The organism is Bradyrhizobium sp. 137 (assembly GCF_023074095.1).
Classification (GTDB): Bacteria; Pseudomonadota; Alphaproteobacteria; order Rhizobiales; family Xanthobacteraceae; genus Bradyrhizobium.
In genome coordinates this window covers 112,351-153,095 of sequence record NZ_JADPKU010000033.1, presented here as the reverse complement: position 1 = coordinate 153,095, position 40,745 = coordinate 112,351, and the positions used below count along the sequence as shown (strand labels likewise).

Below are 40,745 nucleotides of genomic sequence, written 5' to 3'. Positions count from 1 at the left end.
CCACCCCGACGCTCGCATAGAGTCAGTAAGAGCAGTTCCGGCCACGTCGCGACGGAGCTATTACAACGAAATACTGCCGGCCTTTTTCAACGGAATCGGCCACAACCCGACTCGCTCCCATATAGTAAGGGCTGCTGAAACGGAGAGAACATGAGCGTGCCGGAAATCATTCGACGAGCCATCGAAATCGGTGAACGGAACGGTAAGATTACCTTCGATGAGCTGAATCAGCTGTGTGACAGCCGGTCACTGGACCCCAAAGACGTCGAGCGCATTTCTCAACGCGCTGAGCGAAGCAGGAATTTGGATTGAAGGAGGCTAAGGTCTGCTTCGGGTCATTTTCGACCGATGCAGCGGGAATTGTCGGCCGACCGATGTCCGGTTTGCTCCAAGAAACACAGGTACCGGAGTCGGACTAGACGCCGAGTTGTTACGGGTTTGCGGTCGCCTCAACTCCCGACGCCGCCGACAAGACGAGGGCGGCGGCTAGCGAGCGGTTTCTCCTCCAGCAGGCCGCGCACCCATTCGCGAAAACTGACGATTTCCGGGCAATCCGCGGTGCCTTCAGGCGCAACGAGCCAATCACCCACACCCGCTCCCTCATCCATCCGCTCGCAGCGATAGCCCGGATGGTGACCAAGTCCGCGGGCTATCAAGAGGTCGACCTTGCCCTCGACCAGCTCGTGCAGGCCGGCGGGCTGAAGCACCCGCAAGCCGATCTCCGCATGCGCGCTGCGAAATTCTGCCAATTGGAGGCGGCGCAGGTCGAAGCCGCCATGGACTCCCAATTGCAGCAGGACCGCACCTGCCGGCTTCAATTGCGAGGTCGCCTCGGCGATGTGGCGAAAGCCTTCGGATATCCCGGGTAGATAGGCCTGACCGGCCGCGGTGAGGATGAGCTGCTTATGCAGCCGGTCGAACAGGCGTACGCCGAGGCGCGCCTCCAGCGCTTTCACCTGCTGCCCTACGGCGGCGGGCGTCACGTGCAGCTCGTGCGCGGCCAATTTGAAGCTGAGATGCCGGGCGGCGGCTTCGAATGCGCGGAGCGCGTTGAGCGGTGGAAGGATGTAAGTCATTGCTGCCCAGTTTGTCACTGAATGGCTGCGTGCTTGCAATAGATTTTCTTGCGCTGAACCGCAGCAATAGTGCTTTGCGCCCCGGCGATGCCGCCGGATAGGGTCGGCCGCAACACGGAGAGATCCCATGCCACCAGTTCACGTCGTCACCCACAATCCCGCAACGGTCCACGCTCCGGCCGGCGGCTACAGCATGGGACTTGAACTGAGGCTGCATCGCCGCCTCTTGTTCATCAGCGGCCAGGTGCCGGAGAGATCGGACGGCACCGTGCCCGACGGTTTCGAGGCGCAATGCGAGCAGGCCTGGCGCAACGTCAGGGAAGTGCTCGCCGCTGCGGGTCTGGGCGTCGAGCATCTGGTCAAGGTCACCACGTTCCTGACCGACCGCAACCAGGTCCTGCCCAACCGTATTATTCGCCGCGCGATTCTCGGGGATCACCAGCCCGCGCTGACGGTCGTGATCGTCGAGACCGTTGACAGCAAATGGCTGCTGGAGATCGAGGCGATCGCCGCAGAATGAAACCGGCGTCGCCCACATTGCAATGAGCCAATCATATCGGGTGTCCAATGGCTGAGATCCATCCTTTCTACGAGACGCATCGGGACGCAATGGAAGCCGCCATGCGGCACCGCCTCGGCCTTGCCGATGCGATGTTGCGCGAGCGCGCGCGACTATCCGACATCGAGAAGATCAGGCAGGAAGTCATGCACGAATTCGAAATCGTGCTGACCCAAATGCCCTATGTCGGCGGCGCGGCCAGCCGCATGAGTGATTTCTTCATGCGTCTCACGGGTTTTATGGCCATCAGTCGGGTGCTCCGGCGCCACGGTGTGCCGGTCCCGGTGATCGGGGAGATCGAACGGGAAACCTACAAAGCGCAATTGCTCACCGTGTCAGAGGCGGAACGCCTTGCCTCGGGACGCCAGTTCATGTCGTCCGCGAACCAAGCTCTGCTGCGCGAGCAGGCGGCAAGGAGCGTCACGGAAAGCCACCAGAGGGAGTTTCCGGAGGACTTCGTCTACGATTTCGTAGAGCCGGATCCAGGAGACACCTTCGAATTCGGCATCAACTACAAGGCTTGTGGCTTCTGCAAGCTCGCAGCGCGCCACGGCGACAAGGACATCCTGCCGAACATTTGCGGGCTTGATTTCGACGCCTATGCCACGCGAGGCATTCGCCTCGAAAGGACGCAGACGCTGGCCGGCGGTGCGAGCCATTGCAATTTCCGCTTCTCGCGGCTGCCGTCGCATACGGAGGCCGAGAGTTAGGACGCGTTCCCTGGCTTCGCGATTGAGACGATCCAGGATTCCTCTGCTGCCTCCAGACCGTCATTTTCGAGCGCAGCGACGCAATCCAGACTGCCACCGCGGAAAGATTCTGGATTGCTTCGCTGCGCTCGCAATGACGGGAGTGGGCACCGCCTCTCGGAGCCGCCGGCCATCGTGACATCATGCCCCTGTTTTGCCCGACGAGTCAAATCCACTTCGTAAAATCCGCAATGTCGCGACGCCACCGGCAAGCGATTGATTTCGCTAGCCCCGGCTACTGTGCACGAGGTTGTTTTCGCTGTTTTCGTTTTGGGGGCCGTCTACTCCGCCGCTTTTTCCCTCAGTCGCTGCGCATAGACGTTAATGACCAGCGCCGCCAGCAGGATCAGGCCGCGGATCAGGATCTTCAAAAAACTGTCGATGTTGACGTGGTCGAGCCCGTTATTGAGAACACCAAGAACGAAAAGCCCGACGATGGTGTTGCCGATGCCGCCGCGGCCGCCGAACAGGCTGGTGCCGCCGACAACGACGGCGGCGATGGAGTCGAGCAGGTACGTGTCGAATTCGTTCTGCTGCGCGCTGCCGAAATGGGCAACGCCGAGCATGCCGCCAAGGCCGGAGCAGACCGCCGAGATCACCATGACCGCGCCGAGGATCAGCTTGACGTTGAGGCCGGAATATTCGGCCGCCTCGCGATTGCCTCCGACCATGTAGACGTAGCGGCCGAAGCGCGTGTAGGTCAGCACCAGATGCCCGCCGAGCAGCATGATGGCGGCGACGATGACGATCCAGGGGATGCCACCGATCGAGCCCGAGCCGAGCGTCGTGATCAGGCTCGGCACCTTGTAGGCGATCTGGCCGCGCACCAGGAGCGCCGAGATGCCGGCCGCGATCTGCATCATCGCCAGCGTCATGATGAAGGAGGGGATGCCGATCACGGTCAGCCCCAGCGCATTGACGAGGCCGAGCAGCGCGCAGAGCAGGATCGACAGGATGATGGCCACCGCGCCGGGCAGCGGCACATTCGCGATGTTGACGTAGGATTCCTGGAGCGTGAAATAGGCAACCGCGATGCCGGTGACGTTGGCGATGCTGGCGATCGAGAGGTCGATCTCGGCGCAGAGGATCACGAAGGTGAGGCCGACCGCGATGATGCCTGTCACCGACACTTGCGTGAGGATGTTGCCGAGATTGTCGAGCGTCGCGAAGGAGGGGCTGGCGAAGGCGAAGAAGCCGGACAGGAAAATCAGCGTCAGGAATGGCGCAATGTTGCGCATCTGCGAGCGCAGGAAGGGCGCAAGTCCCCGCGCTCGAGCAGCCGCCGCCGGAACCGTGTCACTGCTCGCCATGGTGCTTCTCCGTCACGCCGCTTCCAGCAGGCGGTCCTTGCTGACCGGCTCGTTCCTGAATTCCCGCACCAATGCGCCGCGCTTGAGCACGAGGATGCGGTCGGCCAGCGACAGCACCGTTTCCGGCTCGGTCGACAGCACGATGACGGCAAGCCCCTTGGCGCGGAGGTCGCGGACGATGTTGATGACGTCGTTCTTGGCGCCGACATCCATGCCGCGGGTCGGCTCGCACAGCACCAGAAGCTTGGGTGGATAGGTCAGCCATTTCGCCAGCGCAACCTTCTGCTGGTTGCCGCCGGAGAGCATGCCGAGGTCGAGGCCGACCACGGGCGGTCTGATCTGCAATTGCTCGACCTGGTGCCTTGCGATATCGCGCTCCTGCGCCGGCTTGAGCAGCAGCGCCGAGATGCGATCCAAAATGCTGATTGAGATGTTCTTGTAGACCGGCTCCTGGTGAAACAGCATGTCGCGCCGGCTCTCCGGCACCAGCGCCACGCCGGCGCGCCGCGCCGCCGCCGTGCTGGCGAAGGTCTTTGGTGCGCCCTCGACGGCGAGCGTGCCGCTGTCCGGCTTCAGCTTGCCGAACAGGATGCGCGACAGCTCCTGCTGGCCGCAGCCCATGAAGCCGTAGATGCCGAGCACCTCGCCGGCGCGGGCCTCGAACGAGACATCCTGAAGGCTGCGCGCGAGGGAGAGCTGGTCGACCTTCAGGACGACCGGACTGTCGCTCGGCCGCGGCAGCATCAAATCGTCAGTGTAGCTATGCTCGAGCGTTTCGCCGCCGCGGCCGATCATGGCCTCGATCAGCGCGCCCTTGCTGGTCGCGGCGCTGGCGGTCTCCGCGACCTTCCGCCCGTTGCGGAAGACGGTCACCGTGTCGGACACGCGCAGAATGTCCTCGATGAAATGCGAGATGAAGACGATTGCAGTGCCTTCCTCGCGCAGACGCCGGAGCGTTGTGAAGAGCCGCTCGACCTCGGGTGGGGAGAGGGCGGAGGTCGGCTCGTCCAGGATGACGATGCGAGCGCCCGAGAACAGCACGCGGGCGATCTCGATCAACTGCTGGAGCCCGATCGGGAGGTCCCCAAGCCGCGACATCGGGTCGACGTAGATACCGAAGCGGGCGAGCTGCTCGCCCGCCTCGCGCGCCATCCGCCGCCATTGCACCAGGCCGAAGCGGTTGACCGGCTGGTTGCCCAGAAAGACGTTCTCCGCAACCGTGAGGTCGGGCGCAACGCTGAGCTCCTGGTGCACCATGGCAATGCCGGCCGCATGGGCATCGCGCGCCGAGCGGAAATGCGTTTCCGCCCCGTCAACCAGGAAGCGGCCGGAGAATTCGGTGTGCACGCCGGCGATGATCTTCATCAGCGTGCTTTTGCCGGCGCCGTTCTCGCCGACGAGACCATGGATCTCGCCGGGAAGAAGCGCGAAGTCGACACCACGAAGCGCTTCGACGCCGCCGAAGCTCTTCGTGATGCCCTTCAGTTCCAGGATGGGCTGATGTCCCGCAGGCATGGAGGCTCAGATCAGGAAGTGATCCTGCATCCATTGCATCCCGGCGGCATTGGCCTTGGTCACGACCGGGCCGTCGGTGACGACGTTCTTCGGGATTCCCTGTCCGCTCTTCTCGCCGCCGACCACGGCCGACACGCCTGCAACGATGGCGCCGCCATGGATGCGGCACGACGGATTGCGCACGGTCGCGAACATGCGACCCTCGCTCACCGCCTGGATCGCCGGCGGCATGGCATCGACGCCGCCAATCAGGATGTTGGTGCGGTTGCGGGCCTTCATGATGTTGTAGGCGGCGAGCGCCATGTCGTCATTGTGGAAGAACGCAGCGTCGATCTGCGGATATTTGGTGAGATAGGTCTCCCAGAGGCGGGCGGTCTTGGAGACGTCCCAGTCGGCCGGTTGGGTGTCGAGCACCTCGATGCCAGGGAATTGCTTGACCACCGAGTTAAAACCCTTGGCGCGTCCTTGCGCGCCGGTGTGGCCGAGCGCACCCTGCGTCATGATGATCTTGCCCTTGCCGCCCATCGCGTTGCACAGCGCCTGGGTTACCGAGGCGCCCATGAACTCGTTGTCGGGGGCAAGGAAGGAGTGGACGTTGATCTGGTCGAGCGGCGCAATCAGCGTGTCCATGTCGATGACGGGCGTGCCGGCGTCGATCATCTTCTGCACGGGCTGGGTGAGAGTGCCGATGCCGAAGGCCTGGATCGCGACGAAATCCCATTTCTGCGAGGCCATGTTGTCGATCGCGGCGCGCTGCTTGACCGCGTCGAGCTGACCATCGAACCAGGTCACCTCGACATTGAACAGCTTGCCCCAGAATTCCGCGGCCTGCTTGCCCTGCGCGCACCAGGTGGCCTGGAGGCCCGCGTTGGAGAAGGCCGCTTTCAGCGGTTTCTCGCTTCGTCCGACTTCGGCTGCAAGTGCTGGGTTTATGCCCATGCTGCCGAGGATGGCAGTCGCGGCGCCGGCGGTCGCTGCCGCCTGAAGAAGATCGCGCCTCGTCGTCGAGAAATCTTTCGTCCCGGACATCGCTCGCTCCCGTAAAATTTTATCGTCGGCGCGTCATTGAATGCGCGACCGATGTCCGAAAGTGTCTCACAAGAGCTGATGCCACTCAATCTGCAATCAATCGCTTGATCGCAGCAAGCCACCCTTGGTGCAGCGCAAAGCGTCAGGCCCGCGCCTTGGTGAATGCGTCGACTCGACGAGCAATGTATCCCATGCCCGCGCAATGTCGGCCGACCATCGAGCGCCGAGCAGATCGCGGCTCGTATCCCTGATGATCGCGAAGAAGGCGATGAAGAGCTCGCGCGACGTGCCGTAAGCCTCGTGCGAGGCTGCCTCGCAGGCGATCAGCCGGAAGTGCCCACGACGTTCATTGGCGAAGTCGAGGACCGCCTCGATGGCCAGCGCGAGCATCGATCCCATCACGAGCTCGCTGCCTTGCGAGCGGAACATCGCCCGCGTTTCCAGATGCTGTTCGAACAGGCGTTGATAGACCAGCGGCGTGAGGTCCGCGCAGCGCGATGCCGCAAGTTCGAAGCTATTTTCGATCGGATTAGAGGGACCACTCATCGGCGTCGAAGCCCCGCAGACAAAAAAAGAGCGGGGCCCTGGCCCCGCTCAAAAATTGTGTCGACCCTATTATCCCCGATTCTAAGATTTGCTCTTGATTAACGGGGCGACGCTGCGTTTTGCGCGCCAGGGGCTCCTCCCGAGACTTGGACCACCAGACTTCGACCTCACGGCCAGCCTGAGCAAGAGGGATGCTAGATCAACTTTTCTCACTTGTCATCATTTTCGGCAACGAATGTTCAAAATTCGAGCATTTGACGAAATGATCGGGCTCATATCCCTGTAAACGTATGGGAAACAAAAGGAATTTTTGGACGAGGGAGGTGGTTTGACTTGCCTCAATGCCGGACCCCTGGCGTCGCGGGTAGGGTGCTCCCGACCACTTCGAGATGTTTTCGCTGGCCAACAAGGCGGCGGAACTGACCTCGACTCGGGGCTTGGGGCGGTGTTTAGTTAGTGGAGGAACGAACGGTTCGGCGGATGCGCGCGCGCTTGCAAAAATTCCTACCCGTTGTCCTGCTCGCCCTGGTGATGCAGGTGCTGGCGCCGATTGCCGCCTGCTTGGCGGCCGGCCAGGCCGTTGCCGATCGGCTGTCCGCCGGCGTCATCTGCCACAGCGGGGGTGAGCAGCGCGGCCTGGGCGATCAGACCGACAGCCCCACCGCGCACGGCGGCGCGTGCGCGCTGTGTTGCCTGGCACAGGCCAACGCCTCGCTCGATTCTCCGCCCCACGTTGGGCTCTCCATCCCCTTCCGCCACGCCAAGCGCGTGGCATGGCACGCTTTGGAGATATCCGTCGTCGCTGCCGATAGGGGCTCTGGCGCCCAGGCACGCGCGCCCCCTCAATTTTCCTGACCCGCGACGAACTTGTGCTCGGTGCGGCTCGCTGGTGCCGCATCTCGCTTTGCAACGGACTGGCTGCGTGCCGGTGTCAGGAAATGTCCCATGCCTTGTCTTCGTTCTTTGCGGAGTGCGCGTGCGCGCGGCACTCTGCTCGCGTCCGTATCGATTTTGGCCTTTCCACACACTTCGGATGCCCAGGTAAGTCGGTCGGAACTTCCCTCGGTTATTGTTGAAGCTCCACAGCAAAAGCGCGCGGCCCGGGTCCGGCCCCACCGCGACGCCGTGCGATCAGCGCGTGTGGCGCGAAGCGCACGACCGGCTGGGCTGCCACAGCAAACCGCGAGCGTGCAAGGCGCCAGGGTCCCCGGCTCCCTGACGGTGCTGACCGCACAACAAGCGCTTGCGGAAATCAACCAGACGCCGGGCGGCGTAGCGCTCGTAACGGCGGAAACTTACAGGAATTCGACGCCCGCCAACACGATCAAGGATGTGCTGGACTACGTGCCTGGTGTGTTCGCCCAGCCTAAATGGGGCGACGACACGCGGCTTTCGATTCGCGGGTCGGGCCTGTCGCGCAACTTCCACCTTCGCGGCGTCCAACTCTACATGGACGGCATCCCGATCAACACTGCCGATGGCTATGGCGATTTCCAGGAGATTGACCCTACTGCCTACAAAGATATCGAAGTCTACAAGGGCGGGAATGCACTCCAGTTTGGCGCGAATTCCCTCGGGGGCGCCATCAACTTTATAACTCCGTCGGGCCGCGATTCATTTCCGAACGGCGTGTCTTTCGACGTCGGAGGTTTCGGATTCAAGCGGCTTCAGGCGAACGCAGGTGGCGCGAACGGGCCGTGGGACGGTTTCGTGACCGCTTCCACGCAGGCCGCTGATGGATTTCGCGATCATAGCTTCGGCTCGAGCAATCGCTTGAGCGGCAATTTCGGCTATCAATTCTCTCCGGACGTTGAGACACGATTTTACCTCAATGCCAACCAGGTGCGGCAGCGGATCCCTGGTACCGTGACCAAGGCGTCTGCCTTGACCAATCCGGAGGCTGCCGCTCCGACGAACGTTGCCATGGATCAGCAGCGCAATATCGATACTGTCAGGTTGGCCAACAAGACGACCGTCCGCTTCGATGACACCAAGGTTGAATTCGGCGCCTTCGGGCTCGACCGCCATCTGATGCATCCGATTTTCCAGTGGCTGGACTACCGCTACAAGGACTATGGAGGCTTCGCGAAGCTCACGGATGACCGCACCATCGGCGGCTTTCGCAATAGACTGGTCGCGGGTGTCTACGTATTGAATGGTAGCATCGACAATCAGCAGTTTGCCAATCTTGCCGGTCAGAAGGGGAGGCTGCTTTCTTCCTCGATCGATCGCTCAGAGAACACCTCCGTTTACGTCGAAGACAGCTTCTACTTCCTTCCGAGCGTCGCAGTGATCGGCGGTACCCAGTTTCTGTACGCAACTCGCAATCGGCAGGACCGCTTCCTCAGCGACGGAGATCAATCGGGAGCAACGCGGTTCAATCTCTGGTCGCCGAAAGCAGGCCTCCTGTGGCAAATCGATCCCACATGGCAAGCTTTCGCAAATGTCTCGCGAAGTGCCGAGGTGCCGAGCTTCGGTGAGAGCTCGATTGGTCCGGGCATTCCAACGATCCCGTTCACCAGCATCCGCGCACAGATCGCGACCACGTACGAAGTCGGAACGCGCATGAGGCGGCCGGAATATGCCTGGGAGCTCACCGCCTATCGCGCCAATATTCGCGACGAGCTGCAATGCCTTTATAGCGCGTTCGGGAATTGCAACGTGACCAACGCCGACCGGACGCTTCACCAGGGAATCGAGGCCGGGGCAGGTGCAGCAATCTTTCGCGACATCTTCGTCAATGGCTCCGCGCCGGACAAGGTCTGGCTTAACGTCTCTTACACGTTCAACGACTTCCGTTTCGACCGCGACCCGGTCTTTGGGGACAATCAATTGCCGGGTGCGCCCCGTCATTACCTGCGCGCAGAGCTCCTCTACAAGCATCCGACGGGTCTCTATGTCGGCCCCAATGTCGAATGGGTGCCACAAGCCTATTTTGTCGATAGCATGAACACGCTCAAGACAGAACCTTATGCGCTGTTGGGATTGAAAGCCGGGTTCGACAATGGGGGTCCGCTATCCGCCTATGTCGAGGGACGCAATCTCACCAACAAGACCTACATTGCTAGCGCGAGCATCATCGATCGGGCAACGGCGACGTCACCCTTGTTCGAGCCGGGTACCGGGCGCGCGGTATACGCCGGAATGAGGTATCGATGGTGACGCACCAAATAGCACGCGCCAAATAGCAAATGACCAAGGACGTCTCTGCCAGAGTAATCATCAATGAGGCTATCGAAATGAAGAAAGTGAAGCAGACTCTCCTCACAATCGCGCTGCTGCTGGGCGGCTGCGCCGTCGCATCGGCCGACGACGTCAAGGCCGGCGATCTCGTGATCTCGCAAGCCTGGAGCCGGGCGACGCCGGGCGGCGCCAAGGTCGCGGGCGGCTATCTCACCATCGAGAACAAGGGGGCGGCGGCGGACAGGCTGGTCAGCGCTTCCGCGGACATCGCGGGGAAGACCGAGATTCACGAGATGGCGATGGATAATGGCGTGATGAAAATGCGTCCGCTGGACAAGGGGCTCGTTATTGATCCCGGCAAGACCGTGAGGCTTGCGCCCGGAGGCAATCATTTGATGCTCCAGGAGCTGAAGGGCGCGTTCAAGCAGGGCGATAAGGTGCCGGTGACGCTTCAGTTCGAGAAGGCCGGCAAAGTCGCAGTCTCCCTCGACGTACAGGGCGTCGGCGCGCAGGCACCGGGCGAGGCCGCGCATTCAGGTCATATGGACATGAAGAAAATGCCGGATCACTCGGGAATGAAGATGAAATGAGACGGATCCGAACTCTCGGGAGGCTGAACATGCCGAAGCGATTCCGCCTGATCCTGGTTGCTGCGTTCGCCGCCTCGCCGGCGGCGGCGCACGTGTCGCTCGAGACCAAGCAAGCCACGGTCGGTGCGTCTTACAAGGCTGTCTTCACAGTGCCCCATGGTTGTGCTGGCTCGCCCACGGTGAAGATCCGCGTGCAGATCCCGGAAGGGGTGATCGCGGTCAAGCCAATGCCGAAGGCAGGCTGGACCATCGATGTCGTCGAAGGCAAATATGCCAGCGAATATGACTATCACGGCAATAAGATCTCGTCCGGCGTCAAGGAGGTGGCGTGGGCCGGCGGCAAGCTTCCGGACAAGAACTATGACGAGTTCGTCATGCACACGGTTCTGACCGACGAGCTCAAGCCGAACACGACGTTGTATTTCCCCGTTGTCCAGGAATGCGAGACCGGTGTCAGCCGTTGGATCGAGATCCCGGCTGAGGGGGCAGGGCATTCGCACGAGGGCAAGTCGCCCGCCCCGGGTGTGAAGCTGCTGCCGAAACCCTGATGCGCCTGCTCGCCGCGCTCGCGACGCTGCTCCTGGTCACCGGCTTTGCGACCGGGGCCTCGGCGCATGCGGCACTCATCTCGGCCGAGCCGGCGAGCGGCAGCAGGCTCATGGCCGCGCCGGAGGCTGTGGTGCTGCGTTTCAACGAGGCCGTCACGCCCGGCGCGATCCGGCTGATCGATGGCGCGGGCAGGACGCGGGACGATGTGCGCATCGACGCGTCGGCGGAGGCCATTTCGGTTGCGATGCCGCCGGACCTGCCGCAGGGTACGGCGGTCGTCAGCTATCGCGTGATTTCGCAGGACGGCCATCCCGTGGCCGGATCGGTGATCTTCTCGATCGGCATGCCGACGGGGACGAAGCCTCTCGCGAACACGGATAGCGGGTTGAGCATACTCATCTGGCTGGCGCGGGTTGGTCTTTACATCGGGCTGTTTGTTGGTGTCGGCGGTGTGTTGTTCGCGCGCTGGATCGCGTGGTCGACGACCAGCATGATCGTGCCGCGCGTGGCACTCGCGGTCGGCCTTCCGAGCGCGGTGATGTCCCCCGGTGCGCTGGGTCTCGATCTCCTCGGCCTGCCACCGGCAGCTCTTGCGACGGCCGCGCCTTGGAAGGTCGCGTTCGCGACCAGCGCAGGCCCCGCCTTGCTGGTCGCCGTCGCTGCGATGCTGCTGGCCCTGATGGCGCTGCGTGCCGCCTGGTACGCGCGCGCTCTTGCGTTTATCGCGTTCATCGGCGTCGGCCTGTCGCTGGCCATGACCGGACACGCCGCAACGGCACCGCCCGAAATGTTGACGCGGCCGGCGGTCTTCCTCCACGGTCTCGGCGTCGCGTTCTGGATCGGGGCAATGGCGCCGCTCGCTGTGCTGGTGTCGAAGCCGGCGGCCACGGCTTTGCCTGTCGTAAACCGCTTCTCCCGTATCGCCGTGCCGGTCGTCGCCACGTTGGCCCTGACCGGCCTTGGGCTCGCTATCGTCCAGCTCGAAAGGCCTTCAGCGTTGGTCGAGACCCGCTATGGCCTCGTCCTTTCCATCAAGCTCGCGCTGGTCCTCATGTTGCTCGCACTCGCCGCGCTCAACCGCTTTCACCTGAGCCCGGCGCTGGCAAGCGATCACGAGGCCGCGTCCGCCCTCAAGCGCTCGATCCTGTTCGAATGTGCGATCGCACTCGTCATCTTCGCGGTCGTCGCCGGGTGGCGCTTCACGCCGCCGCCGCGGACCATGCTTCCCGAGGCGCCGCTCGCGATCCACGTCCACAGCGACAAGGCAATGTTCCAAGTCCTGGTCTCGCCGGGTAAGGCCGGTGTCGATGACTTCGTGGTCCAGCTCATGACCGGCGAGGGGACGCCGCTCGCGGCCAAGGAGGTGACGTTGACCTTGAGCTTGCCCGAGCGCGGCATCGAGCCGATGGAACGGGGTACCTCGCTCGGGCCGGACGGCTATTGGCATGTGCGCAAGGTCGAACTGCCCTTCGCTGGCCGCTGGCATATCCGGATCGATGCGCTGGTGAGCGACTTCGAGAGCATTACGCTGGAGGATGAACTCGAGGTGGCGCCGCCCTAGGCTCGCCGGCTTTGCTGGCATGCTGCTCCTCAAGCCAAATCTGAAGTCAACGGAAAATGACAGGAATTCCGCCGCGTTAGCGGCTTTTCCTCACTCGCGGTCTTGTGTTTTCGCTCCCAATCCGGTTTCACTGCAACCCGTCACTGATTCCTAGAGTGTTGCCATGCGGTTGTCGCGATTCTTTCTGCCCATTCTGAAGGAAAATCCGAAAGAGGCCGAGATCGTCTCGCATCGGCTGATGCTGCGCGCCGGAATGATCCGGCAGGAGGCCGCCGGCATCTATGCCTGGCTGCCGCTTGGCTTCCGCGTGCTCAAGAAGATCGAGCGGATCGTGCGCGAGGAGCAGGACCGCTCGGGCGCGATCGAGGTGCTGATGCCGACGCTCCAGCTCGCCGACCTCTGGCGCGAGAGCGGCCGCTACGATGCCTATGGTCCGGAGATGCTGCGCATCGCCGACCGCCACAAGCGCGAGCTGCTGTACGGACCGACCAACGAGGAAATGATCACCGAGATCTTCCGCGCCTATGTGAAGTCGTACAAGAACCTGCCGCTCAATCTCTATCATATTCAATGGAAATTCCGCGACGAGCAGCGTCCGCGGTTCGGTGTGATGCGCGGCCGCGAATTCCTGATGAAGGACGCTTACTCCTTCGACCTCAACGAGGCGGCGGCGCGGGTCGCCTACAACAAGATGTTCGTCGCCTATTTGCGGACTTTCGCACGGATGGGGCTGAAGGCGATCCCAATGCGCGCCGAGACCGGTCCGATCGGCGGCGATCTCAGCCACGAGTTCATAGTGCTCGCGGAGACCGGCGAATCCGGCGTCTTCATCAATCGCGACGTGCTGGACCTGCCGGTGCCGGGCGAGGACGTCAATTATGAGGACGATCTGACGCCGATCATCAAGCAGTGGACCTCGCTGTATGCTGCTACCGAGGACGTTCACGATTCCGCGCGGTTCGAGCGGGAGGTGCCTGCGGACAAACGAGTGAACACCCGTGGCATCGAGGTCGGCCAGATCTTCTACTTCGGTACCAAATATTCCGAGCCGATGAAGGCGCTGGTGGCGGGCCCCGACGGTGTCGACGTGCCGATCCATGGCGGCTCCTACGGTGTCGGCGTCTCACGCCTGCTTGGTGCCATCATCGAGGCCTGTCATGACGATGCCGGCATCAAATGGCCGGAAGCCGTGGCCCCGTTCCGCGCCGTGGTGCTCAACCTCAAGCAAGGCGATGCCGCGGTCGATGCGGCCTGCGAGAAGCTCTATGAGGAGCTCACCGCCAAGGGCGTGGATGTCCTCTATGACGATACCGACCAGCGCGCCGGCGCTAAATTCGCCGCCGCCGACCTGATCGGCATCCCCTGGCAGATCATGATCGGACCGAAGGGGCTTGCTGACGGCAAGGTCGAGATCAAGCGGCGAGCCGACGGCGCACGCGAGACCATGTCGCCTGCGGACGCGGTCGCCCGCCTGGTCGGCTGAATATTGTTCATCGCGCGATATCGCGGCCGCCAATCCGGCCACAATTGACCCCGAATCATGGGATTATCGAGCGATGGACGAGACCATGACCGAAACCGTGCAGACCGCGCCTTTTGCGCCATTCGAGTGGATGCTGTCGGGGCGCTATTTGCGAGCGCGCCGCAAGGAGGGATTCATCTCGGTCATCGCCGGGTTCTCCTTTCTCGGCATCATGTTGGGCGTGGCGACGCTGATCATCGTCATGGCCGTCATGAACGGCTTCCGCAAGGAGCTGCTCGACAAGATCCTAGGGCTCAACGGCCATATCCTGGTCCAGCCGCTGGAATCGCCGCTGACCGACTGGAAGGACGTCGCCGACCGCCTCAGCCAGGTCGAGGGCATCCGGCTCGCTGCGCCCGTGGTGGATGGCCAGGCGTTGGCGTCATCGCCATGGAACGCTTCGGGCGTCCTGGTGCGCGGCATCCGCTCCGACGACCTCAACAACCTCACCTCGATTGCCAAGAACATCAAGCAGGGCTCGCTCGAGGGCTTTGACGAAGGGCAGGGCGTCGCGATCGGCCGCCGGCTCGCCGACCAGCTGTCGCTGCATGCCGGCGACAGCGTGACGCTGGTGGCGCCGAAGGGCGCGGTCACCCCGATGGGCACAACGCCGCGCATCAAGCCTTACAAGATCGTCGCCGTGTTCGAGATCGGCATGTCCGAATACGATCTCGGCTTCGTGTTCATGCCGCTGGCCGAGGCGCAGGCCTATTTCAACCGCAGCAACGACGTCACCTCGATCGAGGTGTTCACCACCAACCCCGACAAGATCGACGCCTTCCGCAAGGCGGTGACGGAGGCTGCGGGCCGCCCGGTGTTCCTGGTCGACTGGCGCCAGCGCAACTCGACCTTCTTCAACGCGCTCCAGGTCGAGCGCAACGTGATGTTCCTGATCCTGACCATGATCGTGCTGGTTGCCGCTCTCAACATCGTCTCCGGCCTGATCATGCTGGTGAAGGACAAGGGCAGCGACATCGCGATCCTGCGCACCATGGGTGCCTCGCAGGGCTCGATCATGCGGATCTTCCTGATCACGGGCGCCTCGATCGGCGTGGTCGGCACGCTGGTCGGTTTCTTCGTCGGTCTCGTGATCTGCCTCAACATCGAGTCCATCAGGCAATTCCTGTCCTGGCTCACCAGCACCGAGCTATTCTCGCCTGAACTCTATTTCCTGTCGAAGCTGCCCGCCGAGATCGACGTCGGCGAAACCACGGCGGTCGTCGTCATGGCGCTGACGCTGTCGTTCCTGGCGACGCTGTACCCGTCGTGGCGCGCCGCGCGCCTCGATCCGGTCGAAGCGCTCCGGTACGAGTGAGGGGCTGATGGAGCAGCAGGGGGCGGAAGATGTACCAGTCATTTATCTCCACGAGATAAAGCGGCAGTACGTGCAGGGCGAGATGCCGCTGACGATCCTCGACGGCGCCAAGCTGGCGTTGTGGCGCGGGCAGTCAGTCGCGTTGGTGGCGCCGTCGGGGTCCGGCAAGTCGACGCTGCTGCACATTGCGGGGCTGCTCGAGGCACCGGATTCCGGCGAGGTCTATGTCTCGGGCGCGCCGACCTCGCAGCTGCCCGACATCGAGCGCACCCAGTTGCGCCGCACCGATATCGGCTTCGTCTACCAGTCGCACCGGCTGCTGCCGGAGTTCTCGGCGCTTGAGAATGTCATGCTGCCACAGATGATCCGCGGCCTGAAGAAATCCGAGAGCGTCAAGCGCGCCAAGGAGATCCTGGGCTATCTCGGCCTCGGCGACCGCATCACCCATCGTCCGGCGGAATTGTCGGGCGGTGAGCAGCAGCGCGTCGCGATCGCACGTGCGGTTGCCAACGCGCCGCGCGTGCTGTTTGCGGACGAGCCGACCGGCAATCTCGACCCCGGCACCGCCGAGCACGTGTTCCAGGCCCTGATGCAGCTGGTCAAGGCGACGCAGGTGTCGATGCTGATCGCGACTCACAACATGGAGCTCGCCGGGCGCATGGACCGGCGCGTCTCGCTGTCGAACGGCCAGGTGGTCGAGCTCGATTAAAATGCGAAAACAACCCCATGCACAGTAGCCAAGTGCTTGGCCGGACTTGCGAAAAAAATTGGCGACGGCGCTCCCCCGCGCCCTCTGGGTATCAAGGCCGGATCGCCGTCAGTTTGAACGGCCTGCCATTGGCGGCGGCGTGTTCCACGGCCCCGTTGGCGTGGTCGAGATCGAACGCCGTCACCTCGTATTCGTCGAGCCTGAGCAGCCCGGCACGCACCAGCGCGATCAGGCGGGTTGCTGCGTCCGGCGGGTACATCCAGACGCCGTGGATGCTGATGCAGTTGCGCATGATCCAGGGGTAGGGCAGCTCGAGCCCTGCACCGCCCGCCATCCCGACGCCGCCCATCAGCACGACGCGGCCATACGGGCGCACCGTCATGACCGCCGCGCCCACCACATTGGTGCTGACCGAGGGCGGCATGATGTCGAGCACGCAGTCGATCGGACCTGATGCCGCGTGCTTCATGCTCTCGCGGTCGTCGTCCTCAACGCCAGTGAGCTTGACCGGCTTCACGCGGCTGCCGAAGCGGCGGACGAGGTCGGCCAGGATTGTTTCGTTGCGGCCGGGCGCGATCACGCAGACCGCGCCCATTGCCAGCGCGACCGAGACGGCCGCGCTGCCGAAATTGCCGGTGGCCCCGCTCACCAGCACAGTTTCGCCTGGTCGCAGGTTCGCGGCAAGGAAGCCGCCATAGGGCACGAGCAGTGTCCCAAGGGCGCACCATTGCGCCGCTGCCTCCGGTGTGATCGCGCCGAGACGTGTGACGTTCTCGGTCGGGACCCGCATCTGCTCGGCAAACGAGCCGTGGCGAAAATGCTTTTGCAGGCGCATGCCGCCAGGGCCGGCGGCCGTGAGCCCTTGCAGGGCAATGTCGGGCGCAACGGCATCGTCGCGCGAACGCACCGTCGGATCGCAGAACACCCAGTCGCCGATCGCAAGCCTGGTTGCGTCCGGGCCGATCGCGCGCACCCGGCCGATGCCGCCGGGACCGGGGATAACCGGCAGGTCGAGCGCATAATTGCGTGTCCCGTCGAAGACCTCGTTCATGTAGGACAGCACGCGCGTGGCAACGACATCGACGATGACCTCGCCGGTGCCGAGCACCGGTTCGGGGGCATTCTCGATCACCAGTGGCGAGCCGAAGGATTTGAGTACGGCAGCTTTCACGATGTTCACCTCTCAAGGTCGGGTGAAGCGCATATGCGCTGCCTTGGAGGGGACAAGAAGGCCTGGTATTATCCTAGTATTGCAACGACCCTCCATCGCGGGAACGACATCATGGCCGACCCACGCCGCGTCGAATTCGGCGACTTCCTCAGGTCACGCCGCGAAAAGCTGTCACCGAAGGCAGTAGGTCTTCCGGCGGGCCGCCGGCGGCGCACGGCGGGGCTGCGGCGTGAGGAGGTCGCGCAGCTTGCCGGCATCGGTGTCGACTGGTACATCCGCCTCGAACAGGGTCGCACCGTCAGCCCCTCGATCACCACCGTCGATGCGCTCGCCCGCGCGCTGCGTCTCAGCAAGACCGAGCATGCGCATCTGAAGGCGCTGGCGCGCGACGGCGCGAGGGCGGCCTTCGTGCCCGAGATCGTGCCGCCGCCGATCCGGCGGATGATCGACAGCTTGACGCAGCCCGCCTATGTCACTGGGCGGCGCTGGGACGTGCTGGCCTGGAACGCGGCGGCCGAGGAGATCTTTGGCTTCGGCCAGCTGCCGGAGCAGGATCGCAATACGTTGCTCCTGGTGTTGACGAACAAGCAGACGCGAAAATTCTACGGCGCGAGCTGGACCGACGTGGCCAAGAGCATGGTCGCGATGTTTCGCGCCACTCACGACGTCTGGGCGGGCGATCCCGCCTTCACCGAGCTGCTCACGCGGCTGCGTCAGGGCAGTCCGGAATTCGTCAATTGGTGGGAGGCGCACGAGATCCGCAGCACCGCCTCGGGCCTGAAGACCATGAACCATCCGACCAAGGGCGTGCTCCGGTTCGAGCACACGAGTTTTCAGGCCAACGACGATCCCGCGCTGAAGCTCGTGATCTATACGCCGGTGTAGGGCACCAAGACATCGAGGCCAGCGCGTCTGCTTTCGAAAGGCAAGCGGAGACGCTGCGGTTCGGATTGCAACGCTTGATCAGGAAGAGGACCCTTCGAGGGTACTGAGAAGCGGATCAAGGGCTTGACCGCAACCACTGCGAAAAAGCCCGGATGGTCGTGCTCGCGGATGGCTTGGCTTACTGACCACATGGAAGCCGTAGCCAGGCAAGCTCAACTTGAACGCCTTCACGAGCGTGCCAGCTGCGAGCTCGTGTGCCACGGGCACATCACTGAAATCCCGACACCGTGTCCGGCGATCACCGCCTCGATGGCGTACAGTTCCTCCCGGAAGCTCAAATGCTGCATGTCCTTGAATTGGGGCACCTCGCGCCACCTGCGCTGAGCCGCAGCAAGCCATCTCTGCCATGTCGGTGGCTCACGATCGGCGGGCGACCAATAGGAGTGAATCAGAACGTGATTTGCAGGATCGATTGGTCTCTTCAGGCGCTCCGCTGCAAGCAAATGCGGACTGCAAACCGGCCAGAACGTATCGATGAAGAGATCATCGACCATTCCGTCTGTTGGCCGTGCTCGGCTGGTCGCATAGCGAATGGCGACATCGCCGTCTCCGGCCTGGACATGCACACCTGCGACCTGCTCAAGAGCGGCGTAAAGATCGAAAAGCTCGCGCTGGTGCAGGCGTGGGCCGAGGCTGGCAATCTCTTCGACGAACGCGAGCGCGCGGCTCTCGCATGGGCCGAGACGGTGACCTGCGTCGCTCAGACCAACGTTCCGGATGAGGCGTATCAAGCCGCCCGCACGGTCTTCAGCGAGCGCGAGCTGGTCGATCTCACGATCGCAATCAGCCTGATGAATGCATACAATCGAATGTCGATCAGCTTCCGGAATTCGCCGCAGGCGGCCGTGGAGAAAACAGCCTGACAGGCCGAACGGCGTCAGCCGAAATGCAAAGCAGAGCCTGAAAATGACGAGCGTGATTTCCGGCGTGAAAATTCCCGACAGCAAGCTGGCGCGCGAAGCCGCTGAACTGGTGCGCCAGTACGAAGACGAGATGTTGTTCAACCATTCGGTTCGCGTCTACGTATTCGGCGCGATCAAAGGACTGCGACAAAAGCTCAAATTCGATTCCGAGCTGCTCTATGTCGCGGCGCTGTTCCACGACCTCGGCCTGGTCGATCATTACCACACCGAGACCAAGCGGTTTGAGGTCGATGGCGCAGACGCGGCACGCGACTTTCTTCGAGCGCGCGGCATTGCCGAGCCGCAGGCCGATCTGGTGTGGGAAGCGATCGCGCTGCACACCACTCCCGGCATTCCGCAATATATGAGGCCGGAAATTGCTCTCACCAACGCTGGCGTTCTGGTGGACGTCGTCGGCGTTGGATTTGACGACTACACACCGGATCAACGCGAAGAGGTGATCACTGCGTTTCCGCGCGGTGACTTCAAGAACGAGTTCCTGAAGGTGCAGACCTGCTCGGCCCTGAAGAAGCCGCAGACGACGTTCGGAACGGTCAATTTCGACTACATCGAAGATCACGATCCGACGTTCCGCAAGCCAAATGCGTGTACGCGCATCCGCAACACGTCCTGGCAAAGCTGAGAGACGCCAGGCCATACGATCGCTGGGATTATCCGGCGCCAGCGGCGGCGCGGCTCGATCGGCGAGGGGACGTCGGTTTGCTTGCGGGGAAATAGGGATTCACGACGCAGCTCGCCGAACGTCCGACGGCGAGATATCTGCACTGCTCGAGCGAACCGTAGCGACAGTCGAAATAGCCGACGGGGCCGTAGATCTGCATGCAGACCGGATAGCGCGGATCATAGGTCTGCGCGTGCGCAAGAGTGCTCGTAAGGAGCAAGCCGATTGCGACGAGCGTGGTCCACGCGCCGCGTATTTCAGCGCGGCAAGGCATAGCCCGGCGTCTGCGCGCGCGGACGATTTTGATACGCGTAGGGATCATCGCTCTGGCCTGCGAAGAACGGATTGGCGATGCAGGTCAGCGCGCGGCCCGATGCGCTCGCCTGACACTGCGCATAGGTATCGAACCTGCAATTGCTCAGCCCCGGCCATTCATCGCCGGTGAGGCAGAATGGATGGTGCGTGCCGAAGGCGCGCGCCGGCGAGCTCGCGCTGAGCCCGAGCGCAAATGTGGCAAGCCCGAGCGAAAATGTGGCGACAATGGGGAGAGAAGCTTGGACTCGCATCTGAATTCTCCAATCACGCGAATGTGCCCGCGACGTTGTTACGCGCGCGTGCAGGTTAGGTCGTGTAGTCGACATTGGAACTCCTGAAAACACTAGTTTCAAAGGGTTTCCAGTGCGCTCTGCTAAATGTTCATTAATGAAGCGCGGCCCTTTGGCTCTAACTGTTGCGTCGCGGTTACAGCAATTCTGTCGATCGCTGATATGACGACGGCACGGCCCGGGGGCCTACTGAAGAAACTGGAACGGGAATCAAATGAAGAAGAATTTGTTGCTTGCCGCTGTCAGCCTGATTGCGCTCAGCGCGGCTGCGCCGGCGGTGGCTGCTGACCTGGCGGCGCGGCCTTACACCAAGGCTCCGCCGGCGGCGATCGCCGCAGTTTACGACTGGAGCGGCTTCTACATCGGCATCAACGGCGGTGGCGGTTCGGCTCGCACCACCTGGGATTTCGTTGGTGTCGGCCGCGAAGGCTCGCACGATGCGACCGGCGGCACGGTCGGTGGCCAGATCGGCTATCGCTGGCAGTCCGGCCAGTTCGTGTTCGGCGTGGAAGGCCAGGGCAACTGGGCTGACTTCACGGGCGACAACGTCAGCGCGCTGTTCGCCACCCGCAACCGCACCAAGATCGATTCGTTCGGTCTGATCACCGGCCAGGTCGGCTACGCCTGGAACAACGTGCTGCTCTACGTCAAGGGCGGTGCGGCTGTGGTCGGCGACAAGTACGAGATCTATGGCCTCGGCGGTCCCTTGCTCGCCTCGTCCAGCGACACCCGCTGGGGTGGTACGGTCGGTGCCGGCCTCGAGTTCGGCTTCGCCCCGAACTGGTCGGTTGGCGTCGAGTACAACCACATCTTCCTGGCCGACAAGGACGTGACGTTCGCTGGCTTCGCTGGCACCGAGCGCATCCGTCAGGACGTCGACATGGGCCTCGTCCGCCTGAACTACAAGTTCGGCGGCCCGATGGTTGCCCGCTACTAAGACGAACCGCTTCCTTCAGGAAGCGATCGTCGAAAAGCCCCGGCCTCGCGCCGGGGCTTTTTTGTTTTCGAATTCAACGAGTTAACCATTCCCTTTCGGAATGGTTGAGCTGGCTTGACTCCAGAGAACGAAATGAGAACAATGTTCTTCCTACGTTCTAGCAAAAGGAGCGAGACATGTTCAGGGTTTTCGTGGAAGAAGCCGCCGCACTGGCCTCGATCACACTGTTCGTCGGGATGATCGCGATCTGGGCCCAGGTAATTCCCCAGCTCTAGAGGACGCGGTTGGGGAAAAGCGGGACGACGCGGCGGATTGGCCGCTCCGCCGTGGACTCTCGCGGCGCCACACCGCACCATTAGGAGGCGAGTCGGCCGGGCGAGTGCATGATGCCTTGAGGAGCCGGCGACCGCTCCATTCCCCCTGCAAGAGGCCGTCACGCGACCATGCCGAGCGCCGGATTTGTCCACCTTCACGTTCACTCGGCCTATTCGCTGCTCAAGGGCTCGATCAAGATCGCCAAGCTCGCCGAGCTCGCCAAGAGAGACCACCAGCCGGCCCTGGCGCTGACCGATACCGACAACATGTTCGGTGCGCTGGAGTTCTCCGACAAGATGGCGGGTTCCGGCATTCAGCCGATCGTCGGCTGTGAGCTGGCGGTCGATTTCGGCGACCAGGATCCGAATGCGCGCAACGCGCTGGGGCCGTCGCGCGTGGTGCTGCTGGCGGCGCAGGAGCGCGGTTATCGCAGCCTGATGCGGCTGAACTCGCGGGCATTCCTGGAGACGCCCGACACCCACGCCCCCCACATCAAGTTCGACTGGCTCCAAGGTGAGACCGAGGGGCTGATCGCGCTCACGGGCGGTCCGGATGGACCTGTCTCGCTGGCGCTCGCCACCGGGCAGGCCGAAATCGCGGCGTCGCGCTGCGAGCGTCTCGCCAGCCTGTTCGGCAACCGCCTCTATGTCGAATTGCAGCGCCACAACACCGACAAGGAGCGGCGCGTCGAGAGCGGCCTGATCGACATTGCCTATGCCAAGGGCCTGCCGCTGGTCGCGACCAACGAGCCGTATTTCGCCGCGACCGACGATTACGAAGCGCATGACGCGCTGCTGTGCATCGCCGGTGGGCGCCTGATCGCCGAGACCGACCGCGAGCAGCTCACGCCCGATCACCGCTTCAAGACCCGCGCGGAAATGGCGGTGCTGTTCGCCGACATTCCGGAGGCGCTGGCCTCGACGGTGGAGATCGCCGAGCGCTGCTCGTTCCGCCCGATGACACGCAAGCCGATCCTGCCGTTCTTCACCGTCGGCGCCGCATCGAGCTCGGATGCCGCCGCAGTCGAGGCCGCCGAATTGAAGCGCCAGGCGGAGGAGGGGCTAGCCAACCGCCTGCGTGTCCACGGACTGTCGCAGGGCACGACGGAGGAGACATACGCCAAGCGGCTTGCCTTCGAGTTGGACGTCATCATCCGCATGAAATACGCGGGTTACTTCCTGATCGTGTCGGACTTCATCAAATGGGCGAAGTCGCAAGGCATTCCGGTCGGGCCGGGCCGCGGCTCCGGCGCCGGCTCGCTGGTCGCCTGGGCGTTGACCATCACCGATCTCGATCCGATCAGGTTCGGCCTGCTGTTCGAGCGCTTCCTCAATCCCGAGCGCGTCTCGATGCCGGACTTCGACATCGACTTCTGCCAGGACCGTCGCGGCGAGGTGATCCAATACGTGCAGCAGCGCTACGGCCGCGACCAGGTCGCGCAGATCATCACCTTCGGTACGCTGCAGGCGCGGGGCGTGCTACGCGATGTCGGCCGCGTGCTGCAGATGCCCTACGGGCAGGTCGACAAGCTGACCAAGCTCGTACCGCAGAATCCGGCCGCCCCGGTGACGCTTGCGGCTGCGATCGAAAGCGAGCCGAAGCTCCAGGCGTTCCGCGACGAAGACCCGGTGGTGGCGCGCGCCTTCGATATCGCCCAGCGCCTCGAAGGCCTGACCCGTCACGCCTCGACCCATGCGGCCGGCATCGTGATCGGCGATCGCCCCTTGAGCGAGCTCGTGCCGCTGTACCGCGATCCAAAATCCGACATGCCGGTGACCCAATTCAACATGAAGTGGGTCGAGCCGGCGGGCCTCGTCAAATTCGACTTCCTCGGCCTGAAAACGCTGACGGTGCTCGACGTCGCGGTGAAGCTCTTGAAACCGCGCGGCATCCACGTCGATCTGGCCACGCTGCCGATCGACGACGCCGAGAGCTACCAGATGCTGGCGCGCGGCGACGTGGTCGGTGTGTTCCAGGTTGAAAGCCAGGGCATGCGGCGCGCGCTGATCGACATGCGCCCCGACCGTTTCGAGGACATTATCGCGCTGGTGGCACTCTATCGCCCGGGTCCGATGGCGAACATCCCGACCTATTGCGCGCGCAAGCACGGCGACGAGGAGCCGGAATATCTGCATCCCGTGCTGGAGCCGATCCTCAAAGAGACCTTCGGCGTCATCATCTACCAAGAACAGGTGATGCAGATCGCGCAGGTGATGTCGGGCTATTCGCTCGGAGACGCCGACCTCTTGCGCCGCGCCATGGGCAAGAAGATCCGCGCCGAGATGGAGAAGCAGCGCGAGATCTTCGTCGCGGGCGCGGTGAAGAACGGCGTGCCCAAGGGGCAGGCCGAGACCATCTTCGAGCTGCTCGCCAAGTTCGCCGATTACGGCTTCAACAAGAGCCACGCCGCGGCCTATGCGCTGGTGTCCTATCACACCGCCTACATGAAGGCGCATTATCCGGTGGAGTTCATCGCGGCGTCGATGACGCTCGATCTCAACAACACCGACAAGCTCTCCGAATTCCGCTCCGAGGCGCAGCGCCTCGGTATCAAGGTCGAGCCGCCGAACATCAATCGCTCGGGCGCGACCTTCGAGGTCGGCGAGAAGACGATCTATTACGCGCTCGCCGCGCTCAAGGGCGTCGGCATCCAGGCGATCGATCAGATCATTGCGGAGCGGACCAAGAACGGCCTGTTCACCTCGCTCGCCGATTTTGCCGCGCGGGTGTCGCCGCGCGCGATCAACAAGCGCATCATCGAGAGTCTCGCCGCCGCCGGCGCCTTCGACACGCTGGAGCCGAACCGGGCGCGCGTGTTCGCCGGCGCGGACGCGATTCTCGCCGCCTGCCAGCGCGCGCATGAAGCCGCGACGATTGGCCAGAACGACATGTTCGGCGGCTCGGCTGATGCGCCCAGCATCATGCTGCCGCAGGTCGAGCCCTGGCTGCCGGCCGAGCGGCTGCGGCGTGAATACGACGCGATCGGCTTCTTCCTGTCCGGACATCCGCTCGACGATTACGCCACCGTGCTGAAGCGCCTGCGGGTGCAGAGCTGGGCGGAGTTCTCGCGCGCGGTAAAGACCGGCGCGACTGCCGGGAAGGTCGCGGCCACCGTGGTCTCGCGCATGGAGCGGCGCACCAAGACCGGCAACAAGATGGGCATCATGGGCCTGTCCGATCCGACCGGCCATTTCGAGGCCGTGCTGTTCTCCGAAGGCCTTGCGCAGTATCGCGACGTGCTGGAGCCGGGCGCCGCCGTGCTGCTCCAGCTCGGCGCCGAGCTCCAGGGCGAGGACGTCCGCGCCCGCGTGCTGCATGCCGAGCCGCTGGATGATGCCGCCGCCAAGACGCAGAAGGGCCTGCGCATCTTCGTGCGCGATACCAAGCCGCTGGAGTCGATCGCCAAGCGTCTCGCCGGGCCAGAGATGGCGCCCGCCGCGCCAAAGATCGGCAGTCCCGGCACCGCACCGCGCTCCAACGGCGACGGCGAAGTCTCGCTGGTGATGATGCTCGACCTGGAGACCGAGGTGGAGATGAAGCTGCCCGGCCGCTTCAAGGTCTCGCCGCAGATCGCCGGTGCGATCAAGGCGGTCGCTGGCGTGGTCGACGTGCAGCAGCTCTGACGTTGCCGGCACCGCCGCAAACCAAATCTTGACTATCATTCTTGCACGGTTTCGAAATCTGCCTGGCGCAGCTATCAGTTGTTTGCCGGATAATCGTGTTCGGCGGGTCTTCAGGGAGGACAACAGCCATGTGCGAAAAATGCTCTGAAAATCTGCATCAAACGGTTGCTCCCTCCCGGCGCTCGATGGTGCTTTTTGCCGCCTCGGCGCTCGGGATGGCGGCGTTTGGCGGGACGGCGGTGGCCAAGGAGGCAAAGGCGCCGCCCAAGCCGCAGAACGTGCTGTCGCCCGATGCCGCACTCAAGCGGTTGATGGAGGGCAATGCGCGCTATGTATCGGGCGTTTCCCGTCGCCACGACTTCACGCATGAGCGCGAGGCATTGGTCGGCGGTCAAAATCCGTATGCGGCCGTTCTGAGTTGCGCCGATTCGCGCATCGCACCCGAATATGCCTTCGACAGCGGACGCGGAGACCTCTTCGTGTGCCGCGTCGCCGGAAATTTCGCGGGCGATGAAACCGTTGCCAGCCTGGAGTACGCGGTCGCGGTGCTCGGCACGCCCTTGATCCTGGTGCTCGGCCACGACAGCTGCGGCGCGGTCGACGCGACGATCAAGTCGCTGAAGGACGACAAGCCGCTGCCGGGGCACATCCCCTCGCTCGTGTCCGCGATCGCGCCGGCGGTGAAGGCGGTTGCCCAGCAAAGTGGGAATGCGCTCGACAACGCCATTCGTCAGAATGTCATCGACAACGTCGCCAAGCTGAAATCGGCCGCCCCAATTCTCAACGCAGCGGTCGAGCAGGGCAAGCTCAAGGTGGTCGGCGGCATCTATCGGCTCAATACGGGGACCGTCGAGTTGATTGCCCAGGGCTGAATCCACCTCGCGAAGCATCGGGGGCGGTCGCGCCTCTTTCCGGCAGAGGCCGGCCGCAAGGTCGACCCGTAGCAATTGCAGTGGAGCGGCACAGGACAACCATGCTGACTGTGTTGCAATCAAAAGCTGTTTTGCGCTAGCCTCACGCCTGGGTAGGCGGGGGCTTCGATGGTTTTGCGTGGGGTTTTGCTGCTCATTGCGGCGGCTATGCTATGTGGCTGCCAAACAGAGCGGAGCGGGCTGGATTACGCGACCGCGATGCAGAAGATTGGACCGCCGAAAGCGGGGCAGGCGCGCATCGTGGTGTTCCGCGAGAAGGGTTTCGGTGGCGTAGCCGACGCGGGCTGGGAGTTTGCGTTGGATGGCGCGGTGCTCAAGGGACTGAAGACCGGCACCTACCTCTACACCGATCGGCCGGCCGGCGAGCATCAGTTTTTCGCGGCAGAGCCCGGTTTTCCTGGGAAGACGCGTCAGGACATCTCGGTCCAATCCGGCCGAACGTATTTCTATCTGGCCCGAAACAGCGACCGCAAGAACGCCGTGATCGCGAATGCCAGCACCGGATTGCTGGGATATGGCCTCACCCTGGCCATGACTTCGGCCTACAAGAATCCGGGCCCGGTGGATTTCTCGCCGGTTGATGAGGCGGCTGCGAGGACGACCGTCGCGGAGCTCCGGCTGGCGGAGTAGTGCGCTTTCATATTTTCGAGTGAGGTGGCTTGCCGAACAGACGTTGGCTAGGGCCATCGGCTGCCGCAATCCGTTCAAATTCCGTTCAGGCTGCCACGGGCCTAGTGTACGGTAGGGACTTCAACAACAACAGCGGCGGACAAGCCATGCGTGGGACAAACCGGGTTCTTATCTTCGCCTTGCTGCCAATGCTGTTGCTTGCGGCCGCTAACATCGCGGGCCCCGCAAACGCGCAGCAGCCGGAGAAGCGCATCGCGCTCGTGGTCGGCAATGGCGCTTATGCCAAGTCGCCGCTGGCCACGACTGCGAACGATGCCGGCCTGATCGCGCAGACGCTGCAGGCCGCGGGCTTCGACGTCGTCGGCGCGCGCGATCTCGACGGCGACACGTTGCGCAAGAGCCTTCGCGACTTCATTCAGAAGGCGCAGGCCTCAGGCCCCGGCACCGTCGCGATGATCTATTTCGCAGGCTATGGGGTACAGCTTGCCGGCGAGAACTATTTCATGCCGGTCGATTCCAACGTCACCCGCGACACGGATATTCCGACCGAGGCCCTGCGCGTCAGCGACTATATCCGCCAGCTCGCCGCCATTCCGCTCAAGGCGAGCATCGTCGTGCTCGATGCGGCCCGCGCGCAGCCCTTCATCGAGGGCGGCCAGCCGATCGCGAGCGGCCTTGCGCTGGTCGAGCCCGAGGCGAACATGCTGATTGCCTTCAATGCGGCGCCCGGCACGGTAGCGCCGGAGGAGGCGGGGCCCTACGGCATCTATGCGCAGTCGCTAGCCGAAATGATCCGCACCGGCGGCCTGCCGCTGCCCGAGGTATTCGACCGCGTCCGCCTGCGCGTCAACGAGGCCTCCAAGGGTGCGCAGGTGCCCTGGAACGAGCAGAAGATCACCACCCAGTTTTCCTTCTTCGAGCGGGCGCCCGACGCGCCGCCGCCGGAGGCCGCGCCCGACCAAGTCGCCGCGATCCGGAGCAAGCCGATCCGCGATCTCGGCGTGCAGGATGCCTACGCCGCCGCGCTCGAGCGCGACACGCTGGCGGCCTATGAGGAATTCCTCGCCGCCTTTCCGAATGATCCGCTCTCCAAGCGGGTCATGGCGATCGTCGCGGCGCGTCGCGAGGCGATCACCTGGCGGCGGACCTATCGGACCGACACGCCGGAGGCCTATTGGTCTTATCTGCGCCGTTATCCGCGCGGGCCGCATGCGGCCGATGCGCGCCGCCGCCTTGCGATCCTCACCGCACCGCCCGAGCCGCCGCCGAGCTTTGCGATGATCGACTACGACGTGCCGCCACCGCCGCCGGAGGAGGTGGTCTATGTCGACCGCCCCGTGCTGTATTTCAGCGACCCCGATTTCGGCTTCGCGCCGCCACCACCGCCGCCGGTCTACTATTTGCCGCCGCCGCCGCCCGATTTCGTCGTGCTGCCGCCGCCGCTGCCCGTGGTCGGCCTGTTCGTGCTGCCGCAGCCGGTGTTCGTCCCGATCCCGGTGTTCGTCCGGCCGCCGGCCTATGTCGCGCCGCCGCCGAACAACATCATCTATGCGAACATTCATAATACGACGGTCATCAACACCGTGATCAACCGGCCGCCGGCGCCGCCGACCGGGGCAGCGCCCGCGCTGGGCAATCTGGCACCAGCCGTCGCCGGACGCGCCAACCCGGCAGGTCCGGCGGTGCCGCAGGCCGTCATCCAGCGCGCCGCCCTGATCCAGCAGGGCAAGGCGCCGATGCCGCCGAGTGCGACCATCCAGCCGACCGCGCGACCGGGTATCTCTGCACCGGCTCCTGCTCCCGCCAATCTCACTCCTGGTGCGAGACCGGGTGCACCCAGTCCGACCGCGACAGCCCCCGCCGGAGGTGCTCCTGCTGCCACGCCGCAAGCGCCGGCTCCGGCCAGGCTACCGCAGGCCAATACGCTGCCTGCGCCCGGCACCCCTGGCGGACCGCCACCCCCGGCCGGGGTAGGAGGGGCGCCTGGCGCTGCCACGCCCCATGGCAAACCCGCTTCGACCGCGACGGCGCCTGTCGGCAACGCTCCGCCTACGCCGCCGCACGCGGCGACGGCGCCGGCAAACCCGACGGCTCCCGCGGGTCCGATGACCCCGTCAGCGCGGTTGTCTAGGCCAGGGGCAACGACGCCGCCTGGAGCCGAGGTGCGCGGCAGGCCAGCCGGACCGCAGCCCGGCGCAGTGCCGCCGCCCGGTGCAGCCGCCGGTGGTAAGCCGGCGGTCCCGAGCACGGCCAAGCCGGCGGCGCCAGTGGCGGCGCGAGAGCCATCCAGGGTTCAGGATCATCGACCGGCGCCGCCGCCGCAGGCGGCCAAGCCCGTTGCGCCGCCGCACCCCCAAGCTGCGGCGAGACCGACGCCACCGCCGCCGCCCCGTGTCGCGCCACCTCCGCCGCCGCGGGCCGCGCCTCCGCCGGTGGCCGTGGCTCGACCGGCGCCATCGCCGCCCGTGGCCCGGCCCGCGCCGCCCCCGCCTGCGATGGCGCGACCGGCGCCACCTCCTCCGATCGCACGGCCTGCGCCGCCGCCACCCCCAGTCGCACGGCCGGCGCCACCTCCGATGGCCGCCGCGCCGCCGCGCCCGGCGCCTCCACCGCGGCCGGCCGGCCCGCCACCGAAGACCTGCCCGCCCGGCCAGCCGAAGTGCTAGGGATCCGAAAAGGGGCGCCAGGAAGCGACTGAAGCTTTCGGGCGCCCTGGAGGAGCCGCCTTATTTCCTTGCTTCTGGCCGAAATGGCGCTATATAGCGCGCCATCTCACACGGAAACATGGCTCACAAGGCCGTCCGGTGGCAACCGGGGCGAGAACGCTCCGTTTTGCTCACACGTTTCCGGAGGAACCAACCGGAGAATTAGAACGATGGCGCTACCCGATTTCACCATGCGTCAGCTGCTCGAAGCTGGCGTGCACTTTGGTCACCAGTCTCACCGCTGGAACCCGAAAATGGCTCCGTTCATTTTCGGCACCCGCAACAACATCCACATCGTCGACCTCGCCCAGACCGTGCCGATGCTGCATCAGGCTCTCCAGGCCGTCAGCGACACGGTTGCCAAGGGCGGCCGCATCCTGTTCGTCGGCACCAAGCGCCAGGCGCAGGACGGCGTTGCGGACGCGGCCAAGCGCTGCGCGCAATATTTCGTCAATTCGCGCTGGCTCGGCGGCACGCTGACCAACTGGAAGACGATCTCGGCCTCGATCAAGCGCCTGCGTCACCTCGACGACGTGCTGTCGGGCGGCGAAGCCAATTCCTACACGAAGAAGGAGCGCCTGACGCTGCAGCGCGAGCGCGACAAGCTCGACCGCTCGCTCGGCGGCATCAAGGACATGGGCGGCCTGCCCGACCTGATCTTCGTGATCGACACCAACAAGGAAGACATCGCGATCCAGGAAGCGCAGCGGCTCAACATCCCGGTTGCGGCGATCGTCGACACCAATTCGGATCCCAAGGGCATCACCTATGTGGTGCCGGGCAATGACGACGCCGGCCGCGCGATCTCGCTCTATTGCGACCTGATTGCGCGTGCGGCGATCGACGGCATCTCGCGCGCTCAGGGCGATTCCGGCATCGATATCGGCGCCTCGGCCCAGCCGGTCGTCGCCGAAGAACTGCCGGCCGCTTCCCCCAGCGGCTTCCAGGGCCTTGCGGGGCCCCGCGGCACCGCCGACGACCTCAAGAAACTCCCGGGCGTGTCGGGTGCGATCGAGAAGAAGTTCAACGATCTCGGCATCTTCCACTATTGGCAGCTCGCCGAGCTCGACCACGACACCGCGCACAGGATCGGTGAAGAAGTCGGTCTGCCGAGCCGCGCGGATGCCTGGGTGGCCAAGGCCAAGGCGCTGACCGCGGAAGCGGAATAGTCAAACAGAGCGACGGGTTGGCCGGATAGGGTCCGGCCACCATTTCAGTTGACGCGAATTCCTGAGATGGACCGCGGCGGGGCGCCTCGATGCCGCGCCGCGGCGAACCGGCAGGCACAAAGGATTTTCAACGATGGCAACGATCACAGCTGCGATGGTCAAGGACCTGCGCGAGTCGACCGGCGCGGGCATGATGGACTGCAAGGCCGCGCTGACCGAAAACGACGGCAATATGGAAGCGGCGCAGGACTGGTTGCGCAAGAAGGGCCTGTCGAAGGCCGCCAAGAAGTCGGGCCGCGTCGCGGCCGAGGGGCTGATCGGCGCGCTCACCAAGGGCACTAAGGGCGTCGTGGTCGAGGTCAACTCCGAGACCGATTTCGTGGCACGCAACGGCCAGTTCCAGGGTCTGGTCAAGATGATCGCCCAGGTCGCGTTCGACGTCGGTGCTGATGTCGAGAAGATCAAGGCCGCCAAGGTCGGCGACGTCACGATTGAGACCGCGATCAATGACGCGATCGCCACCATCGGCGAGAACATGACGCTGCGCCGCGCCGCCCAGCTCGAAGTCAGCCAGGGCGTGGTGTCGAGCTACGTCCATGGGGCCGTCGTCGATGGCGCCGGCAAGATGGGGGTGATCGTGGCGCTGGAATCGCCTGGCAAGGCCGACGAGCTCGCCGCCCTCGGCCGCCAGATCGCGATGCATGTCGCCGCCGCCAACCCGCTTGCGCTCGATCCCACCGGCCTCGATCCGGCGGTCGTCAAGCGCGAAAAGGACGTGCTCGCCGACAAATACCGCCAGCAGGGCAAGCCCGAGAACGTGATCGAGAAGATCGTCGAGTCCGGCCTCAAGACCTACTACAAGGAAGTCTGCCTGCTCGAGCAGGCCTTCATCCACGATACCGGCAAGTCGGTGGCGCAGGCAGTGAAGGAGGCCGAAGGCAAGGTCGGCGGGCCTGTGAAGATCGCGGGCTTTATGCGCTATGCTCTCGGTGAGGGAATCGAGAAGCAGGAAAGCGACTTCGCAGCCGAGGTCGCGGCGGCCAGCGGCAAGAAGTAAGCGCCGGAACGTTCCTTCCGGCGTGCCGCCGGAAGCGGCGCCCGGACGAGGAAAGTGCTCATGACTGATCCGGTCTATCGTCGCGTCGTGATCAAGCTGTCCGGCGAATATCTCGCGGGACAGCAGGGTTTTGGTATCGACCAGGTGACCGTCGACCGGGTCGCGGACGATCTGATCGCCGCCCGCAAGCTTGGCGCCGAAGTGGCGGTCGTGATCGGTGGTGGCAACATCGTGCGTGGGGTCGAGGTGTCGTCCCGCGGCGTGTCGCGCCCGACCGGCGACACCATGGGCATGCTTGCGACCATGATGAACTGCCTCGCGCTGGAAGCGGCGATCGAGCGCAAGGGCACGCCGGCGCGCACGCTGTCGGCCTTCGTCATGCCAGAGATTTCCGAGCTGTTCACCCGCACCGCGGCGCACAAATACCTCGCCGAGGGCCGGATCGTGCTGCTTGGCGGCGGAACCGGCAATCCGTTCTTCACCACCGACACGACCGCGGTGCTGCGCGCCGCCGAGATCGGCGCCCAGGCAGTGCTGAAGGCGACCAATGTCGATGGCGTCTACTCAGCCGATCCGAAGAAGGATCCGACCGCCACGCGGTTCGACCGTCTGACGCACTCCCAGGCCATCGAGGGTGGCTACAAGGTGATGGATGCGACCGCCTTCGCGCTTGCCCGCGAGACGTCGCTGCCTATCATCGTATTCTCGATCGCGGAGCCGGGCTCCATCGGTGCGATTCTGCGTGGCACCGGCCACGGAACCATTGTCGCCGGCTGACCGCTCGTCGTCGCGCCCGAGAGAAGGGCGCGGACCGGTCGCCGGGATTTGAAGGAGAAACGTGATGGCCACGGGTAGTTTCGACCTCAACGAAGTGAAGCGCCGCATGCAGGGCGCTGTGCAGTCTCTCAAGCACGAGCTTGGCGGCCTGCGGACGGGGCGCGCCTCGGCCTCGATGCTCGATCCGGTGCAGGTCGATGCCTATGGCACCCACATGCCGCTGAACCAGCTCGCCACCGTCAGCGTGCCGGAGCCGCGCCTGATCTCGGTGCAGGTCTGGGACAAGTCGATGGTCAAGGCCGTGGAGAAGGCGATCGTCGATTCCAATCTCGGCCTGTCGCCCGCGACCGAGGGCCAGGTGCTGCGCCTGCGCATTCCCGAGCTCAATGAGGAGCGGCGCAAGGAGCTGGTGAAGGTCGCGCACAAATACGCGGAGGCCGCCAAGGTCGCCGCGCGGCATGTCCGTCGCGACGGTCTCGACGTGCTCAAGAAGCTCGAAAAGAATCACGAGATGTCCGAAGACGATCAGAAGCGTCACGCCGACGAGGTGCAGAAGGCGACCGACGGCACGATTGCCGAGATCGACCAGCTGCTGGCCGCCAAGGAAAAAGAAATCCTCACCGTTTAAGGCATCGCCTTCATGTCCAACGCCGCCGCGCCCGCAACGGAAGGATCTGACCGGTCCGACGCGCCCGCGCATGTCGCCATCATCATGGATGGCAACGGGCGTTGGGCGGCCGCGCGCGGCTTGCCGCGTGCGGAAGGGCATCGCCGCGGCGTGGACGCGCTGCGCCGCGTGGTACGCGCCTCGCACGAGCTCGGCATTCGCTATCTCACCATCTTCTCGTTCTCTTCGGAGAACTGGTCGCGCCCGGCGAGCGAAATCGGCGATCTCTTTGGCCTGCTGCGGCGCTTCATCCGCAACGATCTGGCGAGCCTGCATCGCGACGGCGTCAAGGTCCGCATCATCGGCGAGCGCGAAGGGCTCGAGAGCGACATCTGTGCGCTCCTCAACGAGGCGGAGGAGCTGACGCGCGACAACACGCGCCTCACGCTCGTCGTCGCCTTCAACTACGGCTCGCGGCAGGAGATCGCGAAGGCCGCGCAGAAGCTCGCGCGCGAGGTCGGAGAGGGCAGGCGGAATCCAGATACGATCGACGCCGAGACGCTTGGCGCGAATCTCGACGCGCCCGACATTCCCGATCCCGATCTCATCATCCGCACCAGCGGCGAGCAGCGCCTGTCCAACTTCCTGATGTGGCAGGCCGCCTATAGCGAGCTCGTCTTCGTGCCGATCCATTGGCCCGATTTCGACAAGGCGGCGCTGGAAGGCGCGATCGCCGAATTTGCCAGGCGCGAGCGCCGTTTCGGCGGCCTGGTCGCGAAAACCGCCTCGTGAGCGAACCCGACGCCGCACCGGCGGGCTCCGCGCCTGCCACGAGCAATCTCGTGCTGCGGGTCCTCGCCGCGCTCGTGCTGGCGCCGCTCGCCATTGCGCTCGCCTACGTCGGCGGCTGGCTGTGGGCACTTCTCGTTACCCTGGTATCGATCGGGCTGTTCGCTGAATGGCTGATGGTGGTGGGCGCGGGTTCGGTCGCGCTGACGGGGACGGGGACCATCGCCATCGCCATCATGGGATTCTGCGTTGCCTTCGGCGCGCTCAGGACCGCTGTCATCGCCGGCTTCATAGGCGGCGTGATCGTGATGCTGATCGCGCGGGGCAAGTTCGTCTGGGCGGCTACCGGATTTGCCTATGCATCGGCGGCGCTGCTGGCCTCGATCCTAGTGCGGCAGGATCTCGTCAACGGCTTCGCCGCCCTGATATTCGTGCTGCTCGTGGTGTGGGCGACAGACATCGGCGGCTATTTCGCCGGCCGCAGCATTGGGGGACCGAAGCTATGGCCGCGCGTCAGTCCGAAGAAGACCTGGGCGGGCGCTCTCGGCGGCTTTGTCGCAAGCCTCTTGGTTGCGGCAGGCTTCGCGGCCTGCGGGCTTGGAAAGCTGGCCCCATTGCTGCTCGTCAGCGCTGTCCTGTCGGTGGTGTCGGCTCTGGGCGATCTGTTCGAATCCGCGGTGAAGCGGCGCTTCGGTGTTAAGGATTCCAGTCACTTAATTCCCGGCCATGGCGGACTTATGGATCGCCTGGACGGCTTTGTCGCCGCCATCTTGGCGGCATGGATTATCGGCTTTCTCCGCCACGGTGTGCATAGCGCCGGAAGCGGTCTTATGGTTTGGTGAGGATATGAGCGCAGTCCCATTGCGAAACAATAGGCTTGCTGCGTCCGACGTTCGCAGCATCACGGTTCTCGGCGCCACCGGCTCGATCGGCGACAGCACGATGGATTTGCTTCGCGCCTCGCCCGAGCGCTACCGTGTCGAGGCGCTGACGGCGAACGGCAATGTCGCAGCGCTGGCCAAACTCGCGAAGGAATTTTCCGCGCGCTACGTCGCGATCGCCGATACCTCCAAGCTCGGCGAGCTCAAGGCTGCGCTGGCGGGCACCAGCACCGAATGCGGCGCCGGCGAAAGCGCGGTGATCGAGGCCGGTGCGCGTCCGGCCGACTGGGTGATGGCGGCCGTGAGCGGCGCCGCCGGGCTGAAGCCGGCGCTGGCCGCGGTTGATCGCGGTGCGCATGTTGCGCTCGCCAACAAGGAATGTCTGGTCTGCGCCGGCGATTTCTTCATGCAGCGCGCGGCAAAAGCCGGCGCCTGCATCCTGCCGGCCGATTCCGAACACAATGCGCTATTCCAGGCGTTGAGCTCAGGCAATCGCGACGAGCTCGTGCGCGTCATCATCACCGCCTCGGGCGGCCCGTTCCGGACCTGGAAGCCTGTCGACATCGAGCAGGCCACGCTCGAGCAGGCCCTGAAGCATCCAAATTGGAGCATGGGCCAGAAGATCACGATCGATTCCGCCTCGATGATGAACAAGGGGCTCGAAGTGATCGAGGCGTCCTATCTGTTTGCGCTCGCGCCCGACGAGATCGACGTGCTCGTTCATCCGCAGTCGATCATCCACGGCATGGTCGAGTTTTCCGATTGCTCCGTCGTGGCGCAGCTCGGTGCGCCCGACATGAGGACGCCGATCGCGCATTGCTTGGGCTGGCCCGACCGCATCAAGGGTCCGGCGGCCAAGCTCGACTTGGCCAAGATCGGCGAGCTGACCTTCGAGGCGCCGGATTTCGAGCGGTTCCCGGGCCTCCGCCTAGCCTACGATTCGCTCCGGACCGGGAAGGGGGCGACCACCGTCTACAACGCCGCCAACGAGGTCGCGGTCGCCGCCTTCATTGCCGGCAAGATCCGGTTTGGTGCGATCGCGCGCCTGGTCGAGGCGACGCTGGACGACTGGATCCGCAGCGGGAATCAGGCGCCGATGACCTCGGCTGACGACGCAATATCCGTTGACCATGTTGCGCGAAATAGAGCTGCCGCCCTATTGCCTCAAATTGCCTTAAAGGCATCCTAGATAGTTCGGGCCAGGGCCTTGCGGCGCTGGATGAGGGGAATCGATGATCGACTTTTTCGTCCATAGTTTCAATACGTTGAGCCATGGGCTCCTCGGCTACGCGGTACCCTTCCTGTTCGTCCTGACCATCGTCGTGTTCTTCCACGAGCTCGGCCATTTCCTGGTCGCGCGCTGGGCGGGCGTTCGCGTTTTAACCTTTTCACTCGGCTTCGGACCCGAGCTGGTCGGTTTCAACGACCGTCGCGGCACCCGCTGGAAGATCTCCGCGATTCCGCTTGGCGGCTACGTCAAGTTCTTCGGTGACGAGAGCGAGGCCTCGACCCCCTCGGCCGAAACGCTCGCGGCCATGACGGCCGAGGAACGCGCCGGCAGCTTCCATCACAAGAAGGTCGGCCCGCGCGCCGCCATCGTCGCGGCCGGACCCATCGCCAATTTCATCCTGGGCGCTCTGATCTTCGCCGGCATGGCGCTGTACTACGGCAAGCCGAGCACGATTGCGCGCGTCGACGGCGTCGTCGCCGACGGCGCTGCGGCTGCCGCCGGCTTCAAGGTTGGTGACGTCGTCGTCCAGATCGACGGCAAGCCGATCGAGAGCTTTGCCGACATGCAGCGGATCGTTGCGATGAGTGCGGGTTCAACGCTTGCGTTCCAGGTCAAGCGCGACGGCGCCATCGTATCGCTGACCGCGACCCCGGCGCTGCTCGAGCGCAAAGATCCGTTCGGCAACCGCCACCGCGTCGGTGTGCTCGGTGTCGAGCACAAGTCGCAGGCCGGTGAGGCTTCGACCGCCCCCGTGGGCGTCGGCGAAGCGCTCAAGATCGGCGTCGAGCAGGTCTGGTTCATCATCACCAGCACCTTCAAGTTCCTGGGCTCGTTGTTCGTCGGAAACGGCAATCCCAACGAGGTCAGCGGCGTGCTGGGAATCGCAAAGATGTCGGGGCAGGCGGCCAGCGCCGGGTTCCAGTTCGTGATCAATCTGTGTGCGGTGCTGTCCGTGTCGATCGGTCTGCTGAACCTGTTCCCGATTCCGCTTCTCGATGGCGGCCATCTGATGTTCTACGCGGCAGAAGTGGTCCGCGGCCGGCCTCTGTCCGAACAGACCCAGGAAATGGGGTTCCGAATCGGGCTCGGTTTGGTGCTGATGCTGATGGTGTTTGCGACCTACAACGACATCCTTCGGATGGCGGCGTCCTGATACGGGCTTTTTTGTGGCGTTGCTGTTGAGCAACGTCTTGCAATGAAATTGAAATCACGGCGCTTTCGGCCGTTTGCGGCGTCCGGGAAATTGGCTACAAGCGGCCTGAACTTGGGGAATCTTCCAGACCGGTGTTGGGTGGGTCTGGTATGGAATGATAAGGGCGCGTTGCGCGATGAAGTTTGGACTGCGACTCCGGGGGGGCTTGCTCGCAACCCTGATCATGTTCGGCGCGCCGGTGATTGCCCCGGTTGGGGCTGTTTTCGTGTCTTCGTCTGCGCTCGCGCAGACCGTGCAGTCGATTTCCGTCCAGGGGAATCGCCGTGTCGAGGTGGAGACAATCCGCTCCTATTTCAAGCCGGGTCCGGGCGGCCACCTGGATCAAGGCGCCATCGACGACGGCCTCAAGGCGTTGATCGAAACCGGCCTGTTCCAGGACGTCAGGATCAATCGCGGCCCCGGCGGCCAGATCATCGTCTCCGTGGTGGAAAACCCGGTGATCGGGCGCGTCGCCTTCGAGGGCAACAAGAAGATCAAGGACGAGCAGCTCACCACTGAAGTCCAGTCCAAGGCGCGCGGCACCTTCTCCCGCGCCATGGTGCAGTCCGACACGCTGCGAATCGCCGAAATCTATCGGCGGTCCGGCCGTTATGACGTGCGCGTCACGCCCGAGATCATCGAGCAGCCGAACAATCGCGTCGACCTGATCTTCACGATCGAGGAGGGCGCCAAGACCGGCGTCAAGTCGATCGAGTTCGTCGGCAACAATGCGTTCTCGTCCTATCGGCTGCGCGACGTCATCAAGACGCGCGAATCGAACCTGCTGAGCTTCCTCGCCAGCGGGGACATCTACGATCCCGATCGCGTCGAGGCCGACCGCGACCTGATCCGCCGCTTCTATCTCAAGCATGGCTTTGCCGACGTCCAGGTCGTGGCCGCGCTCACCGAATACGATCCGGAGAAGAAGGGCTTCAACGTCACCTTCAAGATCGAGGAAGGCGCGCAATACCGCGTCGGCGCGGTCGACTTCCGCTCCAGCATTCCGAACTTCGATCCTTCGTCGATGCGGGGCTATTCGCGTGTCAATGTCGGCTCGCTCTACAACGTCGAATCGGTCGAGAAGTCGGTCGAGGAGATGCAGATCGAGGCTTCGCGCCGCGGTTTCGCCTTCGCAGTCGTTCGTCCCGGCGGCGACCGCAATTTCGAGGCGCACACCGTCTCCGTCGTTTTCAACATCGACGAGGGCCCGCGCACCTATATCGAGCGCATCAACCTGCGCGGCAACACCCGCACGCGCGACTACGTGATCCGCCGCGAGTTCGACATCTCGGAAGGAGATGCCTATAACCGCGCGCTGGTCGACCGCGCCGAGCGGCGGCTGAAGAACCTCGACTACTTCAAGAGCGTGAAGATCGCGACGGAGCCCGGCTCGTCGAGCGACCGCGTGATCCTGGTCGTCGACATGGAAGAGAAATCGACCGGCGACTTCTCGATCTCGGGCGGCTACTCCACGACCGACGGCGCGCTGGCCGAGGTCTCGGTCTCCGAGCGCAATCTGCTCGGGCGCGGCCTGTTCGCCAAGGCCGCGGTGACCTATGGCCAGTATGCGCGCGGCTACTCGCTGTCGTTCGTCGAGCCGTATCTGCTCGACTACCGCGTCGCGCTCGGCCTCGACCTCTATCAGCGCCAGCAGCTTTCAAACAGCTACATCTCCTACGGCACGAAGACGCTCGGCTTCTCGCCGCGCCTCGGCTTCTCCTTGCGTGAAGATCTGTCGCTCCAGCTGCGCTACTCGATCTACCAGCAGGAAATCACGCTGCCGAGCTACCTGGCGAACTGTAACAACAATCTGGGCACCTCGGCGTTCAACCCGAGCCCGGCCTTCGCCGCGTCGCAGATCCCGCCGCTCGACCTGAGCTCGACCAACGGCCTCGGCTGCTACAGTGACGGTGAAGCCTCGCTCCCGGTGCGCAAGGAGCTTGCCAACGGCAAGACCTTGACCTCGGCGCTCGGCTACACGCTCACTTACAACACGCTGGACAACAACAAGAACCCGACCGACGGTCTGCTCATCGACTTCCGGCAGGATTTCGCCGGCGTCGGCGGCGACGTCAGCTATCTGAAGACCGTGGCGGACGGAAAGTACTACGCCCCGCTCGTGTCCGATATCGTCGGAATCGTCCGTCTCCAGGGCGGTATTCTGACCAAGATCAACGATGATCTGCGGATGCTCGACCACTTCCAAATGGGCCCGAACCTCGTCCGCGGCTTTGCCCCGAACGGCATCGGCCCGCGCGATCTGAATCCTTTCGGTACGCAGGACGCGCTCGGCGGCACCAAATATTGGGGCGCTTCGCTCGAATTGCAGATGCCGTTCTGGTTCCTGCCCAAGGAAGTGGGTCTGAAGGGCGCGGTCTATGCCGACGCCGGCGGTCTCTACGATTATAAGGGACCGACGAGTTGGACCGCTACCAACGAGGTCAATGTGCCGGGCTGTATCCCGTCGACGGTCAATCCGTCGAGCACCGGAACCTGCACCGGGCTCGTGTATGACGACAGCAAGGTGATCCGTTCGTCGGTCGGTGTCGGCCTGATCTGGCAGTCGCCGTTCGGTCCGCTGCGCTTCGACTACGCCGTGCCGCTCAGCAAGGGCAAGTACGACCGCACGCAGGAGTTCCGGTTCGGCGGCGGCACCACGTTCTAATTCGATCAGCACGGCACGATCCGGATTACTGGAGCCGGTTTCCGAAAGGGATCGTGCCAATCCTGGAGATGAGGCATGATGCGGCTTGGCCGCTTCATGCCGAAGCCGGACCGCGACGGGGTGGAATGGCGCAGCCGACCTTCTTCACAAAACCGCCTGCCTCAGCGCTGGCCGACATTGCTGCGCTGGCCAAGGCGCAGCTGGTCGACCCCGCGAGAGGTAACGACACCATCACGGGCCTGGCGTCGCTCGACGAAGCCGGACCGATGCATCTGGCGTTCTTCGACAACCTGAAATACGCCGATGAGTTGAAGGCGACCAAGGCCGGGGCGTGCCTGGTGAGTCCCCGATTTGAAGCCCAGGTCCCCGCGCATGTGGCCGTGCTGCGGGTGGCGCAGCCTTTCCGCGCCTTCGTCAGGCTCGCCCGGGAATGGCATGGCGATGCGCTCAGGCCGCAATCCTGGATCGGCAATGACGGCATCGCGCCGTCCGCCATCATCGATCCCACGGCCCGGCTCGAAGACGGCGTGATCATCGATCCCCTCGCCGTGATCGGCCCGGACGTCGAGATCGGCAGCGGCACCGTGGTCGGCGTCGGAGCGGTGATCGGCCCCGGCGTCAAGATCGGCCGGGACTGCAATGTCGGCGCCCGTACCGCCATCCAGTGCGCCCTGATCGGCAATGACGTGCTGATCCACGCGGGCTGCTCCATCGGCC

Annotated in this window: 37 protein-coding genes (1 of these 37 running past the window's edge); 29 read left to right on the top strand and 8 right to left on the bottom strand. The window is 64.1% G+C overall.

Features of this window, described 5'->3' with window-relative positions:
- The first annotated feature begins 150 nt into the window (after positions 1-150).
- Positions 151-312, top strand: a complete 162-nt coding sequence (locus IVA78_RS06715) for an RNA polymerase subunit sigma-70 (protein ID WP_247275904.1) — start codon at positions 151-153, stop codon at positions 310-312.
- Between the two features lie 137 nt (positions 313-449).
- Here IVA78_RS06715 and IVA78_RS06710 read toward each other — a convergent pair whose 3' ends face one another.
- The gene (locus IVA78_RS06710) at positions 450-1,076 is read right to left on the bottom strand and encodes a LysR family transcriptional regulator (protein ID WP_247418448.1); all 627 of its coding nucleotides are present in this window, start codon (positions 1,074-1,076) and stop codon (positions 450-452) included.
- A 127-nt stretch (positions 1,077-1,203) separates the two neighbouring features.
- Between IVA78_RS06710 and IVA78_RS06705 the strand changes: the two genes are divergently transcribed.
- Together IVA78_RS06705 and IVA78_RS06700 are read left to right on the top strand one after the other, a co-directional pair.
- Positions 1,204-1,596: a RidA family protein gene (locus IVA78_RS06705; RefSeq protein ID WP_247275906.1), complete on the top strand. Its 393-nt coding sequence runs from the start codon at positions 1,204-1,206 to the stop codon at positions 1,594-1,596.
- A 47-nt stretch (positions 1,597-1,643) separates the two neighbouring features.
- Positions 1,644-2,345, top strand: a complete 702-nt coding sequence (locus IVA78_RS06700; protein ID WP_247275907.1) for an L-2-amino-thiazoline-4-carboxylic acid hydrolase — start codon at positions 1,644-1,646, stop codon at positions 2,343-2,345.
- Between the two features lie 320 nt (positions 2,346-2,665).
- On the opposite strand, the gene IVA78_RS06695 is transcribed toward IVA78_RS06700, so the two are convergent.
- From IVA78_RS06695 to IVA78_RS06680, 4 genes are all read right to left on the bottom strand, one after another.
- Positions 2,666-3,694, bottom strand: coding sequence for an ABC transporter permease (locus IVA78_RS06695; RefSeq protein ID WP_247275908.1), 1,029 nt, complete (start codon positions 3,692-3,694; stop codon positions 2,666-2,668).
- Positions 3,695-3,706: 12 nt separating this feature from the next.
- The gene (locus tag IVA78_RS06690; protein WP_247275909.1) at positions 3,707-5,209 is read right to left on the bottom strand and encodes a sugar ABC transporter ATP-binding protein; all 1,503 of its coding nucleotides are present in this window, start codon (positions 5,207-5,209) and stop codon (positions 3,707-3,709) included.
- Positions 5,210-5,215: 6 nt separating this feature from the next.
- Positions 5,216-6,238 carry a sugar ABC transporter substrate-binding protein gene (locus IVA78_RS06685; RefSeq protein ID WP_247275910.1) on the bottom strand — a complete coding sequence of 341 codons (1,023 nt, stop codon included), beginning with the start codon at positions 6,236-6,238 and terminating at the stop codon, positions 5,216-5,218.
- Between the two features lie 96 nt (positions 6,239-6,334).
- Positions 6,335-6,784 carry a globin gene (locus IVA78_RS06680; RefSeq protein WP_247275911.1) on the bottom strand — a complete coding sequence of 150 codons (450 nt, stop codon included), beginning with the start codon at positions 6,782-6,784 and terminating at the stop codon, positions 6,335-6,337.
- 480 nt (positions 6,785-7,264) lie between these two features.
- Here IVA78_RS06680 and IVA78_RS06675 point away from each other — a divergent pair, with 480 nt between their 5' ends.
- From IVA78_RS06675 to IVA78_RS06640, 8 genes are all read left to right on the top strand, one after another.
- Positions 7,265-7,639, top strand: coding sequence for a DUF2946 family protein (locus IVA78_RS06675; protein ID WP_247275912.1), 375 nt, complete (start codon positions 7,265-7,267; stop codon positions 7,637-7,639).
- 90 nt (positions 7,640-7,729) lie between these two features.
- Positions 7,730-9,946: a TonB-dependent receptor gene (locus IVA78_RS06670; RefSeq protein WP_247275913.1), complete on the top strand. Its 2,217-nt coding sequence runs from the start codon at positions 7,730-7,732 to the stop codon at positions 9,944-9,946.
- Positions 9,947-10,023: 77 nt separating this feature from the next.
- Entirely contained in the window at positions 10,024-10,557 is a 534-nt protein-coding gene (locus IVA78_RS06665) for a copper chaperone PCu(A)C (protein WP_247275914.1), read from the top strand.
- Between the two features lie 29 nt (positions 10,558-10,586).
- Positions 10,587-11,105 (top strand): YcnI family protein, encoded by a 519-nt coding sequence (locus IVA78_RS06660; protein WP_247275915.1) that lies wholly within the window; start codon positions 10,587-10,589, stop codon positions 11,103-11,105.
- A complete protein-coding gene (locus tag IVA78_RS06655) occupies positions 11,105-12,667 on the top strand; it encodes a CopD family protein (RefSeq protein ID WP_247275916.1) in 1,563 nt (520 codons plus the stop codon). The genes IVA78_RS06660 and IVA78_RS06655 overlap by 1 nt, the downstream gene beginning before the upstream one ends.
- A 163-nt stretch (positions 12,668-12,830) precedes the next feature.
- Complete coding sequence (gene proS / locus IVA78_RS06650) at positions 12,831-14,150, top strand: proline--tRNA ligase (protein WP_247275917.1); 1,320 nt, start codon at positions 12,831-12,833, stop codon at positions 14,148-14,150.
- A gap of 73 nt (positions 14,151-14,223) precedes the next feature.
- Positions 14,224-15,504 (top strand): lipoprotein-releasing ABC transporter permease subunit, encoded by a 1,281-nt coding sequence (locus IVA78_RS06645; RefSeq protein ID WP_247275918.1) that lies wholly within the window; start codon positions 14,224-14,226, stop codon positions 15,502-15,504.
- 7 nt (positions 15,505-15,511) lie between these two features.
- Positions 15,512-16,213, top strand: coding sequence for an ABC transporter ATP-binding protein (locus IVA78_RS06640; RefSeq protein WP_247275919.1), 702 nt, complete (start codon positions 15,512-15,514; stop codon positions 16,211-16,213).
- Positions 16,214-16,304: 91 nt separating this feature from the next.
- Here the strand turns inward: IVA78_RS06640 and IVA78_RS06635 are convergent, their stop codons facing one another.
- Positions 16,305-17,384 (bottom strand): zinc-binding alcohol dehydrogenase family protein, encoded by a 1,080-nt coding sequence (locus tag IVA78_RS06635; RefSeq protein WP_247464849.1) that lies wholly within the window; start codon positions 17,382-17,384, stop codon positions 16,305-16,307.
- A 111-nt stretch (positions 17,385-17,495) separates the two neighbouring features.
- Between IVA78_RS06635 and IVA78_RS06630 the strand changes: the two genes are divergently transcribed.
- The 3 genes from IVA78_RS06630 to IVA78_RS06620 all read left to right on the top strand — a co-directional run bounded on the left by IVA78_RS06630 (position 17,496) and on the right by IVA78_RS06620 (position 19,874).
- Entirely contained in the window at positions 17,496-18,269 is a 774-nt protein-coding gene (locus tag IVA78_RS06630; protein WP_247275921.1) for a helix-turn-helix transcriptional regulator, read from the top strand.
- A 443-nt stretch (positions 18,270-18,712) separates the two neighbouring features.
- A complete protein-coding gene (locus IVA78_RS06625; RefSeq protein ID WP_247275922.1) occupies positions 18,713-19,192 on the top strand; it encodes a carboxymuconolactone decarboxylase family protein in 480 nt (159 codons plus the stop codon).
- A gap of 43 nt (positions 19,193-19,235) precedes the next feature.
- Positions 19,236-19,874: an HD domain-containing protein gene (locus IVA78_RS06620; protein WP_247275923.1), complete on the top strand. Its 639-nt coding sequence runs from the start codon at positions 19,236-19,238 to the stop codon at positions 19,872-19,874.
- A gap of 28 nt (positions 19,875-19,902) precedes the next feature.
- Here the strand turns inward: IVA78_RS06620 and IVA78_RS06615 are convergent, their stop codons facing one another.
- Both IVA78_RS06615 and IVA78_RS06610 read right to left on the bottom strand, forming a co-directional pair.
- Positions 19,903-20,187 carry a DUF3551 domain-containing protein gene (locus tag IVA78_RS06615; protein WP_247418412.1) on the bottom strand — a complete coding sequence of 95 codons (285 nt, stop codon included), beginning with the start codon at positions 20,185-20,187 and terminating at the stop codon, positions 19,903-19,905.
- The gene (locus tag IVA78_RS06610) at positions 20,171-20,479 is read right to left on the bottom strand and encodes a DUF3551 domain-containing protein (RefSeq protein WP_247275925.1); all 309 of its coding nucleotides are present in this window, start codon (positions 20,477-20,479) and stop codon (positions 20,171-20,173) included. Before IVA78_RS06610 ends, IVA78_RS06615 begins: the two co-directional genes overlap by 17 nt.
- A gap of 253 nt (positions 20,480-20,732) precedes the next feature.
- Between IVA78_RS06610 and IVA78_RS06605 the strand changes: the two genes are divergently transcribed.
- The 15 genes from IVA78_RS06605 to lpxD form a co-directional block, all read left to right on the top strand.
- Complete coding sequence (locus tag IVA78_RS06605; protein ID WP_247275926.1) at positions 20,733-21,455, top strand: outer membrane beta-barrel protein; 723 nt, start codon at positions 20,733-20,735, stop codon at positions 21,453-21,455.
- Positions 21,456-21,898: 443 nt separating this feature from the next.
- Positions 21,899-25,393 carry a DNA polymerase III subunit alpha gene (gene dnaE / locus IVA78_RS06600; protein ID WP_247464846.1) on the top strand — a complete coding sequence of 1,165 codons (3,495 nt, stop codon included), beginning with the start codon at positions 21,899-21,901 and terminating at the stop codon, positions 25,391-25,393.
- A 128-nt stretch (positions 25,394-25,521) separates the two neighbouring features.
- Positions 25,522-26,265 carry a carbonic anhydrase gene (locus tag IVA78_RS06595; RefSeq protein WP_247276043.1) on the top strand — a complete coding sequence of 248 codons (744 nt, stop codon included), beginning with the start codon at positions 25,522-25,524 and terminating at the stop codon, positions 26,263-26,265.
- A 186-nt stretch (positions 26,266-26,451) separates the two neighbouring features.
- Positions 26,452-26,955, top strand: coding sequence for a DUF2846 domain-containing protein (locus IVA78_RS06590; RefSeq protein ID WP_247418410.1), 504 nt, complete (start codon positions 26,452-26,454; stop codon positions 26,953-26,955).
- Between the two features lie 146 nt (positions 26,956-27,101).
- On the top strand, positions 27,102-29,621 hold the full coding sequence (locus IVA78_RS06585; protein ID WP_247275929.1) for a caspase domain-containing protein: 2,520 nt from the start codon (positions 27,102-27,104) through the stop codon (positions 29,619-29,621).
- Between the two features lie 209 nt (positions 29,622-29,830).
- Positions 29,831-30,829 carry a 30S ribosomal protein S2 gene (locus tag IVA78_RS06580; protein WP_247275930.1) on the top strand — a complete coding sequence of 333 codons (999 nt, stop codon included), beginning with the start codon at positions 29,831-29,833 and terminating at the stop codon, positions 30,827-30,829.
- A 133-nt stretch (positions 30,830-30,962) separates the two neighbouring features.
- Positions 30,963-31,886 carry a translation elongation factor Ts gene (gene tsf, locus IVA78_RS06575; RefSeq protein WP_247275931.1) on the top strand — a complete coding sequence of 308 codons (924 nt, stop codon included), beginning with the start codon at positions 30,963-30,965 and terminating at the stop codon, positions 31,884-31,886.
- A gap of 60 nt (positions 31,887-31,946) precedes the next feature.
- Positions 31,947-32,663, top strand: coding sequence for a UMP kinase (pyrH, locus tag IVA78_RS06570; RefSeq protein WP_247275932.1), 717 nt, complete (start codon positions 31,947-31,949; stop codon positions 32,661-32,663).
- Positions 32,664-32,727: 64 nt separating this feature from the next.
- Positions 32,728-33,291, top strand: coding sequence for a ribosome recycling factor (gene frr / locus IVA78_RS06565; protein ID WP_247275933.1), 564 nt, complete (start codon positions 32,728-32,730; stop codon positions 33,289-33,291).
- Between the two features lie 12 nt (positions 33,292-33,303).
- Positions 33,304-34,062: an isoprenyl transferase gene (locus tag IVA78_RS06560; protein ID WP_247275934.1), complete on the top strand. Its 759-nt coding sequence runs from the start codon at positions 33,304-33,306 to the stop codon at positions 34,060-34,062.
- The gene (locus IVA78_RS06555; protein ID WP_247275935.1) at positions 34,059-34,901 is read left to right on the top strand and encodes a phosphatidate cytidylyltransferase; all 843 of its coding nucleotides are present in this window, start codon (positions 34,059-34,061) and stop codon (positions 34,899-34,901) included. Before IVA78_RS06560 ends, IVA78_RS06555 begins: the two co-directional genes overlap by 4 nt.
- Before the next feature lie 4 nt (positions 34,902-34,905).
- A complete protein-coding gene (gene dxr, locus IVA78_RS06550) occupies positions 34,906-36,129 on the top strand; it encodes a 1-deoxy-D-xylulose-5-phosphate reductoisomerase (protein ID WP_247275936.1) in 1,224 nt (407 codons plus the stop codon).
- Between the two features lie 43 nt (positions 36,130-36,172).
- Positions 36,173-37,324 (top strand): RIP metalloprotease RseP, encoded by a 1,152-nt coding sequence (gene rseP, locus IVA78_RS06545; protein WP_247275937.1) that lies wholly within the window; start codon positions 36,173-36,175, stop codon positions 37,322-37,324.
- A 175-nt stretch (positions 37,325-37,499) separates the two neighbouring features.
- Positions 37,500-40,028 (top strand): outer membrane protein assembly factor BamA, encoded by a 2,529-nt coding sequence (gene bamA, locus IVA78_RS06540; protein WP_247275938.1) that lies wholly within the window; start codon positions 37,500-37,502, stop codon positions 40,026-40,028.
- Positions 40,029-40,153: 125 nt separating this feature from the next.
- Positions 40,154-40,745 carry the 5' portion of a UDP-3-O-(3-hydroxymyristoyl)glucosamine N-acyltransferase gene (gene lpxD / locus IVA78_RS06535; protein ID WP_247275939.1) on the top strand. It continues 476 nt past the right edge of the window, so 592 of the gene's 1,068 nt are visible here — the first part of the coding sequence; it begins with the start codon at positions 40,154-40,156; its stop codon lies off the right edge, out of view.

Excerpts from the sequence above, each read along its gene's own strand:
- IVA78_RS06715 (WP_247275904.1), top strand. The coding sequence starts at position 151 with ATGAGCGTGCCGGAAATCATTCGACGAGCCATCGAAATCGGTGAACGG.
- IVA78_RS06710 (WP_247418448.1), bottom strand. The coding sequence starts at position 1,076 with ATGACTTACATCCTTCCACCGCTCAACGCGCTCCGCGCATTCGAAGCC.
- IVA78_RS06705 (WP_247275906.1), top strand. The coding sequence starts at position 1,204 with ATGCCACCAGTTCACGTCGTCACCCACAATCCCGCAACGGTCCACGCT.
- IVA78_RS06700 (WP_247275907.1), top strand. The coding sequence starts at position 1,644 with ATGGCTGAGATCCATCCTTTCTACGAGACGCATCGGGACGCAATGGAA.
- IVA78_RS06695 (WP_247275908.1), bottom strand. The coding sequence starts at position 3,694 with ATGGCGAGCAGTGACACGGTTCCGGCGGCGGCTGCTCGAGCGCGGGGA.
- IVA78_RS06690 (WP_247275909.1), bottom strand. The coding sequence starts at position 5,209 with ATGCCTGCGGGACATCAGCCCATCCTGGAACTGAAGGGCATCACGAAG.
- IVA78_RS06685 (WP_247275910.1), bottom strand. The coding sequence starts at position 6,238 with ATGTCCGGGACGAAAGATTTCTCGACGACGAGGCGCGATCTTCTTCAG.
- IVA78_RS06680 (WP_247275911.1), bottom strand. The coding sequence starts at position 6,784 with ATGAGTGGTCCCTCTAATCCGATCGAAAATAGCTTCGAACTTGCGGCA.
- IVA78_RS06675 (WP_247275912.1), top strand. The coding sequence starts at position 7,265 with ATGCGCGCGCGCTTGCAAAAATTCCTACCCGTTGTCCTGCTCGCCCTG.
- IVA78_RS06670 (WP_247275913.1), top strand. The coding sequence starts at position 7,730 with ATGCCTTGTCTTCGTTCTTTGCGGAGTGCGCGTGCGCGCGGCACTCTG.
- IVA78_RS06665 (WP_247275914.1), top strand. The coding sequence starts at position 10,024 with ATGAAGAAAGTGAAGCAGACTCTCCTCACAATCGCGCTGCTGCTGGGC.
- IVA78_RS06660 (WP_247275915.1), top strand. The coding sequence starts at position 10,587 with ATGCCGAAGCGATTCCGCCTGATCCTGGTTGCTGCGTTCGCCGCCTCG.
- IVA78_RS06655 (WP_247275916.1), top strand. The coding sequence starts at position 11,105 with ATGCGCCTGCTCGCCGCGCTCGCGACGCTGCTCCTGGTCACCGGCTTT.
- proS (WP_247275917.1), top strand. The coding sequence starts at position 12,831 with ATGCGGTTGTCGCGATTCTTTCTGCCCATTCTGAAGGAAAATCCGAAA.
- IVA78_RS06645 (WP_247275918.1), top strand. The coding sequence starts at position 14,224 with ATGGACGAGACCATGACCGAAACCGTGCAGACCGCGCCTTTTGCGCCA.
- IVA78_RS06640 (WP_247275919.1), top strand. The coding sequence starts at position 15,512 with ATGGAGCAGCAGGGGGCGGAAGATGTACCAGTCATTTATCTCCACGAG.
- IVA78_RS06630 (WP_247275921.1), top strand. The coding sequence starts at position 17,496 with ATGGCCGACCCACGCCGCGTCGAATTCGGCGACTTCCTCAGGTCACGC.
- IVA78_RS06620 (WP_247275923.1), top strand. The coding sequence starts at position 19,236 with ATGACGAGCGTGATTTCCGGCGTGAAAATTCCCGACAGCAAGCTGGCG.
- IVA78_RS06615 (WP_247418412.1), bottom strand. The coding sequence starts at position 20,187 with ATGCCTTGCCGCGCTGAAATACGCGGCGCGTGGACCACGCTCGTCGCA.
- IVA78_RS06610 (WP_247275925.1), bottom strand. The coding sequence starts at position 20,479 with ATGCGAGTCCAAGCTTCTCTCCCCATTGTCGCCACATTTTCGCTCGGG.
- IVA78_RS06605 (WP_247275926.1), top strand. The coding sequence starts at position 20,733 with ATGAAGAAGAATTTGTTGCTTGCCGCTGTCAGCCTGATTGCGCTCAGC.
- dnaE (WP_247464846.1), top strand. The coding sequence starts at position 21,899 with ATGCCGAGCGCCGGATTTGTCCACCTTCACGTTCACTCGGCCTATTCG.
- IVA78_RS06595 (WP_247276043.1), top strand. The coding sequence starts at position 25,522 with ATGTGCGAAAAATGCTCTGAAAATCTGCATCAAACGGTTGCTCCCTCC.
- IVA78_RS06585 (WP_247275929.1), top strand. The coding sequence starts at position 27,102 with ATGCGTGGGACAAACCGGGTTCTTATCTTCGCCTTGCTGCCAATGCTG.
- IVA78_RS06580 (WP_247275930.1), top strand. The coding sequence starts at position 29,831 with ATGGCGCTACCCGATTTCACCATGCGTCAGCTGCTCGAAGCTGGCGTG.
- tsf (WP_247275931.1), top strand. The coding sequence starts at position 30,963 with ATGGCAACGATCACAGCTGCGATGGTCAAGGACCTGCGCGAGTCGACC.
- pyrH (WP_247275932.1), top strand. The coding sequence starts at position 31,947 with ATGACTGATCCGGTCTATCGTCGCGTCGTGATCAAGCTGTCCGGCGAA.
- frr (WP_247275933.1), top strand. The coding sequence starts at position 32,728 with ATGGCCACGGGTAGTTTCGACCTCAACGAAGTGAAGCGCCGCATGCAG.
- IVA78_RS06560 (WP_247275934.1), top strand. The coding sequence starts at position 33,304 with ATGTCCAACGCCGCCGCGCCCGCAACGGAAGGATCTGACCGGTCCGAC.
- dxr (WP_247275936.1), top strand. The coding sequence starts at position 34,906 with ATGAGCGCAGTCCCATTGCGAAACAATAGGCTTGCTGCGTCCGACGTT.
- rseP (WP_247275937.1), top strand. The coding sequence starts at position 36,173 with ATGATCGACTTTTTCGTCCATAGTTTCAATACGTTGAGCCATGGGCTC.
- bamA (WP_247275938.1), top strand. The coding sequence starts at position 37,500 with ATGAAGTTTGGACTGCGACTCCGGGGGGGCTTGCTCGCAACCCTGATC.